This window comes from Kaistia nematophila, from assembly GCF_026343855.1.
GTDB lineage: Bacteria > Pseudomonadota > Alphaproteobacteria > Rhizobiales > Kaistiaceae > Kaistia > Kaistia nematophila.
This window is the reverse complement of record NZ_JAPKNK010000012.1, coordinates 54,032-108,392: the sequence shown is the minus strand read 5'-3', so window position 1 is coordinate 108,392 and position 54,361 is coordinate 54,032. Positions and strand designations below refer to the sequence as shown.

Here is a 54,361-nt window from a genome sequence, read left to right as displayed (position 1 = left end):
CAGGGCAGCTCCGGCATCTCCTCGTCCCAGTAGAGCGCCTGCTGGACGATCAGCGGCGCACGGCGATGCAGCGTGCGAAGCACCGTCCGGTGCGGACCCGGTTCGAAACCGAGCCGCAGGAAGGCGTTCTTGCCGAAGGAGCCGCTTGGCAGCTGAGGGGGCTCGTCCTGGTAAGCCCCCAGTTCCCGGGCGCCGCTGAACATTACGCGCCTGCTTTTTCGGTGGTTTCGAACAGCAGGTTCTGGCGGATCAGGTCGGTCAGTTCCTCGATGCCTTCGTTCGTCTTGCAGTTGGTGAACACGAAGGGCTTCTTGCCGCGCATCATACGGGAATCATCGTCCATGACCTTGAGGCTCGCGCCGACATAGGGGGCAAGATCGGTCTTGTTGATGACGAGGATGTCGGAATGGCTGACGCCGGGGCCGTTCTTGCGCGGGATCTTGTCGCCGGCGGCGACGTCGATCACGTAGATGAAGAAGTCGACCAGCGCCGGGCTGAAGGTCAGCGTCAGGTTGTCGCCGCCGCTCTCGATCAGCACGAGGTCGGAATCCGGGAACTTCGCTTCCATCTCCTCGACGGCGGCGAGGTTCATGCTGGGGTCTTCACGCACGGCCGTGTGCGGGCAGCCGCCCGTCTCGACGCCGATGATGCGCTCCTCGAGCAGGATGCCGCGCAGCGTGCGCTGCACATGCTTGGCGTCTTCGGTGGTGACGACATCGTTGGTGATGACGAGGATGCGATAGCCGAGCTTCACCAGCACGGGCGTGATCGCCTCGATGATGGCGGTCTTGCCGGAGCCGACGGGACCGCCAATGCCGATGCGGGGGATCTTTTTCATAGTGCTATCCAGCTACCTTGTTAATTCATGAACATCCGGACATGGCCCTTCACGTGCACCGCCGCGAGGATGTCGATGATCGGCGAGAAGCTCGCCATCTCGTCGACGCTCGCATCGGCAACCCGTTCATAGGCCGGGCCCACCTGGGCCGTGACGTCCAGCAGGATCTTCTGGGTGTCGACGAACGAGATCCGCATCAGGCGGAGCGCGGCGCTCAGCACGCCGTTGCCGACGCCATACTGATGCACGCCGAACGAGTCGCGGCGATTGGCGCCGAGCGTCGCCAGCGTGATCGCGAGGCTGACCGGATGGGTTCCCGGCGTCTCGCCGCGCTTGATCCGCTGGAACCAGTCGCCAGGGAGCGGTGCCTCGATCATTCCCGCCGAGAGTTCGCAGAGCTTCTTGCCCATGCGAACCGTCATCAAGCGCGTTTCCTCGTTCAGCTTGCGCTCATGGACCAGCCGGTCGATGCGCAGCAGTTCGTCGACATCGCCGGCCTCGACCGCCCGATGCGCGCAGAGCACCGCGACGCCGTCGCCGGTCGCGGCCTGCCACATCGACGTCTCGGTATAGGCCCGCAGCGTCGCCGGGCCGTCGACGATGCCCTGCTGAATGGCGGTTTCCAGTCCGTTCGAGAACGAGAAACCGCCGACCGGCAGGGCGGAGTCGGCGAACTGAAGCAGATAGAGCAGCTCCGGCAGGGATCGCTCGGAATCCGCCTCAGTGGTCATGGGCATGGGCGTGGCCATGGGAATGTCCATGGTCGTGTCCGTGGCCGTGCGCATCCTTCGAGGCATGGTGATGCGAATGCGGCGTGTCGCTCGCGCCGCCGAACAGGCGACGCGATTCATGCGGCGCCAGGTAGGGGATCACCTCCGAGCCGGGCATGAACTCGTGACGGACGCCGGGGAGGGCGTGCGTCTTCATGACCGAGTTCATCACCTTCTTGTCGACGGTGAGCGGCACGTAGACCTTGGTGCCCTTGACGACGGCCGGCCAGTGCTGGTTGCCCAGGGCGTGGCCGAGCTCGAACAGCGTCTGCACCATGTTCGGGATGGTCTCGCCAACGACGTCGTCGAGGGTGATGATCATCACCTCGCGCAGCGTGATGCGCGCCACGATGGCGGCGCGCTTCGCCTCGTCCCAGACCAGGATGTCGCCGTCATGCAGGTGCGAGTTGCGGTCGAGCGAAAGGGCGAGCTCGACATCCTGCTGCGTCGCCTTGCGGAGACGGCTCTTCTGCGCTTCCCACTGGTCCAGTTCGAGCCAGTCGACCGCGGCTCCCTCCAGGGTCTTCGCCCATTCCGGATCCTGGATGTTACCGAGCGTGCTTTCGATAAGTATCATGCGTGCCTCTGCTGCGCGGAAACGCAGGTGATCAACTGAAGAAATAGAGCTGGTTGAGCGAAATGCTCGTCGGCGGGTCGACCGTGACGTGCTTGCCGTCGATCGTCACCGCGAAGGTCTCGGGGTTGACGTCGATGTTGGGCAGGTAGTCGTTGCGGACCATGTGCTGCTTGCCGAGGATGCGCGTGCCGGAGACCGGGCTGATGTTGCGCTGCAGGCCGAGCTTCTCGCCGATCTTGTCGTCATAGGCGGCGCGCGAGACGAAGGTGATCGAGCTCTTCTGCATGGCCGAACCGAAGGCGCCGAACATCGGGCGGTAGTACATGGGCTGCGGCGTCGGCAGCGAGGCGTTCGGGTCGCCCATATTGGCCCAGGCGACGAAGCCGCCCTTCAGCACCATCTTCGGCTTGGCGCCGAAGAAGGCCGGCTCCCACAGCACCAGGTCGGCGAACTTGCCGGGCGCGACCGAGCCGATCTCATGGGCGAGGCCGGAGGTCAGGCAGGGGTTGATCGTGACCTTGGCGATGTAGCGCAGCACGCGGAAATTGTCGTTGCCCGGCGCGTCTTCCTCGAGCTGGCCGCGCGCCTTCTTCATCGCGTCCGCCGTCTGCAGGGCGCGCAGGAAGTTCTCGCCGATGCGGCCCATGGCCTGCGAGTCCGAGCCGATCATCGAGATCGCGCCGAGGTCGTGCAGCACGCTTTCGGCGACGATCGTTTCCGAACGCACGCGGCTTTCGGCGAAGGCGACGTCGGAGGGGATCTTCGGGTTCAGGTTGTGGCAGACCATGATCATGTCGAAGAGCTCGGCGACCGAGTTCTTGCCGCATGGCAGGGTCGGGTTAGTCGAGCTTGGCAGGACGTTGCCCTGGCCGACCACCTTCAGAAGGTCCGGCGCGTGACCGCCGCCGGCGCCCTCGCTGTGGAAGGTGTGGATGGTGCGGCCGTCGAAGGCGGCGATCGTGTCCTCGACATAGCCGGATTCGTTCAGCGTGTCGGTATGGACGGCGACCGAGACGTCATAGTCGTCGGCGACGGAAAGGCAGGCGCGGATCGCCGACGGCGTGGCGCCGTAGTCCTCGTGCACCTTGAAGCCGGCGGCGCCGCCATGCAGTTGCTCGATCATCGGGCCCTTGCCCGTCGAGTTGCCCTTGCCGAGCAGGCCGATATTGATCGGCAGCCCCTCGACGGCGCGCAGCATCATCTCGAGGTTCCACGGACCATTGGTGGTCGTGACGCCGTTGCTGCCGTCGACCGGGCCGATGCCGCCGCCCCAGACGGTGGTGATGCCGTTCGAGAGCGCGGCATAGACCTGCTGCGGCGAGATGTAATGGACGTGGGTGTCCATGCCGCCGGCGGTCAGGATCAGGTGCTCGCCGGAGATCGCGTCGGTCGAGGCGCCGGTGACGAGGCCCGGCGTGACGCCGTCCATGGTCGACGGGTTGCCGGCCTTGCCGAGGCCGACGATGCGGCCATTGCGGATGCCGACATCGGCCTTGACGACGCCGAGCGTCGGCTCGAGCACGGTGACGTTGGTGATGACGAGGTCGAGGCAGCCGGCCTCCTGGGTCAGCTGGTTTTCCGAACCCATGCCGTCGCGCAGCGTCTTGCCGCCGCCATATTGCAGTTCGTCGCCATAGACGGCGCGAAGGTCCTTCTCGATCTCGACATAGAGGTCTGTGTTGCCGAGGCGGATCTTGTCGCCGACGGTGGGACCATAGAGATCGGCATATTGCTGGCGGGACATCTGGGTCATGACGCCGTACCTTCAAAAACGGAATGGGAGGGGCGCGGGGTCCGAGGAGCCGGATCCGGGCGGCGCGGGATCACTTCGCGGGCTTGGCCTTCAGGACCTTCGACTTGAAGCCGAGTTCCTCTGCCTTGGCGACCGAGTGGGCCTTGTTGGGGCGGTAGTCGGGCGTCGGGCCGTCGCCGGTCCAGCCATCGACCAGGTTGTTGAAGCCGTAGACGAAGCGCTTGCCGCCATAAGGGACGAGGGTCACTTCCTTCTCGTCGCCGGGCTCGAAGCGCACGGCCGTGTTGGCCGGGATGTCGAGGCGCTGGCCGAAGGCGGCGGCGCGGTCGAATTCGAGGTAGCGGTTCACCTCGAAGAAGTGGAAATGCGAGCCGATCTGCACCGGGCGGTCGCCGGTGTTGCGCACCGTCAGCGTCGTGCGCGGACGGCCCGGGTTGATCTCGATGAAGCCGGGCGCCACCACATAGCCGCCGGGCGGCGTCGGGGCCGGGGTCGACGCCGCTTTGGCGGTGTCGGCGGGCTTCGCAGTCGGGTTCTTGGCCAAGGCAGCCTCCTGGAGTTTCGCGCGCTGGCGGGCTGTTCAGACGATCGGGCTATGCAGGCTGACGAGGCGGCTGCCGTCGGTGAACACGGCTTCGACCTGGATGAGCGGCAGCATGGCCGGCACTTCGTCCATCACGTCCGCCGCGGTCAGGACATGGCGGGCGCCGTCCATGACTTCCTCGACGGATTTGCCTTCGCGCGCGCCTTCGAGCACATAGGCGCAGAGCACGGCGACGGTCTCGGGATGGTTGAGCTTCAGGCCCTTGGCTTTGCGCTTGAGCGCGACGTCCGCCATCATGTGGATGGTAAGCTTATCGAACTCTCGCGGCGTCAGATGCATCGTCGTCTCCGAATGTTTTGTCGCTAATCTTCACTGATCGACATCGGCCCATGCCTAGGCATAGCGGTGCTTCAGCCCATGCCAGTCGAGGGGGACCGAGCGGTTTCGTACAAGACGCGTCACGAAACCGCCGTCCAAGCTGTCAATATCAGTGGCCGCCCTGACGGCTATTGCCCTGCGCTCACAGCCAATACAGCGTATTGTCGAGCACCATCATGCGAAAATACGATGACGGCAAGCAATCCCTAGGCTGAGTTCCCCACAACATTGCCTGGTTCATAACTAACGGAGGGTCCTTGTCTCGACAAGACCCGCCTGTGTTTAAAGCCTAGCGCCCGGCCCGGTCGGGGATCAACCGACCAGTCGATCAGTTGCCAACCGGTAGTTGCCCTGATATATTACTTATTCGTTCGGAATTTGAAATAAATGATCCGGAAGCGCGCGGCCGTCATGTATTTGACTGAGGGAAATTCGTGTATTGCTTCTGCTTGAGCTGACATCGAAGGCTGTCGCCGAGATATGCGAGGCTGGCGACAAGCAAGAGTTGCAAGCCGCCATCTATTCCGCCGTGCGCGCGCTCGGCTTCGACAGCTTCAACCTTGGCTGCGAGAAGACCGCCCAGCGCGATTTCATGACAGATCCGACGCTGACCAACTGGTCCTATGATGATCTCGTCGCCTATGAGCGCGGCGGATGGTCGGACAAGGATCCCCTGCTCGATTATGCGGCGACCGGAACGGGCCCTCTGCTTTGGCAGCGGACCATCTGGGACCATGGTCGTCATCGCGACTATTACGAGTACATTAAATTTGCAGGGATCTACGGCGGCGTAACGATTCCGTTTCGCGGCGCCTCGGAAAAGCTGGGCGCGCTGACGCTGCTGTCCTTTGCCGACCGCGAGCACGACAAGGACGTTCTGCACGCGGCGTCGATCATCGGCATGGTCGGCACGGCGCGCGCCGCCGCGATCGGCCTGCAGACCGGGCAGGCGGGTGGAGGCAGCGCCAAGTTTCGCTCGCTGTCCTCCCTGCAGCGCGAGATCCTGAAATGGGTCGCGAACGGCAAGTCGAACACAGAGATCGCGCTGATCGTCGGCCAGTCCAAGCGCTCGGTCGATTACCACGTGATCGAGATCCTGAAGAAGCTCGAGGTCGGTTCGCGCGCCCAGGCCGCGGCGATCTACGCGGCGCTCTGAGCGCGCCGCCGGAGTCGGATCCCGCATGATCCCGGCAGGGACTGTGGACGGTGATCCACCCTTCATACGCGCGCATCGGTCGTTCGCTATTCGCGTATGGCCGTTGGCCCTCCAACATCGCGCCCGCTGCCGGCGCGCAGCTGTCGAGAATGAATCCCATGTTGCACTGGCTGGTCGATACGCTGCGGTCCCAACCGGCGATCGCGATCTTCGTATGCCTCTCTATCGGCGCCTATGTCGGCCGCCTGTCGATCAAGGGCGTCGGCCTCGGCGCCGTGACGGGGACGCTGCTGACGGCGCTGCTCGTCGGGCAGCTCGACATCAGCGTCTCCAGCGACGTGCGCGCGATCTTTTTCCTGCTCTTCCTGTTCGCCATCGGTTACGGCGTCGGCCCGCAATTCGTGCAGGGCATCGCCAAGAACGGCCTGCCGCAGGCGCTGTTCTCGGTGATCGTCTGCGTGCTGTGCCTCGGCGCCGCGTGGGTGGCCGGGCGGATCGCCGGCTACGACGTCGGTTCGACTGCCGGCCTGTTCGCCGGCGCCGCCACCATCTCGTCGGCACTCGCGCTCTCGGTCGACGCGATCGAGCAGCTAGGGCTTTCCGCCGGTGAGACGAAGCAACTGGTCAATGCCGTGCCGACCGCTTTCGCGATGACCTATATCTTCGGCACCATCGGCGCGACCATGATCGTCTGCGTCGTCGGGCCCAAGCTGCTCGGCATCGACCTGGTGGCAGCCTGCCGCGCCTATGAGCGCAAGATGGGCGGGCATGGCAAGGCAGGCGGCGCCCGGGCCTGGCACCAGCATATCGCGCGCGCCTATCGCGTTGGCGCCGGTTCGGATTGGGTCGGCAAGACCGCCGCGGCGGCCGAATCGGCGAGCGCTCCGGCGCAATTGTTCATCGAGCGCGTCCGTCGCGACGGCCAGATCGTCGACGCCACCGCCGACATGATGCTGCTGGTGGGCGATGTCGTCGCCGTCGCCGGCGACCGCGGCATCATCATGCAGCTCGCCGGACCCGAGCTCATCGAGATCGAGGACGCGGAGCTGCTCAACGTGCCGGTCGAGGGCACGGAAGTCCTGATCACAAACCGCAAGGTCGATGGCAAGACGCTGGCCGAGCTGGCCGGCCTCCCCAGCACGCGCGGCATCTTTCTGCGCCGCATCCGCCGCGGCGCAACTGGCGTGGACATCCCGGTCCTTCCCGCTACCACCATCCATCGCGGCGACGTCCTCACCGTCATCGGCCGGCCGCAGGACATCTCGGCCTCGCTCGCGGCGTTCGGCCGGGCCGACCGCGCAACAGAGGAGACGGACGTTGCGCTCGTCGCGGCGGCGATCGTCGTCGGCGCCCTGATCGGCTCGCTGATCTGGCGGGTCGGCTCGGTGCCGATCACGCTGTCCTCCTCGGGCGGCGTGCTGCTCGCCGGCATCGGACTCGGCTGGCTGCGCTCGGTCCATCCGACCTTCGGCCGTATTCCGCCGGCCGCCAACTGGCTGATGAACACGCTCGGCCTCAACATGTTCATCGCGGTCGTCGGCCTGTCCTCCGGGCCGAGCTTCGTCGCCGGCGTGCAGCAACTCGGCTTCAGCCTGTTCCTGTGGGGCATGGTGGTGACGAGCGTGCCGCTCATCCTGGCGCTCTATATCGGCCGCTACGTCTTCCGCTTCGACGACGCGATCCTGCTCGGCTGCGTCGCAGGCGCGCGCGCCTCGACCGCCTCGCTCGGCATGCTGACCGCCCGGGCGAAGAGCCAGACCCCGGCGCTCGGCTTCACGGTGAGCTGCGCCGTTTCCAACACGCTGCTGACGATCGGTGGCATCCTGATCGTGCTGCTGGCGCGATAGTTTCGAAGACCCTCACCCCAGCCCTCTCCCGCGAGCGGGAGAGGGGGCTCGCCTGCGTCCTTGGCAGATGTTGCGCCCCGTCGATGACGATCGCCGGCCGAAACCCTCGCCCGCTTGCGGGAGAGGGCAGGGTGAGGGGCTTGATTTTCCTCGCTTACCGGTACGACAGCGTCTCGGGCGAGCGGGGCGAGGTCATCGCGCCGAGCACGAAGGCGAGGTTGGCGGCGGCGACGAGCGAGGCGGCATGCGCGTCGGCCTGCGACTGGCGGGCGTCGAGCAGGCCGCTGTCGGCGATCGTCGCGGCGGTGATCGTGCCGAGGCCGTTCTCATAGGCGCCCAGCGCCGCGTCATAGGTGACCGCCGCCGCGTCCGTCAGCTTGCTGGCGGCGCGGTAGGAGGCGAGCGCCGAACGCAGCGTGTTGGCGGCGACCACCATTTCGCGCACGGCTTCCTCCTGCGTCTTGGCGAAGGCTGCGCGGGCGACGGCGGCGCGCGATTCCGCCGCCTTCAGGTTGGCGGCGCGCAGGCCGCCGTCATAGATCGGCATGGTCGCGCCGACGAGCACGCCGGCGCCGGAGGTCTGCTGGCCGATGGTCGGCAGGCCGGCCGCGTCGAACCCGGTGGTTCCCGTGCCGGCGACGCCGGCGAGGTAGACCTTCGGCGCGAAATCGGCGGTGGCGACGCGGATGCCGGCCTCGCTGGCCTTCATGTTGGCGTAGCTCGCCAGCACGTCCGGGCGGCGCGCGAGCGCCTGCTGGATCATCTCCTCGGTCGAGATGTCGGTCGGCGCGGGCAGGCGCCGGCGGCCGGAGCCGGCGACCTTGATGCTGAGGGTCGGCGAAACGCTCATTGCTGAAAGCAGCGCCTGGTAGGCGTCGCGCTCCTGGCCGGTGGCGACGACCTGGCGCAGCTCGGACTGGGCCACCTGCTGGCGCGCCTGCGCCACCTCGACCGAGGTGGCGATGCCCTTCTGCTCGCGCGCGACGGCGGCGTCGAGGATGGCTCGGCTGTTGCGGAGCGACCGGGTCGCGACCTCGGTGCGGGTCTGCGCGGCGCCGTAGCGGTAGAAGCTCTGCGTGACGTTGAAGATCAGCGCCTGGTGCGCGCCGTTGAAGGTGACGTTCGCGGCGGTCAGCACATGCTTGGCGACGTCGGTCGCCGCCTTGCGCTGGCCGAAGTCGAACACCAGCCATTGCAGCGCCACGGTCGACGACACGCCGGTGACGGTCGTCTCGATGTCCTTCTGGACGCCGAGGATGTCGATCGGCGTGGTGTTCTGCTGGGCGCCGCCGATGACATTGGCGGAGATGGTCGGCAGGAAGGTGGATTCGGCGATGCCGACGGCGAGCGCCGCCTGCCGCGCCTGCTCCCAGGCGGTCCGCGTCGTCGGATTGTTGCGCTCGGCGAGGTCGATCAGCTCCGGCAGCTGGTACACCTTGCCGGCGCGCACTTCCGGCGCCGGCGGCATGACGGAGAGCTCGGGATTGCCCTGGACGGCGAAATCGCGCGAGCCGGACGGCGCGGAAGCGGGCTGCGGCAGCAGGCTGACGCCGGTCTTGCGGCCCTGCTGATAGGGTTCGTGCGGCGAGGCGGGCGCCAGCTGCTCGGCATATTGCGCGCAGCCCGCCAGGAGGGCGAGCAAACTGGCCGTGGCGGCGAAGCGGAAGCTCGCTCGGGCGCGTCGACGCGGTCGGGTGGGGCTCGCCATCATGCCTCAGGTTACCAGTGCGTTCTCGATTCGGGCTATGTGTTCCGACGTCGGATCATGCGGCGGGGCCGACGGATCCGGCGTTGGTGTTCCTTCCGCTGCGAGCGGCTTCGCGTCGGCGATCGCCTGTGACAGACGCTTCAGCTGCGCGGCCTGGGCAGGATCGGCGCCATCGGCCAGGAAGAGGCTTGCGGCAAGCGGCTCGGCCTCGGCCAGCACGGCCTCGAAGCGGCGCATCGCCGCCGGCTCCGGACGCAGCGCCGCCGGTTCGTAGCGTGCCCAGGCGAGCTGGTCCGCGGCATGCCGCAGGTCGGCGACCGCCGCAGCCGCCTCGTTGACGCGGGCCCGGTTGTCACCCTGCGGCATGTTCGCGAGCCGCGCCAGCCCCGCCAGCGCGCTCGACAGCCCGGCGCGCACGCCGACGACGACGCCGACGGGCCAGATCCGGGTGAAGATCAGGTAGACGAGCAGGTTGCCGAGCAGGATGCCGACGATGCGGTCGCGGGCGGTGCCCATGTCGAGGCTGGGCTCGAAGCCCTGCAGCACGGTGAGCAGGAAGGCGAGGCCGATCTGAACGCCGCCATAGGAGATCCGCTCGCTGCCGGAGGCGACCCAGGCGGCCGGAAGCAGGCCGACGAACACCAGGATCATCAGTCCGCCGACGCTGGTCAGGTTGGGAATGACGAACAGGATGGCGCCGATGCCGAGGGCGGCGCCGATCAGGCAGCCGATGATGCGCAGCGTCAGCTTGTGCACCGTCTCGCCGGTGGTGCCGAGCGAGGCGACGAAGCAGGTGATCATCGCGGTGTGGATGCCCTGCCAGTCGATGCCGGCATAGACGATATAGGCGATCATCGCCGCGAGCGTCGTCTTCAGCGCGAAGCGCTGGTGGTCCGGATTGCTGAGCGCGTCGGCGGCGAAGAACGGCTCCTGCGGCATGGCCGGCCAGGCCGGATCGGGATCCGCCATCTCGCGCAGCGCTGTCCAGGCGGCGGCGAACGCCGCATCGTCCGTCGCAGTCGGCACGTCGGGCGCCGGGATCACGGCCTTGGCGGCGATCGCTTCGGCGACCTTCCGGCACTGAGCGGCGAGCCTTTCCCGCTCATCGGCGGCGATTGTCGGTGGCAGCGCCGACACGGCGAGCATCAGCGCGTAGCTCTGCTCGATCGCCTGCGCCAGCTGGTTCGTCGTCCGCTTCGGCACGTAGTGCAGGATGCGGGTCAGCAGCGCGCGCTGGTCATGCTCGGCATTGCCCTCGCTCAGGAGTTCCTGCAGCCGGGCGCGGCTCGCCGCGTCGTGCCGGAGCAGGTGCTGCTCGGATGCCTCGACCCGTTCGCGCCACGTCTTGCGCAGCAGGCGCGACGGTTTCCAACCGAGCACCATGTTGAAGCAGAGCATCAGTGCCATCGGCATCGTCACCATCTGCCAGGCGTAGAGCAGGCCGCGCGTCACCACCTCGCCAAGCGGCGCGGCGCTGACGAGGGTGAGCGCGAAGGTGATGACCAGCGCCATGTCGGAGCCGAGGTCGCCGAGCTTGCTGACGGAGCCCAGATAGACGAAGGCGAAAGAGGCGAGCGCCATCACGGCGAGCCTCAGGAACGGCACCTCGATGGTCCATCGCGTCAGCACGAAGACGAGCGCGACGAACACCGTGACCAGGATGGTGGCGCCGATCGCCAGCACGATGTTGGTCGAGGCGTCGGGCTTCATCAGGTAGATGATCAGGTAGCAGCCGATCGCCGGCTCCGGGATCTTGTAGATCATGGCGACGGCGGCCACGAGCGCGCAGAGCAGCGAGATCCGCCAGGTCATGCCGAACCGGCCCTCGAAGGGCTGCACGTCGGCGATGAGCTGGTGGAGCCGCGGCGACATCGGGCTAGCAGCGATCGGCGCTGTGGATGGTGGCGAGCGCCGAGGCGCCGACCCGCATCAGGTCCGCCGGCGGGTTGTCGAGCAGGATGCGGACCGGGAAGCGCTGCGAGATGCGCACCCAGTTCAGCGTCTTCGGCACATAGGGCAGGCTGCGCGGGATCGGCAGGATCTCTTCCGAGCTGACGCCCCAGCCGATGCCGACGACTCGGCCCTTGAGCGGGATCGTGCGGTTGGCCATCACATGGGCAGTGACGCAGGCGCCGACCTCGATCTGGCGCAGTTCGGTCTCGCGGAAGGCGGCGGTGACGAACCACTGCTCGGTATCGATCAGCGTGAACACCGACTGGCCCGTGATGACGAACTGGCCGGTCGAGACGGTGAGGCCGGCGACGAGGCCGTCATGCGGCGAGCGCACCTCGGTGTCGGCGAGATTGCGCTCGGCGAGCGCCAGCGCCGCGCGCCGCGCCGCCACCAGCGCCTCCGCGCCGTCGAGCGTGCTGACCAGCGCGTCGGCTGCCTCGCGCTGCGCTAGCGCCTGGTTCAGGCTGATCGTCGCGTCCCGCTTGGCGGTGGCCGCATCGTCGACCTGCTGCGCGGTGACATAGCCCTTCGGGCGCAGCGCGGTCAGGCGCGCCAGCGTCTGCGTCGCCAGGTCGAGATTGACGCGGGCGCGCGAGATCTGCTCGCTGGCGATCGCGGCGTTGGAGGTCTCGGCGCGGATCGTGCGCTGCTGGGTCGAGAGCGCCGCCTCGGCGATCATCAGGTCGGCCTTGGTCTGCTCGACGGCCAGGCGATAGGGGACCGGGTCGATCGCGAACAGGAGGTCGCCCTTTTTGACGCGGCTGTTGTCCCGGACCGCGATGTTGATGATCCGGCCCGGCACCGTCGAGGCGATGTTGACCAGGTTGGCCTGGATCACCGCGTCCTCGGACATCGGGTTCTGTTCGCTTTCGCGCAGGTATTTCCAGCCCAGCGCGCCGGCGCCGGCGATGATGACGATGGCAACGACGCCGCCAAGCGCCTTGCCGAGAATACCGGGCTTGCTCATCGTCAGCGTCCGAAGAATGCGAGGGAAGTGGCGAACGAGATGCCTGCCGCCAGGCAGACATAGACGAACAGCCGCAGCGGCAGCCGGTCGTCGAGTCCGATCAGGACGAACAGGACCCGGACCACGACGGCGCCAAGAATGCCGATCGTGGCGCAGAGAAGCCAGGCCGGGAAATACGCCCCGAACAGGGGAATGGACGGCGCCTCGCTCGCGACGCAGCCGCTCAGCACGATGGCGGCCAATGGCGCCAGGCGAGCGCGGGACACAAATCTCATGAGACGCCAGCCCCCGATTCCGAGCGCGGCGGCTCGTGACTATTCTATTGGTACGCTTACCGTTCCGGATCGCCCGCTGCAACCTGCGGATGTTCGAATGCGGGCTGCGCCGATACGTTTTTGCCGCGGGTGTTGCTGCGAGAAAACGTCGCGAGCCGGCTCCGCATTCCCGAGGCGGCGGCGGGAAGCGATCCTAGCCGACCGTGCGCTCGCGGATTACTTCGATGCCGGAGCCCGGCGCGCCATAGCCGCGCTCGACCAGCGAGCAGCGCCAGTTGCCGGGCTCGCCCTCAATGCCGAAGAGATTGTAGCGGCCGGCCGGCTTGTGCCCGCCGGGCGCGTTGGCGGCCGAGGGCACGCCGATCACCGGCACCGGTCCGTCCGGTCCCTCGACGCTTTCGAAGCTGTCGATATGAGTGTGTCCGTGCAGGATCAGTTCGGCGCCGACTTCCTTGATGATGGCGCGGATCCGCCCGGCGCCGACCAGCCGCTTGTGCCAGCCGGTGGCCTTCTTGAACGGCGGATGATGGATCAGCACGACGCGGTAGAGGCCTTCGCCCCTGGCGCGGATCAGCATGTCGCGAAGCGCCGGCAGGGCCTGGGCCTCAACATGGCCGGTCGCCATGAAGGGGGCGGAAGCGCGGGCGCTCGAGACGCCGATGATCGCGGCCGGACCGCGCCGGCGCAGGTAAGGGAAGGTGACGCGGCCGAGCGCCAGTCCGTCGTCGCCCGTAACGTAGGGCGCGTAGAGCGCAAGCGCCTTGGCGAGCGCGCCCGGCACATAGGCGTCGTGATTGCCGGGCACGAAGGAAACGTCGTGCGGCGCGCCGACCGCCTTCAGCCATTCGCTGGCTGCGATGATCTCGCCGGGGAGGGCGATGTTGACCAGGTCGCCGGTGACGGCGATGTGGTCCGGGTGTCGCGCCAGCATGTCCTCGATCAGCCCGGCCAGCACTTCGCCACCCAGCGAGCGGACGCGGTTGCGCTTCCAGTTGACGTAGCCGATCACCCGCTTCGAGGCGAGTTCCAGCGTGCGCGGACGCGGCAGGGGGCCGAGATGCGGATCGGAAAGATGGGCAAGCACGAACATGGCATCCGGCTTAGCGAAGCGCGGAGCCAGCGTCCAGCCGCCTGGCTCTACAACCAGAGCGTTTAGAATGCTCCCGAAAAGCAAACGGCGCCAACAAGGGGCGCCGCCGGCGGGGCTATCCGAGCCTCCCGCCTATCTGAAGGATAGATGGTGGCCGGATCGTCCCGTCGTTAGGGGTGTGGACGCGACCCAGCCATGTTTGGCGCGCATGGCGTCTCCCGGCGGCTTGCCGTTCCGCCCGTCCGGCCTATGCTGCCCCGAATCTGGATCGATCCCGCATGTACTCCGTTCTTGCCCGTCTCGGCTCCCTAGTCGCCCCCGTGGTGCGCGGCATGACCCTTGGCGTGCGCGGCGCCTGCTTCGATGCGGACGGGCGCGTCTTCCTCGTCCGCCACAGCTACATGCCTGGCTGGTATTTGCCCGGTGGCGGCGTCGAGCGCGGCGAGACGGTGGAGGAGGCGCTGGTGCGGGAACTGCGCGAGGAGGGCGGCATCGAGCTCGATGCGGCGCCGTCGCTGCACGGCGTCTATCGCAATCCGAAGCGGCCGCGCGACCACGTGCTGGTCTATGTCTCCTACGCCTTCCGGCGGCCGGCTCCGCCGCTCTATCCCAATCGCGAGATCGCCGAGGTGGGCTTCTTCGATCTCGGCGCGCTGCCGGAGGCGGCGACACCTGCGACGCGCCGCCGGCTGGCGGAGATCGCCGAGGGTGCGCCGGTGTCGCCGAATTGGTGATTGCCGAGGTCGGCGACCCATGTTATTGCGCCTTCACCTGCGACTTGGGACCGAGCATGAAGCCGCGCCTTCTCCTGCTGCGACGACGAACCGACGGCCGTGACCTCGTGTCACGCGATGCCGTTCGCTCGCCTGTCCCCGGGATCTGCCGCACCTGACCGCCGGCAGCCTCGGTCGGACGGTGCCATGCCCTTCCGACGAGACGCATTCCATGAAGATCGATTCCTTCACCGTCCTGGCCGAGCAGCCTGCCGACGATCCCGCCATCGAGGCGCTGCACGATATTTCGTTCGGTCCCGGTCGTTTCGTCCGCGCCGCGTCGCTGCTGCGCGAGGGCGTGCCGCATGATCCCGAACTGTCCTTCGTGGCGAAATCCGGCGAGCGGCTGATCGGCTCGGTGCGGCTGACGCCGATCCGGATCGGCGGCCGGCCGGCCATCCTGCTCGGGCCGCTGGCCGTTGTGCCGGAATGGAAGGGCAGGGGCGCGGGCAAGTCGCTGATGCGCACCTCGATCGCCGCGGCACGGGAGGCAGGCCATGAAGTCATCCTGCTCGTCGGCGACGAACCCTATTATGGTCCGTTCGGGTTCCAGCGGCTGCGGCCCTACCAGATCACCCTGCCGGCTCCCGCCGACCCGGCGCGCGTGCTGGTCTGCCCGCTGACCGACGACGCGCTCGAAGGCCTCGGCGGCGCGGCCGAGCGCGCGGCGTAGGGAAGTCCCTCACACCGCCCTTCTCCCGCAAGCGGGCGAAGGGACGAGCGCCTCCGGCTTTGCCTCCGGACTCAGGACTGCGACGGGCCTCGGGCCGAAAAGTCCTCGCCCGCTTGCGGGAGAGGGTTGGGTGAGGGCCTTGCTACGCGAAAAGCCTACCGCCCTTCGCGGTACCAGGTCGCCGCCATGACGCCGAGCAGGGCGGCGAGGCCGAGGAAGCCGGAGAACAGCGGCCAGCGGTCGACACCCCTGAGCACTGACGCGTCCGTCATGCGGATTCCCATCCAGTCGCGGCCGGCCATGGCGCGGCCCGGGCGCACCGGCACGATGCGCGGCGTATCGAGCTTGCCGTCCGCCGTCACCATGCGCGCCATGTGGCCGCCGGTCGCGTCCACCACGGGCTGCAGCTTGTCGAAGCTCGACAGCACGTCGGTGAATTCGCGCGGATTGGCCGGGCCGACATGGGCGAAGGCCCGATGCTCGCCGTCCTCGACCCGCCACAGGCCGATCTCGTCGGCCGGCATCTCGCCGTGGAAGCGGCCGGGCGCGTCGGGGGCGAGCGTCAGCGTCCTGCGCGCGCCGGAGGGGGCGATGACCGTGACCGGGCCGATCTTCTCCTGCATGGTCTGGCGGTCGATGACGAGGGTGGCGCCGCGCGCCGTGGCGCGGAGCGCCTCCTCCTCGAGGTCGGGCTCCTTCATCAGCCAGTGCGCCAGCCGGCGCAGCAGGTCGACATGCGGGCCGCCGCCCTCGTAGCCGCGCGCCCACAGCCAGACCTGGTCGGACAGCATCAGCGCCACCCGGCCCTTGCCCTCGCGGTCGAGCACCAGCAGCGGATCGTCGTCGACGCCCTTCAGGATCGTTTCGCCGCTCGGCTTGTCGACCTCGATCTGGCGGAACCAGCGGCTCCAGCGGGGCGGCTCGGTGTCGGCGCCTTCGAGGCCGCGGGTGACCGGATGGCGGCCGCCGAGATCGGTGACGCGCGGCAGGAAGGGCTTTTCGATGACGCGGCCCGTTGGCGCCGCCGGCAGCACGTCGGCGAGCGGCGTGTTCCAGAGACTGTCGTCCGAGGCATAGTCCGGTCCCGAGGCGACGAGCAGCGCGCCGCCGTCGCGGACATAGCGGGCGATGTTGTCGAAATAGATCGTCGGCAGTACGCCGCGCTGGGCGTAGCGGTCGAAGATGATCAGGTCGAACTGGTCGATCTTGACCGAGAACAGCTCGCGCGTCGGGAAGGCGATCAGCGACAGTTCGTTGATCGGCGTGCCGTCCTGCTTCTCCGGCGGGCGCAGGATGGTGAAGTGGACGAGATCGACCGAGGCGTCCGACTTCAGCAGGTTACGCCAGATCCGCTCGCCGGCATGTGGCTCGCCCGAGACCAGGAGCACGCGCAGGTTTTCGCGGATGCCGTCGATGACGGCGGCGGCGCGGTTGTTGACGGCGGTGAGTTCGCCCTCGAGCGGGGCGGCCTCGAATTCGTAGATGTTCTGTCCCGCGTGACCGATCCGGATCGGGAATCGGTTGATCGCGCCCGGCGTCACCGTCTCGGTGGCGAGCGGCTCGCCGTCGAGGCTGATGGTGACGCGGAGCGGGTCGTTGGAGGGGGCGCCCTGGTCGATGACGCTGTACTCGATCGTCTGATTCTCGTCGACGATGGCGAAGCGCGGCGCCGAGCGGATCACCATCTGGCGGTCGCGCTCGTTGTCGTGACCGGAAATCAGCGCATGCAGCGGCGCGCCGCCGAAGGGGGAGTTCGGCGGCATCGGCACGTCATGCACCTCGCCGTCGGTCAGCATGACGACGGCGCCGAGGCGTTCCGGCGCGACGTCGGCGAGCGCGGCCGAGACGGCCGAGAACAGTTCCGTGCCGTCGACGGGCGCGCCGCCGGTCTTGCCGCCGGCCTCGATGACGCGCAGATCGAGGCTGCGCAGCTCGCCGAAGCGCTTTTCCAGCGCCGCACGCGCTTCCTCGGTCATCCTGGCGCGGCCGTCGAGATCCTGGCTGGCGCTCTTGTCGACGACGAGCGCGACGACGGTGGGGAGCGGCTGCCGATCCTCGGCGAGCAGGACGGGGCCGGAGAGGGCGGCGAGAAGGGCCGCGAGTGCCAGCAGGCGCAGCCAGCCGCCGCGCAGACGCCGCAGCAGCAGCGGCGCCACGGCGAGAAGGCCGAGGACGGCCACTGCGACCAGCCAGGGCAGCGGGATCAGCGGCGCGAAGGTGATCGACCAATTCACTGGCCCAACCTCTCAAGCAGGGCCGGCACATGGACCTGATCGGCCTTGTAGTTGCCGGTCAGGGTGTACATGACGATGTTGATGCCGGTCCGATAGGCCATCTCGCGCTGGCGCGGGTCGGGCGGCACGGTCGGCACCAGATAGCGGCCGTCGGGATCGGTCGCCCAGGCGGCCGCCATGTCATTCTCGGTGATCAGGATCGACGAGACGCCGTCGCCGGGTCGGGCCGGGCGCTGGGCCGCGTTCGCGTCGGTCTCGGGCGGCGAGGCCTCGACCCAGAGCGGGCCGCCGCTGTAGCGGCCGGGAAAGTCCTCGAGCAGGTAGAAGGCCTTGGTCAGGACGTGGTTGCCGGGCACCGGTTCGAGCGGCGGGATGTCTAGGCCGGAAAGCATGGCGCGCAGCCGCTCGGCCGCCGGCGTGCCGCCGAAGCCGGTCGAGCCGGGCGCGCGGTCGAGCTCGTCGCGGGTATCGAACAGGATCGAGCCGCCCTGCTTCATATAGGCGTCGATCTTGGCGAGCGTCGCCGAGGAGGGCATCGGCGAGGCTGGGTCGATCGGCCAGTAGAGCAGCGGGAAGAAGCTCAACTCGTCCTTCTCGACGTCGACGCCGAGCGGATTGTCCGGCTCCATCGCCGTGCGGGCGGAGAGCGCCCGCGACAGGCCGGCGAGGCCGGCCTCGCTCATGTCGTCGATCTCGGCATTGCCGGTGCGGACATAGGCGAGGCGCGACTTGTTCACCGCGTCCATGGCGAACTGGTCGCTCGCCGCATCGGCGCGGGCCGGCGGCGGGGCAAAAGCGTGCGCCAGGGTTAACAGGAGGATAACGGAAGCGGTCGCGTGACGGCGCACCCGCAGGCCGCCGTTCAGCCACAGCACGGCGAGCGCGTCGGCGACCAGGCAGACGAACGCCGCGAGCAGCAGCCAGGGCGACAGGTCGGTCGGCGCCGTGGTCGGATAGGGTCGGAGCTCGGCGCCGGCCATGGCGCCGACGTCGAGCGGCGGCAACGTTGCGTCGGGCGCCAGCACGTTGATGGCGCGGAAGCCGTCCTCGCCGCCATAGAGGCCGGGCGGATGCTCGCGGCTCGGCTCGACCGGGGCGCCGGACGCGGGCAGCGGCCGGGCCATCGGATCGCTTGCGACGAAATGGCCGAAGCCGTCGAGCAGCCGATAGGGCGGCAGCGTCGCGCCCGCCGATCCCTCGACCGTCTTGGCTGCATTGTCCTGCATCAGGGGCACGGAGGCGAAGGCGGAAATCCGGCGCAGCATCTCCACGAAGGTGCCGGAGAGCGGCAGGTTCGACCAGCTGGCGTCGGCGGTGACGTGGAACAGGATCAGCCATCCCTTGCCGAGCGGCGCGGCGGTTACGAGCGGCGTGCCGTCGGCGAGCGCCGCCCAGGTGCGGGTCGGCAGGTTGGCGTCCGGCTCGGCCAGCACCTGGCGGCGCACCTCGATATCCGGCGCGATGGCGAGCCCGGCAAACGGGCTGTTGGCGGAGAAGCTGGCGAGCGGCTGCGGCGTCGACCAGGACAGGCTGCCGCCGAGCACGCGGCCGCCTTCGCGCAGGCGCACCGGGATGAGGTTGTCGGCCTGGGCGCTGGCCGCGGCGAGGCGCGGCCCGGCGAAGCGCAGCAGCGTGCCGCCCGCCTCGACCCAGGTCGCGAGCTTGTCCTCGACATCCGGCGTCAGCGTGCCGATGTCGGCCATGGCGATAACAGCCGAGCCGCCCTCGATCATCTGCGGCACGGCGAGCGCCGCATTGGCGTCGCGCGGCTCGATCACGTCGGCGAAGGGCTGCACGGCGCGGCTGATGTAGTAGAGCGGCGACAGCAGCGGCTGCGCATTGTCGCTCGACGCGCCGGAGATCAGGCCGATCCGCCGGCGCTTGAAGCGATCGTCGAGCAATTGCACGGCGCCGGCCGTCTGCTGGCCGGCGATCTCGACCCGGACGATCTCGTTGCGCAGCTCGGTCGGCAGGGTGAAGACGGCGTCGGTGTGCTTTTCGCCGGTCTTGAACGCGAATGGCGCCTCGCTGACCGACCGCCCCTTCATGTCGCGGGCGACCAGGGTGCCGCTGCCGACGGCTTCGCCGTCGCCGCGCAAAACGCTCAGCGTCAGCGCGTCGGCGGTGGCGACGGGGGCGGCCAGTCCGAGGAGGGACTTGCCGTCGCGGCCATAGATCGTCACCGGCGCCTTGACCGAAGTATCGAGGAAACGGCCGAACGCCTCGGCATCGCTGCCGCCAAGGCCGTTCGAGAGCCAGGCGATGCCGCCGAACGCCGCGGCGGGCGCGGCCGATTGCAGCGCGGCGGCGATGGCGGCGCGGTTGGCCGGATAGGGGCGGGGCACCAGCGCGTCGAGGCGGGCGCGGATGGCGGCGGCGTCGGTCGGCGTGATCTCCTGGTTCGGCGGCTCTGCCGTCGCGATCAGCCCGACCGGCCGGCCGGCGCTCTCGGCCATCGTCACGATGCGGCGGGCCGTGTCGATCCGGGTCGTCCAGTCGCGCGCCGAAGCCCAGTCATTGTCGATGACGACGAGCAGGGGGCCGGAGCCGGGCACGCTTTCGCCGGTCGGGCGCCAGATCGGCGCGGCCAGCGCCAGGATGACGAGCGCGGCGAGCAGCAGCCGCAGGGCCGTCAGCCACCACGGGCTGCGCGAGGGCTGTTCGTCGCGCGGCGCTATCTCGGCGAGGATGCGGGTCGGCGGGAAGCTCTCGAGGCGTGGACGCGGCGGCGTCAGCTTGAGGAGCCACCAGATGGCCGGCAGCAGCACGAGCGCGGCCAGAACCAGGGGCGCACCGAAGGCGAGCGGCAGGCCGGCGATCATGGCCGGTCTCCCTGCGTCGTGCGCGTGGAAAGGCGCGCATGCAGCGCCAGCAGCGGCTCGGTCGCCGGGCGGTCAGTGCGATGGGTCAGGTAGCTCCAGCCGAGCCGGCGGCAGGTCGCGGCCAGCGTCTCGCGGCGGGCCAGAAGGCGGTTGCGGTATTCCTCGCCGATCTGCTCGGCGCGGCCGATCGTGTAGAGCGCGCCGGTCTCCGGATCGCGAAACTCTGTTCGTCCGGCATAGGGGAAGATCTCTTCCACCGGATCGCGGATCTCGACCAGATGCACGGTCGCGCCATGGCGGGCGTAATCGGCGAGTCGGGCCTCGATCTCGTCGATCGGATCGAGGAAATCGCCGATCACGACGAGGTCGGCGAACCGGCCAAGCCGCATGGCGGAGGGAAAGGCCGACTGTTCGGTATCGAAATGCATCAGCGTTTCGGCCAGTCGCTCGGCCGCATTGCGCGCCAGGATCGGATCGCTCAGCCCGAGCAGCCCGATGCGTTCGCCGGCGGCGGCCAGCAGGTCGCCCAGCGCCAGCAGCAGCACGACGGCGCGATCGCGCTTGGAGGCGAGCGCGAGCTTCGAGCGGAAGTCCATCGAGCGCGACAGGTCGGCGGAAAGCCAGACGGTGTGGGCGGCTTCCCACTCGCGTTCGCGGATATAGAAATGATCGTCACGCGCGGAGCGGCGCCAGTCGATGCGGCCGGGCGCTTCGCCCGCCACGAAGGGACGGAACTGCCAGAACGTCTCGCCTGGACCGGCGCGGCGGCGGCCATGCCAGCCGGCCAGAACCGTGGTCGCGACCCGGCGCGCCTCGACGAGCAGATCCGGCAGGCTGGCCGCCAATCCCTTGGCTTCAGCCAGATTCGTTCCGACACGACTGGATGTCTGCACGGAAGCGCGTGCTTCGTTCAAAACGTCACCCGATTCGTGACTTGAGGGTCCCGATGACATCGCGCACTGAGAGGCCATCGGCCCGTGCCGCGAAGCTCAGGCTCATGCGGTGCTGCAGCACCGGTTCGGCCAGCGCGATCACGTCGTCGACGGAAGGCGCGTATCGTCCGTCGATCAGCGCGCGGGCACGGACGGCAAGCATCAGCGCCTGGCTGGCGCGGGGGCCGGGCCCCCAGGCAATAACGCCGGAAAGCTTGTTGTCGGCGATTTCGCCCGGACGTGCCGAGCGAACCAGATTGAGGATGGCCTCTACGACGCTTTCGCCGATCGGCAGGCGGCGGACCAATTGCTGGATCGCCTTCAGCGATTGCGCGTCGGTGATCCGCTCCGCTACCGCGTCGCTGGCGCCGGTCGTCTCGAACAGCATGCGCCGCTCGGCGTCGCGATCGGGATAGAGCACGTCGATCTGCAACAGGAAGCGGTCGAGCTGGGCCTCCGGCAGCGGATAGGTGCCTTCCTGCTCGAGCGGGTTCTGGGTCGCGAGCACATGGAAGGGGCTCGGCAGGTCGTAGCGCTGTCCGGCGACGGTGACGTGATATTCCTGCATGGCCTGCAGCAGCGCGGATTGCGTGCGCGGGCTGGCGCGGTTGATCTCGTCGGCCATCAGGAGCTGGCCGAAGACAGGGCCCTTCAGGAAGCGGAACGAGCGGCGGCCGCTTTCGTCCTGGTCCATCACCTCGGAGCCGAGGATGTCGGACGGCATCAGGTCGGGCGTGAACTGGACGCGGCGCTCCTCAAGGCCGAGCACGATGCCGAGCGTCTCGACCAGCTTGGTCTTGGCGAGGCCGGGCACGCCGACGAGCAGGCCGTGGCCGCCCGAAAGCAGCGTCACCAGCACGCGCTCGACGACGGCTTCCTGGCCGTAGATCACCTTGCCGATCGCCTCGCGGGCCGCCTTGATGGTGGCGACCGCCGCGTCGGCTTCCGCGATCGTGCGTCCCGGATTGATGTCGGCGATGGAGGTCTGATTGAACGCGCTCATATCGGCCCATATAGTTTCGGTTACGGTCGCGACGAGATCGAGTGACTCGATCCGCGTACAATCTTCGCACGACCGGCATGGCGTCGTCAGCCTCTGGCTGCACCGCCCTGCACGGAAGGATGATACTTAGCATGTCAGTGACAAAGCAGGGCGAAACCAAGGCCGAGGACGTTTCGGCGCATGGTTCGGCCCTCGATGGACTGATCGAGCGCGCCGGCGGCTTGCGCGGCCCCGCTCCGGTCCATCTCTGGAATCCGGCCCATTGCGGCGCCAGCGACATTCGCATCGACCATCAGGGCGGCTGGCATCACGAGGGGCGGCCGATCCAGCGCGAGGCGCTGGTCCGGCTGTTCTCCACCGTGCTCCGGCGCGAGCCCGATGGCAGCCATGTTCTCGTCACCCCGGCCGAAAAGCTGACGATCACGGTGGAAGACGTGCCTTTCATCGTCGTGGAGATGGCCATCGACGGGGAAGGGGAGGCGCAAAGGCTGATTCTGCGCACCAATGTCGGCGACGTCGTCACGGTCGATGCCGAACATCCGCTGCGCATCGCCACCGATGCGTCGGACGACGGCCTGGTTCCCTATGTGCTCGTCCGTGGCGGGCTCGAGGCGCGGCTTGCGCGGCCGGTGGTGCATGAACTGGCCCGGCATTTCGAGCAACGGGGCGATGAGATCGGCCTCCTTTCGGCCGGTCACTTCTTCGTTATTGGCCGGGCAGAAGCGGCGGTGACGCCGTGACGCAGCTCGATTCCGACGATCCGTTCCGGCCGGACCATTTCTTCGCCAGGGCGCGCAAGCTGTTGCGGCCACTCGATCATCCGCTCGTCGCCCTTCCGAGGGAGCCGGTGATCAACCCGGAATTCGTGCCTCCCAAGGGCTTCGTCTGGCGCGAGGCGGCGGTGCTCATTCCGGTGGTCGAGCGCAGCGAGGCGACGGTGCTGATGACCCGTCGGACGATGCAACTGCGCAAGCATCCCGGCCAGATCGCCTTTCCCGGCGGCAAGATCGATCCGACCGACGCGGACGCGACGGCGGCCGCGCTGCGCGAGGCGCAGGAGGAGATCGGCCTCGATCCGGGGCTGGTCGATCCGATCGGCGCGCTCGACCCCTATATCGCCGGCACCGGCTATCGCATCACCGCCATCGTGGCGCGCGTGGCGCCCGATCATCACCTGGTGCTGAACCCCGGCGAGGTTGACGCCACCTTCGAAGTACCCCTCTCTTTCCTGATGACGCCGGAAAACCACCAGACGATCAGCCGGGAATTCGATGGAGTTCGCCATTCGCTCTACGAAATGCCATATGACGAGCACCATATCTGGGGCGTGACCGCCGGGATCATCCGCGGTCTCTATGAGAGACTCTTTCGGTAGATGCTGAGATTTCTCGCCATTACGCTTTTGTGCTTCCTGGCGCCGTTTCTGGTCTATGCCGGCTGGCGGCAGCTGGCGCCAGGACAGGTCCTGCGGCGGGACGACTGGTCCTATCCGGTGCTGTCGCGGCTGTCGGCCGCCGGCGTCGTCCTGGTCCTGATCGCGGTGCTCGGGTTGGTGCATTTCTCCGGCGGCAGCGTTGGCACGACCTATCATCCGGCCGAGTTCCGGGATGGCAAGCTCGTCCCAGGCGGCTTCGATTGAGCGCGCCGGATCTACGCGACGCCGGATTCCTTGCGGATCCGCTGGTGAGCCAGGTTCTGGGCCTGCTCTCGTCGGATGGCGAGGAGGCGCGGGTCATCGGTGGGGCCGTGCGCAACACGCTGATGGGTTTGCCGCTCGCCGATGTCGACGTCGCCACGACCGCACCCCCGGAGACGGTGATCGCGCGAGCCGAGGCGGCGGGACTGAAGGTCGCGCCGACCGGCGTCGAGCACGGCACGGTGACGGTCATCGGCCATCGCCACGTCGTCGAGGTGACGACGCTGCGCGAGGATGTCGAGACCGACGGTCGCCGCGCCGTCGTGCGTTTCGGCCGCGACTGGCAGGCCGATGCGGAGCGGCGTGACTTCACCATCAACGCGCTGTCGGTCGATCTCGACGGAAGGCTGCATGATCCGGTCGGCGGGCTCGCCGACATCGCGGCGCGCCGGGTGCGCTTCATCGGTTCCGCCGAGCGCCGGATCGCGGAGGACCGGCTGCGGGCGCTGCGCTTCTTCCGCTTCCATGCCGCCTATGGCGCCGGCGCTCCCGACGCGGAGGGGCTCTCGGCGACGATCCGCGCGCGCCACGACCTGGCCGAACTCTCGGCCGAGCGGGTCGGCCAGGAAATGCGTCGGCTGGTCATCGCCGAAGGCGCGGCCCCGACCGTCGCCGTCATGCAGGAGAGCGGCATCCTGCCTCTGATCGCCGCCGGTGTCGGCGATCTCGTCGCCTTTTCGCGGCTGCCGACGTTCGAGCGCGGCGAGCCGGCATCGGCGCCGCTGCGCCTCGCGGTGCTGTTCGGGCGCGTGCAGGAGGATGTCGATCGCATCGCCCAGCGCTTCCGTCTCTCCAATGCCGAGCGAACCCGCATGCGCGCCGCGCTGGCGGCGGGCCTGGAGGCGGCGTCGATCCCGGCCGAGGGCGATCACGCGGCGCTCTACCGGATCGGAACGGCGGCGTTTCTCGATGGCCTGGCGCTCGCCGGAGCGAAGGGAATGCTCGCCGCGGATGACGTCGCATCGCGCGGGGGTGCCGCCCTGGAATGGGCGATTCCGACCTTTCCTCTGTCCGGCCGCGACGTCGTCGAACTCGGTGTCGATCGCGGTCCCCTGGTCGGGCTGCTGCTGAAGCACATGGAGCGGGGCTGGATCGCCGAGGATTTTCGCGCCGACGCCGGCGAATTGCGGGAACGGCTGCGGGCCTTCCTCGCGAGCTACCAGCCGCAGTCTTGAAACAAAAAAGGGCCCCGTCGGGGGCCCTTTTTCAATTCGAGTCGTCGCGGTGGCGCTTAGTGCGCGACCTTCGACCAGATCTTCTTCTTGGCGAAGTAGAGCAGGCCGGCGAAGACGATCAGGAAGATGATCACCTGGAAGCCGATGCGCTTGCGGGCGTCGAGATGCGGCTCTGCCGTCCACATCAGGAAGGCCGCGACGTCGCGCGAGTACTGGTCGACCGTCTCGGGCGTACCGTCCGAATAGGTCACCTGGCCGTCGGAGAGCGGCGGGGCCATGGCGATCGCCGAGCCGCTGCCGAAGCCGACATTGTAGTGCAGGCCGGGGCCGACTTCCGTACCCGCCGGCGGCTCCTTGTAGCCGGTCAGCAGGCCGTGGATGTAGTCGGGGCCGCCTTCCTGGTACTGGGTGAAGATATCCAGCAGGAACCAGGGGAAACCACGCTCGACGGCGCGCGCCTTGCCCATCAGCGACAGGTCCGGCGGGGCCTTGCCGTTGTTGGCGGCGGCGGCGGCTTCCGGATTGGGGAAGGGCGCCGGGAAGCGGTCGGACGGACGGGCGGCGCGCTCGAACATGTCGCCGGCGTCGTTCGGGCCGTCCTGCACCTGGAAGGTCGCGGCAAGCGCCTTGACCTGTGCCTCGCTGAAGTGCGGTCCGCCGGGCTGACCCAGGTTGCGGAAGCTCATCAGGTTCATCGAGTGACAGGCGGAGCAGACTTCCTTGTAGACCTGGTAGCCGCGCTGCAGCTGGGCCGTGTCGAACTTGCCGAACACGCCGGCGAAGCTCCAGGGCTCCTGCGTCGGATGGACGATCGGGTAGTGCGGCGTCTCGTGCGCCGCTTCCTCGGCGGCGCTGACGGGGCCGGCCACCAGCGTCGCCGAAGCGACGCTGAGGGACAGAGCCAGACCGAACCGCGCGATTTTCTCGGAAAGGGTCTTCATCATGATCGATCCGTGATCCTCTCGCGGCTTACTTGGTCTGCGGCGCGGCAGGCGCACCGGCGGTGACGTTGGCCGCACCCTTGCCGAGAACCGACTCGGTGATCGAGGCGGGCAGAGGCTTCGGCTTCTCGAACAGGCCGAGCAGCGGCAGGATCACCAGGAAGTGGAAGAAGTAGTAGACCGTCAGGATACGCGAAGCGATGACGTATCCGCCTTCCGCCGGACGCGAGCCGAGATAGCCGAGGCCGATCGACACGAGCACCAGGATCCAGAAGAACTGGCGATAGAGCGGGCGGAAATTGGCCGAACGGACCTTCGAGGTGTCGAGCCAGGGAACCACGAACAGCACGGCGATGGCGCCGAACATCGCGATGACGCCGCCCAGCTTGTCCGGGATCGAGCGCAGGATCGCGTAGAACGGCAGGAAGTACCATTCCGGAACGATGTGCGCCGGCGTCACGAGCGGGTTGGCCGCGGTGTAGTTGTCCGGATGGCCCATGTAGTTCGGCAGGTAGAACACGAACCACATGTAGACGATCAGGAACACGACCAGGCCGAGCGCATCCTTGACGGTGAAGTAGGGATGGAAGGGCAGGGTGTCCTGCTTGTCCTTGACGGACACGCCGGTCGGGTTGTTCGAGCCGGGGATGTGCAGCGCCCAGATGTGCAGGACGACGACGCCGGCGATCATGAACGGCAGCAGGTAGTGCAGCGAGAAGAACCGGTTCAGGGTCGGGTTGTCGACCGAGAAGCCGCCCCACAGCCAGGTCACGATGGTCTCGCCGACGATCGGGATCGCCGAGAAGAGGTTCGTGATCACGGTGGCGCCCCAGAAGGACATCTGTCCCCACGGCAGCACGTAGCCCATGAAGCCGGTGGCCATCATCAGCAGGAAGATGATCATGCCGAGGATCCACAGCACCTCGCGCGGCGCCTTGTAGGAGCCGTAGTAGAGGCCGCGGAAGATATGGACGTAGACGGCGATGAAGAACATCGACGCGCCGTTGGCGTGCAGGTAGCGCAGCAGCCAGCCATAGTTCACGTCGCGCATGATGCCTTCAACGGACGAGAAGGCCAGCGTCGTGTGCGGCGTGTAGTGCATCACCAGCACGACGCCGGTGACGATCTGCGCGACCAGCATGAACGCCAGGATGCCGCCGAAGGTCCACCAGTAGTTCAGGTTCCGCGGATTGGGGAACACGATGAACGACGAATGGATGAGCCCGCCGATCGGCAGGCGCGCCTCGAACCACTTCAGGAAAGCGTTCTGCGGCTGATAGGTAGATGGTCCGGACATGATTTCGATTTTCCCCCGGTCAGCCGATCTTGATCTTGGTGTCGCTCAGGAAGGAATAGACCGGAATGGCCATATTCTCCGGGGCCGGGCCGCTGCGGATACGGCCGGCGGTGTCGTAGACTGAACCGTGGCACGGACAGAACCAGCCGTTGAACGAGCCCGACTGGCCGAGCGGAATGCAGCCCAGATGGGTGCAGACATTGACCATGACGAACCAGTTTTCCTTGCCGGCGGCGGCGCGGTTGGCGTCGGTCGCCGGCGCGTCCAGCTGCAGGTTGGCGTTGCGCGCGACCGGATCCTTGAGGTCCGACAGCGAGGCCGCCTTGGCGTCGTCGATTTCCTTCTGCGTGCGGTTACGCACGACCACCGGCTTGCCGCGCCACTTCACGGTCAGCGAGTCGCCGGGTTGCAGGGCGCTGATGTCGACTTCCGTGGAAGCGAGCGCCAATGCCGACGCGTCGGGATTCATCTGATTGATGAAAGGCCAGACGGCGGCCGCGACACCGACAGCGCCTACTGCGCCGGTCGCAATGTAGAGAAAGTCGCGGCGGGTCGGTTCTGCCGTAGCATTTTCAGCCAAGATGATCCCCTCATAGTCTTCGGAAGCGGGCGCTACCGTCGTCACCGTCCGTATGCGACCCACATCAACGCGATGTCCAGAACGCCCGGCCGAAAGTGATGGGAAAACCGGCATGGTCCCCATCGCTCAGATTAGAAGCTGTTTAGCCACCGACCGCGAGGAATGTCCAGAGAGCGCTCACCCGATGCGCACATTGTCGCGGGACGGATCGCCAGATTTAGCCGCTCGGACGGGCGATCGACGAGAAGCTCGCCAATAGGCGGGCAAATTCGGCCAAATCCTGCTCCGACCAGTCGCTGAAGTGTTCGAGAAGCAGCGCGAGCTTGTGATCGCGCGTGCCGGCCATCAGCGCGGCGCCGAATTCCGAGAGGCGGAGCACGCTGCGGCGGGCGTCCTCCGGCGCTGCGACTCGCATGACGAGCCCCGCGGCGACCGCCTCGCGCACCAGCCGGCTCGCCTGCGACGGATCCACGCCCATTGCCTGCGCCACCATGCCGATGGAGGCGGCGCCCGGCTCCTCGGCTTCGGTCGAGGCGATGGCATGCAGGACTTCGACGAGGCCGGGGTCGATATCCGTCACGCCGAGTTCCGAAAGCACGCGCCTGCCCAGCGACTGCCGCGCCATGCTGCGGCGGATGCGGCCGAGCGCGGAATCGATCCGTACGACATCGGCGGCGCGATCCGGCTCCTGTGCCAGGCGCCGCCGCGCTTCGGTGATCAGCCGGTCGAGCCGGCGTCGATTCTCGTCTTCGGGCGTGCTGCTCATGTCGGCAATCTAGTATCGGCGACGGCGCCTTGCGCAAAATGAATTGCGCGGCCCTCCTCATTGCTTGATATATATGTGTGACTCATGCATATAATTGAGTGCCGCCGCAGACCCGCGGTCCGGCAGGAGGGTGCCTCCAGCAAGGAGTGCAAGGAGATCGTCATGAGCCAGTCAGCCATCCGCAGTCCCGTTTCCGAGTCGAGCGCGAATCAGGAAGCTCCGGCGTTAGCGGCCGGACCGCTCTACCGCGTCGACAAGTTCATCGTCCCCGCCGCTGGCCGCGACGAATTCCTGGGGCGCGTCCGCGACACCTATGACGTGCTGCGGCAGCAGGAGGGGTTCCTGCAGGACATGATCCTCGAGCAGAACTCGGGACCGGGCGTCTTCAACATCGTCACCCTGGTCGAGTGGGCGAGCGCCGACGTCGTCGCTCGGGTGAGCGAGGCGGTGGCGCGGCACCATGCCGAGACCGGCTTCGACCGGCAGGCGATGATCGCGCGGCTCGGCATCACCGCCGATATCGCCAGCTATTCCCGTATCCCGGCCTTCTGATGCCGGGCCGGGCATGCAGGGACGGGGCAGGCGATCCCGCCGCCCCGTCCTCGCGACTCAGTTCGCATGCAGGTCGAGGAAGCCGCCCGACTGCCGGTGCCAGAGGCTGGCATAGAGGCCGTTCCGGTGCAGCAGCTCCTCGTGGCTGCCCGTCTCGACGATATGGCCCTGGTCGAGAACGATCAGGCGATCCATCGCCGCGATGGTGGAGAGGCGGTGGGCGATTGCGATCACCGTCTTGTTCTCCATCAGCCGCGCGAAGCTCTCCTGGATCGCGGCCTCGACCTCCGAGTCGAGCGCCGAGGTCGCCTCGTCGAGGATCAGGATCGGGGCATCCTTCAGAAGCACGCGGGCGATGGCGATGCGTTGCCGCTGGCCGCCCGAGAGCTTGACGCCGCGCTCGCCGACATGGGCGTCGAGGCCCCGGCGTCCGCGCGGATCGCTCAGCCCCTCGATGAACCCGTCGGCATGCGCCTGCCGTGCCGCCGCGATCACCTCGGCTTCCGAAGCGTCGGGGCGACCGTAGAGAATGTTGTCGCGCACCGAACGATGCAGAAGCGAAGTGTCCTGCGTGACGAGGCCGATCTGCTGGCGCAGACTGTCCTGGCTCACGTCTGAGACGTTCTGCCCGTCGATCAGCACGCGCCCCGCCTCGACGTCGTAGAAGCGGAGCAGGAGGTTGACGAGCGTCGACTTGCCGGCGCCCGATCGCCCCACCAGCCCGACCTTTTCGCCCGGGTTGATGGTGCAGCTCAGGTCCTCGATGATGCCGCCCGCCTTGCCATAGTGGAAGCGGACATTCTCGAAGCGGATCTCGCCCTCTTTGGCGACGAGCGGCGGCGCGGCGGGCTTGTCGAGCAGGTCATAGGGGCGGGCGATCGTCTCTAGTCCTTCCTGCACGGTGCCCATCTGCTCGAAGATGCCGACCGCCACCCACATGATCCAGCCGGACATGTTGGTGATGCGGATGGCGAGGCCGGCCGCCACCGCGATGGCGCCGAGCGTGATCGCGTCGAACGTCCACAGCCAGACGGCGAGCGTGCCGGTCGCCATCACCAGCAGGCCGTTCAGGCTCGACACGGTGGCATTCATCGCCGTGATCAGCCGCGTCTCGTTCTTGAAGGCTGCAGTATGCTCGACCAGCGCCTCCTTGGCGTAGTCGTCCTCGCGCTCGGGATGGGCGAAGAGCTTGACCGTCTGGACGTTGGTGTAGCTGTCGACGATGCGGCCGGTCAGCTGCGAGCGCATCTCCGACATGATGGTCGAGCGGTCGCGGATGCGCGGCACGAACCAGGCGAGCGTGGCGACATAGGCGATGATCCAGAGGAGCAGCGGCATGGCGAGCCGCCAGTCGGCGCTCCAGAAGATCACCAGCGCCGAGCCGGCGAAGATGGTGACGAACCACAGCGCGTCGATCACCTGCACGACCGATTCGCGGAGCGCCGGGCCGGTCTGCACGATCTTCGAGGCGATGCGGCCGGCGAAGTCATTGGCGAAGAAGGTGATCGACTGGCGCATGACGTAGTGGTGCGTCTGCCAGCGGATCAGGTTGGTGAAGTTCGGCGCGATGGTCTGCTGGTTGACGAGGTCATGCGCCAGCGCCGCCAGCGGCCGCGCGATGACGATGACGAAGCCCATCCAGAGGAAGGTGGGGCCATAGTCGGCGAGGATCTCGCTCGGGCTCGTCGACTTCAGGAGGTCGACGATGGAGCCGATATAGCGAAGCATCGCGATCTCGATCAGCGACACGATCAGGCCGATCGCCATCAGCACGAGGAGATAGGGCCAGATCTGCAGGCAATAGCGCCGGTAGAAGCCGAGCAGCGTCGCCGGCGGCATGCTGTCGTCATGGCTGCGGAACGGATCGATCCGGGATTCGAAGAAGCGGAACATGGAAATGTCCAGAGTTTGGATGCTGGTCCGCGCCTCGGGCGCGCGGCTCGACGTTGGAGGCAGGGCGCGCGTCTCCGGCGGGAGAGGGCGCGTCATCCGGCGGTAGCGAGGTGCCTTGGCGTACCGGGGACCGGACAGGTCGAGAAACGGAAAGTCCGGAAACTGGCCGGTTGGGCCGGGGGAGCGTCAGGAGGTGGCGTTCATCGCCTGACGGGGGCAGATCGCGGGCCGGATGTTCAACAGGATATTTTCCATCCAACCCTCCCGGATCTGCGTTGCGGCGGCGACACACGCGGCGGCAACTGGTGCAATCAGAGGATGCTAGCGCGGATTTCGCTTTGAATCCCGCGTTTTTGTCGCGCCGGCCGGTTTTCGGGCCTCTTGTTGCCGATGGGTGACAGAGCCTGTCCGTCACCCATGGCGTTACTCGGCGGCGATCTCGTGCGGTGCGAGGCCGCCGATGAAGCCGCCCGACTGGCGCGCCCAGAGCGAGGCATAGAGGCCCTGGGCGGCCAGCAGCTCCTGGTGCGTGCCAGTCTCGACGATCCGCCCCTCGTCCATGACGACGAGGCGATCCATGGCGGCGATGGTCGACAGGCGGTGGGCGATCGCGATCACCGTCTTGTCCTCCATCAGCCCCTCGAGCTGCTCCTGGATCACCGCCTCGATCTCCGAATCGAGCGCCGAAGTCGCCTCGTCCAGCACGAGGATCGGCGCATCCTTGAGCAGCACGCGGGCGATGGCGATGCGCTGGCGCTGGCCGCCGGAGAGCTTGACGCCGCGCTCGCCGACATGGGCGTCGTAGCCGGTGCGGCCGCGCGGGTCGGCGAGACCTTCGATGAAGCCGTCGGCGGCGGCCTGGCGGGCGGCGCGGCGCACCGCGGCGTCGTCAGCATCCGGCCGGCCGTAGCGGATATTGTCGCGCACCGAACGGTTCAGCAGCGCCGTATCCTGGGTGACGACGCCGACGGCGGCGCGCAGCGATCCCTGCGTCACGGTCGAGATGTCCTGGCCGTCGATGCGGATCGCGCCGCCTTCGAGGTCGTAGAGGCGCAGCAGCAGACTGACCATGGTGGTCTTGCCGGCGCCGGAGCGGCCGACGAGGCCGATGCGCTCGCCGGGCTTCACCACGAGGCTGACGCCGCGCAGCACCGGCACCTTGCCGCCATAGCCGAAGACGACGTCGTCGAAGGCTATCTCGCCCTTCGAGACGATCAACTGCGGCGCGTCCGGCTGGTCGGTAAGGCCATGTGGACGGGCGATCGTGCGCATGCCGTCCTCGACCGTGCCGACATTGTCGAACAGGCCGGTCAGGGTCATCATCACGCGACCGGACATGACGGTGAGGCGCATGACGAGGCCGAGCGCCACCGCCGTTTCGCCTGCGCTGATCGAACCGCGCATCCAGAGCACCACCGCCGCCGCGCCCGTCGCGCCGATCAGAGCCGCGTTGGTGAACTGCATCAGGATCGACAGCGTCGTCAGCAGCCGGTTCTGGTCGAGCATCCGCCCGGTCTGCTCGGCGATGGCGTTGCGGGCGGTCTCCTCCTCGCGGCCGTCGCGGGCGAACAGCTTCACCGTCTGGATGTTGCCGTAGATGTCGGCGAGCTTGCCGGTCAGGAGCGAGCGCGCCTCGGAGGCGGCGGCGGCGCGCTTGCGCACGCGCGGCACGAAGAAATAGGCGAGCGTCGCCAGCGCCACGACCCAGATCGCCAGCGGCACGGCCATCAGCAGGCTGACATCGGCGAAGATGAACAGGGCCGAGACGACGAAGACCGAGATCACCCAGAGCGCGTCGATCACCTGGGTGATCGACTGAGTCAGCGCCGAGCCGGTCTGCACGATCTTGGTGACGATGCGGCCGGAGAAGTCGTTCTGGAAGAAGGAGTAGGACTGGCCGATCACATGCAGATGGTTGAGCCAGCGCACGCGGGCGGTGAGCGCCGGCGGCAGGGTCTGGTTCGACAGGATGGTCTGGGTGGCGTTGACGAGCGGGCGCAGCACGACGACGACCAGCGCCATGCCGGCGAGCTGCCAGCCGTGATCCGACAGGAAGCTGGCGGTCTGGCCGTGAGCCATCAGGTCGACGAGCCGGCCGACATAGGAGTAGATCGCGACTTCCGCCAGCGAGACGGCAAGCCCCGCCGCCATCAGCGCGACGACATAGGGCCAGACCGGCATCAGGAAATGGCGGTAGAAGGCGATGAGGCCGGTCGGCGGAACGTTTTCTTCCGGGACGAACGGATCGATCAGGTGTTCGAAGTAGCGGAGCATGCCGGATCCTGTATCACCATTGCCGCGAACTTGCCGCGCCAATCCATTCGAATGAAGGCCAGATGCCCCGCATTGCGCTCTACCAGCCCGACATCCCTCATAATACCGGGGCGATCCTCCGCTTCGCCGCCTGTCTGGGCGTGGATGTCGACATCATAGAGCCGGCCGGCTTCGACCTGTCGGATCGCGGATTGAAACGCGCCGGCATGGACTATGTGGAGCGCGCCGCGCTTCGCCGCCACATTTCTTTCGCGGCCTTCGAGGCATTCCGCGCCGAACGGGGGAGCCGGCTCGTCCTGCTGTCGACCAAGGCCGAGACAGTCTATACCGACTTCGCCTTCCGGCCGGACGACGTGCTCCTGTTCGGGCGGGAGAGCGCCGGCGTGCCCGAATCGGTGCACCAGACGGCCGAGGCGCGACTGATCGTCCCGATGCGGCCGGGATTGCGCTCGATCAATCTCGCCATGACGGTCGCCATGGTAACAGGCGAGGCGCTGCGGCAGACCGGCCGTCTGCCGGACGCACACGCTGTTGAGGATGACAAACATGGCATTGCCTGACGCAATCGACGACAAGAAGGCTCGCGCGAGCGCCTGGTTCGCGGAACTGCAGGGCCGCATCATCGCCGGCTTCGAGGCGCTGGAGGACGCGGCATCGCCGGCGCTCTATGGCGACCGGGCCGGACGGTTCGAGCGCAAGCCCTGGAAGCGCACCGACCACACCGGCGTCGATGGCGGCGGCGGCACCATGGCGCTGATGCATGGTCGTCTGTTCGAGAAAGTCGGCGTGCATGTCTCGACCGTCCACGGCACGTTCGCGCCGGAATTCGCCAAGGACATTCCAGGCGCGGCGGAGGATCCCCGCTTCTGGGCGGGCGGCATCTCGCTCATCGCGCACATGAGCAATCCGAACGTCCCGGCCGTGCACATGAATACCCGCATGGTGGTGACAACCCGGCAGTGGTTCGGCGGCGGCGCCGACCTGACGCCGGTGCTCGACCGCCGGCGCACGCAGGAGGATCCCGACAGTATCGCCTTCCATGCCGCCATGCGCGGCGCCTGCGAGCGCCACCCGGTCGCCGACTACGACCGCTACAAGGCGTGGTGCGACGAGTATTTCTTCCTGAAGCACCGCAACGAGCCGCGCGGCATCGGCGGCATCTTCTATGACGGCCACAATTCGGGCGACTGGGACGCCGACTTCGCCTTCACGCAGGATGTTGGCGTCACCTTCCTCGCCGCCTATGACGCGGCGGTGCGCGCCAATTTCGAGCAGCCCTGGACCGAGGCCGACCGCGAGGAGCAGCTGATCCGGCGCGGCCGTTATGTCGAGTTCAACCTGCTCTACGACCGCGGCACGATCTTCGGCCTCAGGACCGGCGGCAATATCGATTCGATCCTGTCGTCGATGCCGCCCGTGGTGAAGTGGCCGTAGGGACGCATTCTCGTCCACACTGTAGCTTGGCGGCGCGCGGTGCCCGGCATGGATCCCGGCCTTCGGGCTGGGATCCATCCGTCCGCAGCGCCGGGCGATCGTCGCCGAAACCCGCTTGAGCTTGCTTGGCCGCTTTGCGATCTTCCTCGCTCCACGGGCAACGCAGGTACAAATCCATGACCAAGGCGGTACTCGGCATTGTCGGCGGGTCGGGCCTCTATGACCTGCCGGGCCTCGAAGGCGCGGAATGGCGGACGGTCGAAAGCCCGTGGGGCCAGCCCTCCGACCAGCTCCGCTTCGGACGGATCGGCGCGACGGAAATCGTCTTCCTGCCGCGCCACGGCCGGGGCCATCGCCTGTCGCCCTCCGGCATCGACTATCGCGCCAATATCGACGCGCTGAAGCGCGCCGGCGTGACCGATCTGGTCTCCGTCTCTGCCGTCGGCTCGTTGAAGCAGGAGCTCTTCCCCGGCGCTTTTGTCGTCGTCGACCAGTTCATCGATCGCACGGTGGCGCGGCCGTCGAGCTTCTTCGGCAATGGCTGCGTCGCGCATGTCTCGATGGCCCATCCGGTGGCGCCAAGGCTGGTCGAGCAGATCCGCAGCGCCGCCGAGGCCGAGGCGATCGACCATCACGTCGGCGGCACCTATGTCTGCATGGAGGGGCCGCAATTCTCGTCCGTCGCCGAGTCGAACCTCTATCGCAGCTGGGATGCCTCGGTGATCGGCATGACCAACATGCCGGAGGCGAAGCTCGCCCGAGAGGCCGAGATCTCCTACGCCACGATCGCCATGGTGACGGACTATGATTGCTGGCATCCGGGTCATGCGGCCGTTTCGGTCGAGGCCGTGATCCAGGTGCTCGGAGAGAACCGCGACAAGGCGCAGCGCTTGGTGGCGCGGCTGGCGCGGGACTTCCCGGCCGAGCACGAGCCATGCCCGATCGGATCCGACCGCGCTCTGGATCACGCCATAATGACGGCGCCGCACGCTCGCGATCCGGCCCTGCTCTCGAAGCTCGACGCCGTCGCCGGCCGGGTGCTGGCGCGCTGATCCCGCCCGGCTGTTGCTGCAACGCCGCAGGCTGTGCTGTCTTGGAACCGGTCGCGGGCTTGGAACTGGACGCGGGCGCAAAGCTGGGGCAAGCCTAGGCAACCGTCCGCAGATATTCGAAAGCCGTCATGACCTCTGCCCTGAACGACATCGCTGCCTCGATCCGCACCATTCCGGACTATCCAAAGCCCGGCGTGCAGTTTCGGGACATCACCACGCTGCTCGGCAATGCGCGCGCCTTCCGCCGCACGATCGATGAACTGGTCCAGCCCTGGGCCGGCGCGAAGATCGACCAGGTCGCCGGCATCGAGGCGCGCGGCTTCATCATCGGCGGCGCCGTGGCGCATCAGCTCTCGGCCGGCTTCGTGCCGATCCGCAAGAAAGGCAAGCTGCCCTACGACACGGTCAGCATGTCCTATGCGCTTGAATACGGCACCGACGAGATGGAGATGCATGTCGACGCCGTGGGCAAGGGCGACCGAGTCATTCTCGTCGACGATCTGATCGCGACCGGCGGCACGGCGGAGGGAGCGGTCAAGCTGCTGCGCCAGCGCGGCGCCATCGTCGAGGCCGCCTGCTTCATCATCGACCTGCCGGAACTCGGCGGCGCGGCGAAGCTCCGGGCGCTCGATGTTCCCGTTCGCACGCTGGTTACCTTCGAAGGTCACTGACATGCCGGATTTCACGATCGTGATCGGCTCACGCCAATGGTCGAGCTGGTCGATGCGGCCCTGGCTGGCCCTGCGGCAGACAGGCGCGGCCTTCGATGAGATCGTGCTGCAGCACCGCACGCCGGCCGGCAAGGCCGAGGCCGTGGCGCTCGGCCCGACCGGGCTGGTCCCGCTGCTGATCGACCGCCGCGCGTCCGAGCCGCTGAAGGTCTGGGATTCGCTGGCGATCTGCGAATATCTGGCCGAGAGTTTTCCTGAGGCCGGGCTGTGGCCTGCCGACCGGGCCGCCCGCGCCGTGGCGCGCTCGGTCTCGGCCGAGATGCATTCGGGCTTCCGGCCGCTCCGGATGGCGCTTTCGATGGACCTGTTCGCGCATCTGCCGGGCATCGGCCTGGACGATCCCGGCGTCGCCGCCGATATCGCCCGGATCGACGCCATCTTCCGGGATAGTTGCGCCCAGCACGGCCAGGAGGGTCCGTATCTGTTCGGAAAGCGCACGATCGCCGACGCCATGTTCGCGCCGGTCGTCAGCCGCTTCCGCACCTATGAGCCGAAACTCTCCGGGCCGGCCGCGGAATATGTGGCCACAATGCTGGATGATGACGGCTTCAAGGCATGGGAAGATGCGGCGCGCCGCGAATTGTGAGACTCTGGCGCGACTCGCCGATGCGTGAAGCAGGCGGCGCGCGTGTGGAGTAGTTCTTTGGGATGACGGCATGACCTCCTTTCTCGACCTCTTCAAATGGGATCGGTTCGTTGCGACGTCGGTCATCGAACTGCTGTTCTGGCTGCTTGCGGCCATCGCCGTGCTGTTCGGCGTTTCCGGCCTGCTGAATGGCCTGGCGCTGGTGCAACTGGCGCCGGTCGCCGCCCTGATCACCATCGCCGTCAGCATCATCGGCACGCTCGCCGCCGTCGTGTTGGCGCGGGTAGCCTGCGAGGCGGTGATCATGCTGTTCCGGGTCAATGAGAACCTGATGGACATTCGCGACAGCCTCGCCAATGCGGCGGAGCGTTCGCCTTATGTTGTGGCCGAGGCGCCGGTGATTCTGGATCCGATCGCCGCCGTGGTCGAGGACATGCTGCCCGAGCCGCCACGCCCGGCCGCGCGAGCCGAGAGCCGCTGGGGCGAGACCAAGCCCCCGGAACCGCGCCATCATGAGCCGCGGGCGCACGAGGCGCGCGCGCATGAGACCAGGGCCCATGAGACCAGGGCCCATGAGACCAGGGCCCATGAGGCCAAGGCGCAAGAACCTCGCGCCGTGGAGAAATCGAGCGAGACAAGCTCGCTGGAGGCCCGGCTCGCCGAAATCCGCGCCCGCCGCGAGGCGACGGCGGCCCGCATCGCCGCTACCACTGCGCCGTCGGATTCGGCCGATGCCGGCCTGGTCAGCGCACGCATGCATCTGGAGGAGGCCGCGGCTCCGAAATGGGTGGCGCCGCCGGTGACAGCGCCCGCAGCACGGGCAGAAGCCGTGAAGCCCGAGGCGAAGGCGCCGACTGTCGAGGTCAAGCCCGCCGTCGCGGCTGCCGAGCCGGTCCCCGAGGTGAACGCGCCGGAAGTGAAGGCGCCTGAGGTGAAGGCCGCCGAGGCCGAGGTGGCTCCGCCCAAGCTGCCCGACGCCGTTGCCGAGGCCAATGCCAATGCGCCCGATTCCAAGACTTCTGATGCCAAGGTTGTGGAGGCCAAGGCTGCTGACGCCAAGCGCGGCGATGGCAAGAAGTCCGAGTCCAGAAAGGCGCCGAAGTCGGCAGGGCCGGCCATGGTGAAGGCGATCGAGGACGCGTTGGTCGATCTCAAGGAAGCGGTCTCGGAGCCTGACGCGTCAACCGCCGAGGCGGCTGCCGCCAAGCCGGCGGAAGCAAGCGGGGCCGGGGAGACCGAGGCCGTCGAGAAGCGGAAGGCCGACGACGCCGCGTAACGCGCGGTCGCCGCAATGAGCATCCAGACAAAGAAAAAGCCCCGGCGAACTGCTTCACCGGGGCTTTTGTTTAGACGTCCGCCTCAGGTGTTGAAGCGGAACAGCAGCACGTCGCCATCGGCGACGACATATTCCTTGCCTTCGTCGCGGGCGCGACCGGCTTCCTTGGCGGCGGCTTCGCCGCCGAGGCGGGTGTAGTCGTCAAAAGCGATCGTCTGGGCGCGGATGAAGCCGCGCTCGAAATCCGAGTGGATGACGCCGGCGGCCTGCGGTGCCTTGGTGCCCTTGGTGATCGTCCAGGCGCGGGCTTCCTTCGGACCGACCGTGAAATAGGTGATCAGGCCGAGAAGGTCGTAGCCGGCGCGGATGAGGCGGTCTAGGCCGGGCTCCTCGAGGCCGAGCGTCTCCAGGAATTCCGCCTGCTCGGTCGAGTCGAGCTGGGCGATCTCCGCTTCGATGGCGGCCGAGATCGTCACACAGCCGGCGCCCTGCGCCTTGGCCATCTCGAAGACGCGGTCGGAGAAGGCATTGCCAGTGGCGGATGCCGATTCCTCGACGTTGCAGACATAGAGGACCGGCTTCGACGTCAGCAGGTTCAGCCCGTCAAAGAGGGGGCGATCCTCGGCCGAGACGTCGAGCAGGCGTGCGGGCTTGCCTTCGCGCAGCAGTTCCAGCACGGCGTCCATCATGACGACCTGGGCCTTGGCTTCCTTGTCGGTCGCCGCGCGCTTGCGCAGCGGCGCGACGCGGCGCTCCAGGCTGTCGAGATCGGCGAGCATCAGCTCGGTCTCGACCGTCTCGGCATCGGAGACCGGGTCGATGCGGCCTTCGACATGGGTGATGTCGCCATCCTCGAAGCAGCGCAGCACATGGGCGATGGCGTCGACTTCGCGGATGTTGGCGAGGAACTGGTTGCCGAGTCCTTCGCCCTTCGACGCGCCGCGCACGAGGCCGGCGATGTCGACGAAGGTGAGGCGCGTCGGCACGATCTGCTGCGACTTGCCGACTTCGGCGAGCTTGTAGAGGCGCGGATCCGGAACGGCGACCTCGCCGGTGTTCGGCTCGATCGTGCAGAACGGATAGTTCGCCGCCTGCGCCGCCGCCGTCTTGGTCAGCGCGTTGAAAAGGGTCGACTTGCCGACATTCGGCAGGCCGACGATCCCGCATTTGAAGCCCATGGTGTTCCTTACTCGTCCTTGGCGCCGAAGAGGCGCTTCAGCCCCGCCGCGAACGGCCCGCCGGCCGGCTGCGAAGCTGGTGAAGATGGGGATGCCGGCGCCGGCTTGCCAGCCGCCTGCGCCGCGGCCTCGGACTGCCTTTCGGCAGCGCCGGCCTTCGGCGGCTTGGCCGCCTTCGGCTCCTTCGGCGCCTTCTCGGGCTCGAGGCTGCGATGCAGCCGATTGCCGAAGGTGCTGTCCTTGCCGTCGGCGAGCAGCGCCGCGTTGTCGGCGACGGCGTCGAGCAGCGGATTGATCCACTCGCCATCGACGCGCGCGAAATCATGCAGGACATAGCCGTGCACGAGTTCCTTGGAACCCGGATGGCCGATGCCGAGGCGCAGTCGCCGGTAATCCTCGCCGACATGGGCGGAGATCGAGCGCAGCCCGTTGTGGCCGCCGTGACCGCCGCCGGTCTTCATGCGGATCTTCGCGGCGGGCAGGTCGAGCTCGTCATGCATGACGACGATGTCGGCGTTGGGAATCTTGTGAAACCGGGCGGCTTCGCCGACGGCTCGGCCGCTCTCGTTCATGTAGGTCTGGGGCTTCATCAGGAGCGTCTTGCGCCCCGCGAGCGTGCCCTCGGAGACCAGTGCCTGGAAGCGCGAGCGCCAGGGACTAAAGCCATGGCGGCGGTGGATCGCATCCGCCGCCATGAAGCCGATATTGTGCCGGTTGAGCGCGTACTGGCTTCCCGGGTTACCGAGGCCGACAATGAGGAGCATCGTGCTTCCCCCACGCAAAACCGGATGCAGGACCGAAGCTTACGCCTTGGCGGCGGGAGCAGCCTCAGCGGCCGCGGCTTCGCCTTCTTCGCTCTTCAGGCCGGCCGGAGCCGCGATCGTGGCGACCGTGAAGTCACGCTCGGTGATGACCGGGGTGACGCCAGCCGGGAGCTTGACGGCCGAGATGTGGATCGAGTCGTTGATGTCGAGGCCCGTCAGGTCGACGACGATGTGATCCGGGATCGCATCGGCGGGGACGGTGGCGTCGATTTCGTGACGAACGATGTTGAGAACGCCGCCGCGCTTCAGGCCCGGGGACTTCTCCTCGTTGATGAACTGCACGGGGATCTGGACGTGCAGGGTCGAGCCAGCGGAGACGCGCAGGAAGTCAACGTGCATCGGCTGATCGGTGACCGGGTGCAGCGCGTAGTCGCGCGGGATCACGCGGATCTTCTCGCCGTTGACGTCGATCGTGGCAACGGTCGTCAGGAAGCCACCGGCGTGGAGCTTCATGAAGACATCTTTGTGGTTCAGTTCGATCGACAGGGGTGCCTGCTTGTTGCCGTAGATGACGGCCGGAATCTTGCCTTCGCGACGCGACGCCCGGGCGGCCCCCTTGCCCACGCGGTTGCGGACAGATGCCGTGAGCTCGTAAGTATTGCTCATCGGTATTCTCCTTGTGTGAAACAGAAAAAGGCCGCGGTGCCTCCAGGGGTGTCGGCGCGGCCGGCGTCCTTATAGACGAGCGAGCCGGAAGGAACAAGCACGCTGCGGCAAGAATGGCGGAAACGCTGGACTCGTCCGAATGCCGCTGGAACGCAGCGCCTCAGGGGATCCGCGAGCGGATGGTTGCGTCGGCTGGGACGGTGCGTTATTCGGAGTATCAAACTCATCTTTATGACGGTACGTGTCACCATGCTTGCTAATCTCTGTCGGGGGGCAGCCCTCGCGGTCGCCATTGTCGGCCTGTCGATCCCCGTCGGCAGCACCATGGCGTTCGGCCAGGCGGCCGAGGCACCCGCCGTCACGGCACCCGCCGCCGAGCCGGCTCCTGCCCCCGCGCCGACGGCCGCTCCCGAACCCGTCCTGCAGGATCCGGTCGAACTGCCGGCTGGCGAGCACGGCGTCGATCGCTCGACGCTGCCGCATGACCTCTCGCCGATCGGCATGTTCACCAATGCCGACATGGTCGTGAAGGGCGTCATCGGCATCCTGGCCGTCGCGTCGATCATCACCTGGGCGATCTTCCTGTCGAAGACGCTGGAACTGGCGGCGCTGCGACACCGGACGCGCGCCCGCGGCGAGCGGGTGGCGCGGTCGCGCACGCTGGCCGAAGCGGAAGCGCAGGTTGGCCGCCGCAACGATCCGGCCTCGCGGCTGGTGCAGGCCGCCGTCGAGGAAGTGTCGCTGTCGTCCGGCCTCTCGGCCGAAGGCATCAAGGAACGCGTCGCCTCGCGCTTCGAGCGGATCGAATCCCGCGCCGGGCGCGAGATGATCCGCGGCACCGCCGTGCTGGCGACGGTCGGCTCGCTCTCGCCCTTCATCGGCCTGTTCGGCACCGTCTGGGGCATCATGAATTCGTTCATCGGCATCAGCCAGGCGAATACGACCAATCTCGCCGTCGTCGCGCCCGGCATCGCCGAGGCGCTGTTCGCGACCGCGATCGGCCTCGTCGCCGCCATCCCGGCCGTGCTGTTCTACAACGTGTTCGCCCGCACCATCGCCGGCAACAAGGCCGTCATCGCCGACGTCGCGGCCGAGACGATGCGCCTCGTCTCGCGCGATCTCGATCGCGCCGACGCGCGCGGCCCCTCGCGTCTCGCCGCAGCGGAGTAGGGGGAGACATGGCCGCCAAGCTCAGCCATCACGACGATGAACTCGTCGAGAACAGCGAGATCAACGTCACGCCGTTCATCGACGTGATGCTCGTGCTGCTGATCGTGTTCATGGTCGCGGCGCCGCTCGCCACCGTCGATGCGCCGGTCGACCTGCCGCGGTCGAACGCCAAGGCGGCGCCCCGCGCCGACAAGCCGATCTTCCTGTCGCTGAAGCCCGACCTCTCGCTCGTGCTCGGCAATGATCCGGTGTCGCCCGAGGCGCTCGGGTCCGCGCTCGACGCGTTGACGAAGGGCAATCGCGAGGAGCGCCTCTATCTGCGCGCCGACCGCAAGGTCGCCTATGGCGACGTCATGGAGCTCATGAACAAGCTGCGCGACTCCGGCTACGGCAAGGTCGCGCTGGTCGGCATGGAAGGCGCGCGCTAGATCATCCCATCGATTCACGGAAACGCCGAAGCGATCTAGCTTATTGTTTTGGAACGCTTTCTTTATGCGAGCCGGTATCCACCTGGCACGAAAGCGCTCTAGCGGAGCGGCCGGCGGACCGGCAGGATAAAACGAAAGCCCGGCGCTGCGATGCAGGCCGGGCTTTTTTCGTTCAGCCGTCGCGGCGGGGCCGCGTCCGATCGATCCTAGATGAACAGGCTCGAGACCGACTTTTCGCTGGCGGTGCGGTTGATCGCCTCGCCAAGCAGGGTCGAGATCGACGTGACGCGGATGTTCGGCGCCTGGCGGACGGCCTCGGTCGGCTGGATCGAGTCGGTGATCACCAGTTCCTTGAGGACGGAATTGGTGATGCGGGCCACCGCGCCGCCCGACAGCACGCCATGGGTGATGTAGGCGACGACGGACTTGGCGCCCTGGGCCAGCAGCGCCTCGGCGGCGTTGCAGAGCGTACCGCCGGAGTCGACGATATCGTCGAACAGGATGCAGTCGCGGCCGGCGACATTGCCGATGATGTTCATGACTTCCGACTCGCCCGGCCGCTCGCGGCGCTTGTCGACGATGGCAAGCGGCGCGTCGATGCGCTTCGCCAGCGCACGGGCGCGCACCACGCCGCCGACGTCGGGCGACACGACCATGACATTCGAGAGCTCGTAATGCTCCTTGATGTCGCGCGTGATGACGGGAACCGCGAAGAGATTGTCGGTCGGGATGTCGAAGAAACCCTGGATCTGCCCGGCGTGCAGGTCGAGGGTCAGGACGCGATCGGCGCCTGCGTGGGTGATCAGGTTGGCGACCAGCTTGGCCGAGATCGGGGTGCGCGGGCCGGCCTTTCGGTCCTGGCGGGCGTAGCCGAAATAGGGGAGGACCGCCGTGATGCGGCGCGCCGAGGAGCGGCGCAGCGCATCGATGATGATCAGCAGTTCCATCAAATGGTCATTGGCCGGAAAACTGGTCGACTGGACGACGAAGACGTCCTCGCCGCGTACGTTTTCCTGGATCTCGACGAAGATTTCCTCGTCCGCGAACCGACGGACCGAGCACTTCGCCAGCGGGATTTCGAGATAGGTGGCAATCGCCTCGGCGAGCACCCGGTTGGAGTTTCCGGCAACCAGCTTCAAGGTCTCGTGTCCCGACGTGATGAGGTATAGGGGATCGACCCCGCGAGGAGGTCATTCGTTCAGGCGGCGGCGTTGTACCAACTGCGCCGCCGCACTGCAAACGCGATTCGCGTGCGGACGGCAAGCAACGAGTCAAAACCGGGATCCGCTCAGGCGCCCGATCCCCAGGCGACGATCGCGGCGACCGTACGGCGCGCGACGTTGGAAACGGTGGCGTCGTCGATGCCGAGCCAGGGATCCTGCGATCCGTTCGCGGAGGTTTCCTGGCCGGAAATGCGGTGAACGCGACGTCCACTGGCGTCGAACACGTCCCAGACATAGACGAGGATCGTTCCCGAGGAATCGCCGACGGCGGAAAGATAGCCCTTGACGACGTAGGTGGCCTGCGGGTCGCCGGACGGGACGAGCGCGACGTTTTGCGCCACGGCTTCCTGGCCGAGTTGCGACGAGAGCTTGTTCAGGATGTTGCTGGGCGCGCCGGTCACCGGCGCGAAGGAGAACTTGGCGTTGGCGAGTGGCACAGCCGGCAGGGCAGGCTGCGTCGGCGCTCCGGCGGAGGCCGAAGCGGTCGACGGCTGACCGGTGCCGAGCGTGTTGTTGCAGGCTGCCAGTGCAAACGTCGCCAACAGGATGGCGGCGCATGCAGGCAGCCGATTTGCCTTCACCATCATGGCGATCGTCCTTCCGGCCCGGTCGTCAGGACCCCCCTCGAATCTGTCTATCTGCAATTCACGGCGCGGTCCAGAAGCGCCTTTCCGATCGTCTCGAAGTTGTACGCTTTGTGCCGGTCATGCGGCGATTGTGATCGCGTGCAGCAGCCGTCCATAGTCGGGTTCGCCGGCATGGGTGGCGCGGCGATAGGAAAAGAAGCGCTTCGGATCGGCATAGGTGCAGAGGGCGAGGTCGCCGACCGTGCCGAGGCCGGCGGCGCGCAGCCGCGTGCCGATATAGGCCGGCAGGTCGAACTGGTGATGGTCGGCGCGATCAGACGGCGCGAAGAAGGCGGCATTGGCGGCATCGGCGTCGATGAAGCGGGCGCGGAATTCCGGCCCGACTTCATAGGCGGCCTTCGAGATCGTCGGACCGAGCACGGCGACAATGCGTTCGCGGCGGGCGCCGAGTTTCTCCATCTCGGCGACGGTCGCCTCCAGAACGCCGGTGAAGGCGCCCTTCCAGCCGGCATGCGCCGCACCGACGACGCGCGCGTCGCCATCCGCGAACAGCACCGGGCCGCAATCGGCCGTGCCGACGCCGATGGCGATGCCGGGGCGGCTGGTGACGACGGCGTCCGCCTTCGGGCCGTCGCCGACCGGCCAGACCTCGTCGACAACAACGACGTCGGGGCTGTGAACCTGATAGGGCGTCGCGAGGCGGTCCGCCGCGACGCGGAGATCGGCGGTGATGCGGGCGCGGTTTTCGAGCACATGGGCGCGTTCGTCAGCGGAGCCTACGCCGCAGTTCAGGCTCGCATAGATGCCGTCCGAGACGCCGCCCTGGCGGGTGAAGAAGCCGTGCCGGATGCCGGGGAGGGCGGAAAGTGCGTCGGCGGTGATTTTCATGGCGGTCATCCTCAGTTCATCCGAAGGGCGGGGCGAGCAGGTCGCCGCCGGTAACGCATAGCACCTTGAACAGTGTGCCCATCGCTGCCGGCCCGGCCAGTCGCTCGACGGCGGCGCGGATGGCGTCCTGCGCGGCGGCATCCTTGCCGGCGCCGAGGCGGCCGGCGCGTTCGACGAGGCCGAGTGCCAGCAGGAAATCACCCTGCGTCCAGACCGCCGAGGCGGTTGCGCCATTCGCCCTTGCCGCGCGGGCGAGGGCGGCGAAGTCGACATGCACGGTCAGGTCCGCTTCGCCGGGATGGGCCAGCGGGTCGTCGAACCGATGCTGCCGGAGCGCCTGCAGCGTGTCGCCATAGCCGCTTTCCGCGTGGCCGTAGTCGATGGCGAGGAAGGCACCACCCGACCGGTGCAGGCGGGCGGCGAGCGTTGCCATGATCGCGGCCGAAATCGAGGCGGTCTCGACCAGCGAGCCCTCCGGCGCTCGGTCGTCGGCGCCGTCGACATGGGCGTCGGGGCGGAGGCCGAAGACGAGCTTGCCGTCGCTGACGCCGACCATCCGCTCGGCCCAGCCGGCGCCGGTACGCAGGAACTGCCGCACCGGCAGCGCATCGAAGAATTCGTTGGCGATCAGGATCGCCGGCCCGTCCGGCAGGCCGTCGACCTGTTCGGCCCAGTCGATTGCGTGGCCCGTGAGCGTGCGGGCCTGGATTTCGCGCAGTCGAGGGCTGGTCTCGACCAGGACGATCCTCGCCGCCGGCTCGAAGTTGGGCGCGATCCGGGCGGCGCGCAGCGCATCGGCCATCAGCGTACCCCGGCCCGGGCCGATCTCGGCCAGCACGAAGGCGGCGGGGCTTCCCATTCTCTGCCAGGTGGCGACGGCCCAGAGGCCGATCAGCTCGCCGAACATCTGGCTCACCTCCGGCGCCGTGACGAAATCGCCGGCCGTGCCGAAGGGCTCGCGGGTCATGTAGTAGCCGAACTCGGGATCGCCGAGGCAGGCGGCCATGTAGTCGGCGACGGTGATCGGGCCGAAATTCTCGATGCGGCGGACCAGCTTTTCGCCAAGCGGCGTCCTGTTTTCGCCGGAAGGCGTCATGCGGCGGCGACCGGCCGGCGCGAGGCGACGACGAGCAGGATGATGCCGGCGATCACAAGCGGCAGCGACAGCAGCATGCCCATGGTCAGCCCGCCCGACAGGTAGCCGATCTGGATATCCGGCTCGCGGAAGAACTCCGAGAAGATGCGGGCGAGGCCATAGCCGATGGCGAAGACGGCGGAGATGAAGCCGGGCTGGCGCAGGCGAAGCTGCTTGTGGGTGAAGAAGCGCAGCACGAGGAACAGCACGAGGCCTTCGAGCAGGGCCTCGTAAAGCTGGCTCGGGTGGCGCGGCTGGCCGTCGGCGTTCGGGAAGATGATCGCCCAGGCGACGTCGGTCGGCCGACCCCAGAGCTCGCCATTGATGAAATTGGCGATGCGGCCGAACAGCAGTCCGAAGGTCACCGACGGCGCGACGACGTCGATCAGCGACCAGGTCGGGATCTTGCGCGAGCGCGCGAACAGGATCATCGCGACAACGGTGCCGAGGAAGCCGCCATGGAAGGACATGCCGCCGTTCCAGACCTGGAGGATCTGCCAGGGCGCGGCCAGGAACATCGGCAGATCGTAGAACAGCACATAGCCGAGCCGCCCGCCGAGGATGATGCCGAGCGTCGCCCAGACGACGAAATCGTCGATGTCGATCGGCTTCATCGGGGCGCCGGCCGGGCCCCAGAGGGCGGTGTTGCTGACCAGGCGCTTCGCGTACCACCAGCCGATCAGGATGCCGACGATATAGGCGAGCGCGTACCAACGGATCGCGAAAGGCCCGATCTGGATCAGCGTCGGGTCGATGGCCGGGAAGGGCAGGACGAACAGCATGGCAGGCTCCGGCAGGCGGTCGGGCGGCATTGGTGCGCTGATCCGGGGGGAAGGGTCAAGTGCGGGCGTGCGCGACCCCTCGACACCTTGTTCGCGCCGACGCCCGCAACCATACTAGAAGCAAGGTGTTTTTCCCCGGAGGCTGCCCATGAATACGACCCCGAACCGGCTGTTCGACGAATTCGCCAAGCTGATGACCGATGCGGCCGGCATGGCGCAGGGCGTCAAGCGCGAGGCTGAAACCGTGATGAAGCATCAGGCCGAGCGCCTCTTCGCCGACATGGACTTCGTCAAGCGCGACGAGTTCGATGTCGTGCGGGAGATGGCGCAGAAGGCACGCGCCGAGAACGAGGCGCTGACGGCGCGCGTCGCCGAGCTGGAGGCGAAGCTCGCCGTGCTCACCCAGGGCCACGTCGTCGCCGCGCCGGCCCCGGAAGAGCGCTGACGGCGAACGGCATCGCGATATCGGATAATATACCCGGGTAATATTGACGTCTCAATATCGCCCGGGTAAAAGGTCGGTCCAACGCGGCCGCTCGAAGACGGCCGGCCCTTTCCGGGACGATCGAGGAGCGGAGACATGCAGCGCGAGGATCGAAAGGCGGCGATCTCGGCCTACAAGAAGCGGGAAGCCGCGGCAGGCATCTATGCCGTCCGCTGCAAGGTCAGCGGCGAAGTCTGGGTCGGCAAGACCCCAAATCTTGATACCATCCGGAACCGGATCTGGTTCACGCTCGACCAGGGTAGTTGCAGCGCGCGCGGCCTGCAGGCGGCCTGGCGACAGCAAGGCGCCGACGCCTTTTCCTTCGAGGTCCTCGAGCAACTGGAGCCGGAAGAATCCGACTATATCCGCAATGCGCTTCTCAAGGAACGCTTCGGACATTGGCGTGGCGCGCTCGGCGCCGAGATCGTTTGACGCGGACAAAGAAAAACGGCCGGAGAAATCTCCGGCCGCTTTTTTGTTTGGATGTTCTGGTCCAGCCGATCGATCAGGCCGAGACCTTGGCGCCCTGGACGAGGTCCGTATAGGCGTGCATCAGGCTCTCGGTGATCTTGCCCGGCGTAAACTTGTATTCGCCGATCTCGGACACCGGGGTGACTTCGGCGGCGGTCCCGCAGAGCCAGCATTCGGTGAAGGTCGACAGTTCCTCCGGGGCGATGCGGCGCTCGATGACCTCGATGCCCTTCGCCTTGGCGAGGCCGATCACGGTCTGGCGGGTGATGCCGTTCAGGAAGCGGTCGGCGAGCGGCGTGTGGATTGCGCCGTCCTTGACGAAGAAGACGTTGGCGCCGGTCGATTCCGCGACATTGCCTTCCCAGTCCAGCATCAGCGCGTCGGCATAGCCGCGATCCTCCGCGGCATGCTTGGAGATCGTGCAGATCATGTAGAGGCCCGACGCCTTGGCGAGCGACGGCGCCGTCTTCGGATCGGGACGGCGGAACTTCGCCCAGTCGAGACGGATGCCCTTCAGGCGCTCGGCCGGCGTGAAGTAGGACGGCCATTCCCACGCGGCGATCGCCACGTTGATGCGGTTGTTGTGGGCCGAGACGCCGAGCGCCTCGCTGCCGCGCCAGGCGATCGGGCGCAGATAGCCGTCGACCAGACCGTTCTTGGCGAGCGTCGCCTTCGAGGCCTCGTCGATCTCCTCGACCGTGTAGGGGATCTTGAAGTCAAGGATTTCGGCCGAATGGAACAGGCGCTCGGTGTGCTCGCGCAGCTTGAAGATGGTGCCGTTATAGGCGCGTTCGCCTTCGAACACCGCGCTCGCATAGTGAAGGCCATGGGTGAGTACGTGAATCTTCGCGTCCTTCCACGGAACGAAGGATCCGTTCATCCAGATCCAACCATCTTTCTGGTCGAAGGGGACCGCGCTCATTTTCCTCACTCCATATCGGCCGCCGGTTGCGGCCGCGCCCTTTGGCGTTGATTGTCGTGCCTATTTCTCGCGCCGGCCAGGCAAAGTAAAGCCAGATCCGGCAACGACTTTTGCGCCACTTTGAAACTGTCGGTAAAGTGCCGGTCGAAACGCGATCGCGCGAGGGGATATCGCGGGACGGTAAACGGCGGGCGTGTTCGATCATTTCGTCGAGGCCACCCATCAAGTAACAATCGAACCTAAATATGTCAACATGGCTGACATAAATTTCGCGACCGATTCGAAGGGACCGGCATCCGTGCAACGCGACGAGACCGTCAAGACGCCCATTTCTATCCAGGAACAGCCCGAACTGGTCCTGATCGAGCTGCTTTTTTATGCCTATCGCGATTTCGTTTCGGATCCGGACGTGGTGCTGGCGAAGTTCCAGTTCGGCCGCGCCCACCATCGCGTCGTCCACTTCGTCAACCGCCATCCCGGCATGCGGGTCGCCGATCTCCTCGACATTCTGAAGATCACCAAGCAGAGCCTCGGGCGCGTGCTGAAGCAGTTGATCGATACCGGCTATATCGAGCAGGTGCCGGGTCCGGTCGATCGCCGTCAGCGGCTTCTCTATCCGACGGCGAAGGGGCGGGCGCTCGACCAGCGGCTGACCGAGCCGCAGGCGCAGCGCATCCGCGCCGCCCTGGCCCCGCTCGGTCCCGAAGGGCGCGTCGCGGCCGAGCGCTTCCTTCGCCTGATGATCGATCCGGCCGAACGCGATAAGGTCGCGCAGTTGATCGAGCATTGATGCGCGTGGAGTTGCAGGATGAATGATCTGGCGGATACCGCCCCCCTGGCCGATGATGCGCCGCATCTGCTCGTCATTGACGACGATGCCCGCATTCGCACGCTGCTGTCGCGCTACCTGAACGACAACGGCTTCCGTGTCGATGTCGCCGCCAATGCGGCCGAGGCGCGCGGCCGGCTCGGCGGCCTCGCCTTCGACCTCCTGGTCGTCGACGTGATGATGCCGGGCGAGAGCGGGCTCGACCTGCTGAAGAGCCTGCGCGAGACGATGGACGTGCCGATCCTGATGCTGACGGCGCGGACGGAGATCGAGAGCCGGATCAAGGGTCTGGAGCTGGGCGCCGACGATTATCTCGGCAAGCCGTTCGAGCCGCGCGAACTGCTGCTGCGCATCAACGCCATCCTGAAGCGCGGCACCCCGCCGGCGGCGCCGCTGATCGAGCAGGTGCGTTTCGGGCCGTTCACCTTCCATATCGCCCGGCGCGAACTGCGTCGCGGGCAGGAGACGATCCGCCTGACCGATCGCGAGCGCCAGATCATGGCGGTTTTCGCCGAGACGCCGAACGAGACCGTGCCGCGCCTTTCGCTGCTGGCCGAGGACGAGCCAGCCGGCGAACGCACCATCGACGTGCAGATCAACCGGCTGCGCCGCAAGATCGAGGTCGATCCGGCCAATCCGCTGTTCCTGCAGACGGTGCGTGGCATCGGCTACCGGCTGGTGACGGAAGCGTGACGCAGATCGGCGACCGGGGACGGGCCGGACGGGGCCAGGGCTGATGGACAAACGCCCGCATTCGTTTCAGCGCAGTCGTGTTTCCGGCGGCTGGGCGGAATGGCCTGCCGTGGCCGGGCTGCGCCGTCTCTGGCGGTCTCCGGCGGTCAACGCCATGCGCCGCATGGCGCGCCGCTCCGAGCCCTTCTTCGACGCGCTGCTGGTGCCCTATCGCTTTCTCGGCAAGCGCATGGCCGCCGCGATGCCGAAGGGCCTCTATGCGCGCGCGCTGATCATCATCATCACGCCGATCGTCATCCTGCAGTCGGTCGTCGCCTTCGTCTTCATGGAGCGCCACTGGCAGACGGTGACGCAGCGCCTGTCGGCTGCGACCGTCCGCGACATCGCCGCGATCGTCGACCTGATCGACACCTACCCGGAAGATCCGAACTACGCGCAGATCGTCCGCATCGCGCAGGACAGGCTCGGCCTGACCATTTCCGTGATCCCGAACGAGCCTTTGCCGCCGGCGGCGCCAAAGCCCTTCTTCTCGCTGCTCGACAGCGCGCTGTCGCGCGAGATCGGCCGTCAGATCAACAAGCCCTACTGGATCGACACGGTCGGCCGCTCCAACCTGGTCGAGATCCGCATCCAGCTCGGCGACAAGGTGCTGCGCGTGCTGGCGCGGCGCAGCCAGACCTATGCCTCCAATTCGGAGATCTTCATCTTCTGGATGGTCGGCACCAGCCTGGTGCTGCTGACGATCGCCATCGCCTTCCTGCGCAACCAGATCCGTCCGATCCAGCAGCTCGCCGATGCGGCCGAGGATTTCGGCATGGGGCGCGAGACGACGGATTTCAGCCCGCGCGGCGCGCGCGAGGTTCGCCGCGCCAGCGCCGCCTTCATGGAGATGCGCAACCGCATCGAGCGGCAGATGGAGCAGCGCACCACCATGCTGGCGGGCGTCAGCCACGACCTGCGCACGGTGCTGACGCGCTTCCGCCTGCAGCTGGCGCTCTTGCGCGAAACGCCGGATGTGCGCGCCATGCGCCGCGACGTCGACGACATGCAGCGTATGCTCGAGGGCTATCTGGCCTTTGCCCGTGACGATGCCGACGAACCGACGGCGGCGACCAATATCGGCACGCTGCTGGCCGAGGTCGCCGAGAACGCCCGCCGCGTCGGCCACGACGTCTCGCAGGATTTCCGCGGCGATCCGATCGTCAGCATCCGCCCGAACGATTTCAAGCGCTGCCTGTCCAACCTGGTGATGAACGCCTGCCGGCACGGCGACCATATCGAGCTGCACGGCGTGCATACCGAAGGTTGGCTCGTCATCCATGTCGACGATGATGGGCCCGGTATCGACGAGACCGAGCGCGAGGCGGTGTTCAGGCCGTTCTACCGTCTCGACGAGGCGCGCAATCTCGACGAGAGCGGCACGGGCCTCGGCCTGCCGATCGCCCGCGACATCGCCCGTTTCCATGGCGGCGACGTCACGCTTTCGGAGGCGCCGGACGGCGGCCTGCGCGCCACCGTCCGCATTCCGGCCTGATCGAACTCAGGCGCCGGGCTGAAGGCGGATACGCGTGCCCCAGGGATCCAGCAATTCGCGTTCGGCCGAAACGCCGGAGCCGGCCAGGGTCACATAGGCGAGGCCGTTGCGTTCGGGATCGCGCGGGCCGGCGCCGCGACTCTGCCAGCTATTGGCGCCGATATGGTGGTGATAGCGGCCGGACGACAGGAACGAGGCGCTCGGCATGGTGGTCACTTCGTCGAGCCCGACCTCCGACTTCCACCAGCTCGCCGCCACAGGCGCGTCACCCACGCGCAGATGCACATGGCCGATGCGGAGGAATTCCGGTGCACCCTTCCAGCCGCCCGGATGGTCGCCGAGCGAGGCGACGATCGCGTTGACGTCGAGCGGGTCGGTCGCCATCCGCACATGCGGGCCTTCCCAGACCCATTCCCCGGTCGGGCGGTCGGAATAGATCTCGACGCCGTTGCCTTCCGGATCGGTCAGGTAGAAGGCCTCGCTGACGAGATGATCGGCCATGCCGTCGACGGGAAAGCGGTTTTCGCTCGCATGCAGGATCCAGCGGCCGAGATCGGCGCGGCTCGGCATCAGGAAGGCGGTGTGGAACAGGCCGGCCTGGCGGGTGTCGTCGCGCGAGCCGCGCGGGCTCGGCTCGATCACAAGGAACGGCACGCCGCCGGCGCCGAGCGTCACCATCCCGCCGGCGCTGGAGATCGTCTCCAGGCCGAGGATGGCGCGGTAGTAGTCGGCGACCTTGTCGACGTCATGCGCCTTGAGGCCGACTTCCGCGATGTGGATCGGGCGGGTCAGCGAAAAGGGGAGACCGGCTTCGGTTTCGGTTTGGCTCATGGCTGGGTGACCTCTGGTTGAAGCATCTACCTAGTCACTCGGGGCTGCGATCGACAGCCGCGCCGGAGTGAACACACCGTCCAGCCAGCGGCGCCGCCTAGAACAGGCGTCCGCCGTTCGGCACGCTGCGCTCGACGGCGGTCAGCACCACGTCGCCCTCGGCGTCCGGCATGCCAAGGGTGAGGACTTCCGACATGAAGGGACCGATCTGGCGCGGCGGGAAATTGACCACGGCCATCACCTGGCGGCCGATCAGCTCTGCCGGCTGGTAGTATTTGGTGATCTGGGCCGAGGACTTCTTGCGGCCGATCTCCGGGCCGAAATCGATCACCAGCTTGATGGCCGGCTTGCGCGCTTCCGGAAACGGGTTCGCCTCGACGATCGTCCCCACGCGGATGTCGATCTTGAGGAAATCGTCGAAGCTGATCGTCTTCGGTGCCTGGGCGTCCATGTCGTGTCTCCGTTCAATCCGAGACCGGTAACACGACGGCCGGCTCGGTCAAGCCGCCGGCGCTTCCGTCTCCGGCTTGGCGGCCCGCTTCGGGCGATGCCGGTCGAGCTTGCGGCCGACGCGGCAGAGGATGCCGGCGGCGCGATCGGTCCGGTGCGACCAGGTCTCGGCATGCTCGAGCGCGCGATCGACTGCCGCCATTGTCTTCGACAGATCCGGATCCTCGTCCTGGAGCCAGACCGGGACGATCCGTGCCGCCATCAGCACGAAACCCTGCGTGCGCGCGGCGCCGCGCAGACCGTCGGTCGAGATCCCGGCGCCGGCCAGCATGAAGCGGGCGCTGTCGAGCGCGATGCGGTTGAGGCAGAGCGCCATTCCCGGATCGCGGCGGGCGGATTCGGCCAGATGCCGCACGGCGGCGCGATGCGGCGCCATGTGGTCGAGCCGCTTCATAATCAGGTCGAACAATCGATCGCGTCGCGATTCCTCGGCCGAAGGCGCCTCGGTCGAATCGAGCACGGCGCTGTCGACCTGGCGGATGAAGTCGGCAAGGATGGCAAGCTTGCCGTCATAGGCGCTCCGCAGCTCGCCGAGCGTGAGCCCGGCGCGCGCCGCGATGTCGCCGAGGCCGATTCCGGCATAGGGCTTTTCGGAAAGAAGTCCGAGAAACGCGTCGACGATTTTGGCCTTGCTCTTCTCTGTCGCCATGATCGGATCTCCTCTTTACCTGTATCTAGGGACGCGATGTGGCGACGGCGAGGCCGATCAGCCTGCCAGTT

General features: G+C 67.4%; 57 protein-coding genes (2 of these 57 cut by a window edge). 22 read left to right on the top strand and 35 right to left on the bottom strand.

Going from position 1 to position 54,361, the window contains the following annotated elements; genetic code table 11:
* The 7 genes from OSH07_RS21805 to OSH07_RS21775 all read right to left on the bottom strand — a co-directional run.
* Positions 1-203 carry the 5' end (the start) of an urease accessory protein UreD gene (locus tag OSH07_RS21805; RefSeq protein ID WP_266340808.1) on the bottom strand. Its footprint begins 706 nt before the window's first position, so the window shows 203 of its 909 coding nt (coding positions 1-203); the start codon lies at positions 201-203; the stop codon falls past the left edge of the window.
* Complete coding sequence (gene ureG, locus OSH07_RS21800; RefSeq protein WP_266329807.1) at positions 203-838, bottom strand: urease accessory protein UreG; 636 nt, start codon at positions 836-838, stop codon at positions 203-205. The genes OSH07_RS21805 and ureG overlap by 1 nt, the downstream gene beginning before the upstream one ends.
* Positions 839-858: 20 nt before the next feature.
* Positions 859-1,575, bottom strand: a complete 717-nt coding sequence (locus OSH07_RS21795; protein WP_266340807.1) for an urease accessory protein UreF — start codon at positions 1,573-1,575, stop codon at positions 859-861.
* Positions 1,559-2,185 (bottom strand): urease accessory protein UreE, encoded by a 627-nt coding sequence (locus OSH07_RS21790; protein ID WP_266340806.1) that lies wholly within the window; start codon positions 2,183-2,185, stop codon positions 1,559-1,561. The genes OSH07_RS21795 and OSH07_RS21790 overlap by 17 nt, the downstream gene beginning before the upstream one ends.
* A 31-nt stretch (positions 2,186-2,216) precedes the next feature.
* Positions 2,217-3,938, bottom strand: a complete 1,722-nt coding sequence (locus tag OSH07_RS21785) for an urease subunit alpha (protein ID WP_266340805.1) — start codon at positions 3,936-3,938, stop codon at positions 2,217-2,219.
* 70 nt (positions 3,939-4,008) lie between these two features.
* The gene (locus OSH07_RS21780; protein WP_277614364.1) at positions 4,009-4,482 is read right to left on the bottom strand and encodes an urease subunit beta; all 474 of its coding nucleotides are present in this window, start codon (positions 4,480-4,482) and stop codon (positions 4,009-4,011) included.
* Between the two features lie 36 nt (positions 4,483-4,518).
* The gene (locus tag OSH07_RS21775) at positions 4,519-4,821 is read right to left on the bottom strand and encodes an urease subunit gamma (RefSeq protein WP_266340804.1); all 303 of its coding nucleotides are present in this window, start codon (positions 4,819-4,821) and stop codon (positions 4,519-4,521) included.
* A 544-nt stretch (positions 4,822-5,365) separates the two neighbouring features.
* On the opposite strand from OSH07_RS21775, the gene OSH07_RS21770 reads away from it, so the two are divergent.
* The gene (locus OSH07_RS21770; RefSeq protein WP_266340803.1) at positions 5,366-6,016 is read left to right on the top strand and encodes a helix-turn-helix transcriptional regulator; all 651 of its coding nucleotides are present in this window, start codon (positions 5,366-5,368) and stop codon (positions 6,014-6,016) included.
* Positions 6,017-6,174: 158 nt separating this feature from the next.
* The gene (gene aspT, locus OSH07_RS21765) at positions 6,175-7,863 is read left to right on the top strand and encodes an aspartate-alanine antiporter (RefSeq protein WP_266340802.1); all 1,689 of its coding nucleotides are present in this window, start codon (positions 6,175-6,177) and stop codon (positions 7,861-7,863) included.
* Between the two features lie 154 nt (positions 7,864-8,017).
* Here the strand turns inward: aspT and OSH07_RS21760 are convergent, their stop codons facing one another.
* From OSH07_RS21760 to OSH07_RS21740, 5 genes are all read right to left on the bottom strand, one after another.
* A complete protein-coding gene (locus OSH07_RS21760; RefSeq protein ID WP_266340801.1) occupies positions 8,018-9,574 on the bottom strand; it encodes a TolC family protein in 1,557 nt (518 codons plus the stop codon).
* Positions 9,575-9,577: 3 nt separating this feature from the next.
* Entirely contained in the window at positions 9,578-11,443 is a 1,866-nt protein-coding gene (locus OSH07_RS21755) for an FUSC family protein (RefSeq protein ID WP_266340800.1), read from the bottom strand.
* Between the two features lie 4 nt (positions 11,444-11,447).
* A complete protein-coding gene (gene mdtN, locus OSH07_RS21750; protein WP_266340799.1) occupies positions 11,448-12,491 on the bottom strand; it encodes a multidrug transporter subunit MdtN in 1,044 nt (347 codons plus the stop codon).
* 2 nt (positions 12,492-12,493) lie between these two features.
* Positions 12,494-12,766, bottom strand: coding sequence for a YtcA family lipoprotein (locus tag OSH07_RS21745; RefSeq protein WP_266340798.1), 273 nt, complete (start codon positions 12,764-12,766; stop codon positions 12,494-12,496).
* A gap of 193 nt (positions 12,767-12,959) precedes the next feature.
* A complete protein-coding gene (locus OSH07_RS21740) occupies positions 12,960-13,856 on the bottom strand; it encodes a metallophosphoesterase family protein (protein WP_266340797.1) in 897 nt (298 codons plus the stop codon).
* 278 nt (positions 13,857-14,134) lie between these two features.
* On the opposite strand from OSH07_RS21740, the gene OSH07_RS21735 reads away from it, so the two are divergent.
* Positions 14,135-14,590, top strand: coding sequence for an NUDIX domain-containing protein (locus tag OSH07_RS21735; RefSeq protein WP_266340796.1), 456 nt, complete (start codon positions 14,135-14,137; stop codon positions 14,588-14,590).
* 211 nt (positions 14,591-14,801) lie between these two features.
* Complete coding sequence (locus OSH07_RS21730; protein WP_266340795.1) at positions 14,802-15,302, top strand: GNAT family N-acetyltransferase; 501 nt, start codon at positions 14,802-14,804, stop codon at positions 15,300-15,302.
* Between the two features lie 155 nt (positions 15,303-15,457).
* On the opposite strand, the gene OSH07_RS21725 is transcribed toward OSH07_RS21730, so the two are convergent.
* Genes OSH07_RS21725 through OSH07_RS21710 form a run of 4 tightly spaced genes read right to left on the bottom strand, consistent with a single transcriptional unit; the run spans position 15,458 to position 22,293 of the window.
* Complete coding sequence (locus OSH07_RS21725; protein ID WP_266340794.1) at positions 15,458-17,536, bottom strand: hypothetical protein; 2,079 nt, start codon at positions 17,534-17,536, stop codon at positions 15,458-15,460.
* Entirely contained in the window at positions 17,533-20,358 is a 2,826-nt protein-coding gene (locus tag OSH07_RS21720) for a DUF4159 domain-containing protein (protein WP_266340793.1), read from the bottom strand. The genes OSH07_RS21725 and OSH07_RS21720 overlap by 4 nt, the downstream gene beginning before the upstream one ends.
* Complete coding sequence (locus OSH07_RS21715; protein ID WP_266340792.1) at positions 20,355-21,311, bottom strand: DUF58 domain-containing protein; 957 nt, start codon at positions 21,309-21,311, stop codon at positions 20,355-20,357. Before OSH07_RS21715 ends, OSH07_RS21720 begins: the two co-directional genes overlap by 4 nt.
* Positions 21,277-22,293, bottom strand: a complete 1,017-nt coding sequence (locus tag OSH07_RS21710) for an AAA family ATPase (RefSeq protein ID WP_266340791.1) — start codon at positions 22,291-22,293, stop codon at positions 21,277-21,279. Before OSH07_RS21710 ends, OSH07_RS21715 begins: the two co-directional genes overlap by 35 nt.
* 131 nt (positions 22,294-22,424) lie before the next feature.
* Here OSH07_RS21710 and OSH07_RS21705 point away from each other — a divergent pair, with 131 nt between their 5' ends.
* Genes OSH07_RS21705 through OSH07_RS21690 form a run of 4 tightly spaced genes read left to right on the top strand, consistent with a single transcriptional unit; the run spans position 22,425 to position 25,164 of the window.
* On the top strand, positions 22,425-23,033 hold the full coding sequence (locus tag OSH07_RS21705) for a DUF1285 domain-containing protein (RefSeq protein WP_266340790.1): 609 nt from the start codon (positions 22,425-22,427) through the stop codon (positions 23,031-23,033).
* Positions 23,030-23,668 carry a CoA pyrophosphatase gene (locus tag OSH07_RS21700; protein WP_266340789.1) on the top strand — a complete coding sequence of 213 codons (639 nt, stop codon included), beginning with the start codon at positions 23,030-23,032 and terminating at the stop codon, positions 23,666-23,668. The genes OSH07_RS21705 and OSH07_RS21700 overlap by 4 nt, the downstream gene beginning before the upstream one ends.
* On the top strand, positions 23,669-23,932 hold the full coding sequence (locus OSH07_RS21695; RefSeq protein WP_266340788.1) for a DUF6111 family protein: 264 nt from the start codon (positions 23,669-23,671) through the stop codon (positions 23,930-23,932).
* A gap of 44 nt (positions 23,933-23,976) precedes the next feature.
* Positions 23,977-25,164, top strand: a complete 1,188-nt coding sequence (locus OSH07_RS21690; RefSeq protein ID WP_266340787.1) for a CCA tRNA nucleotidyltransferase — start codon at positions 23,977-23,979, stop codon at positions 25,162-25,164.
* 56 nt (positions 25,165-25,220) lie between these two features.
* Here the strand turns inward: OSH07_RS21690 and OSH07_RS21685 are convergent, their stop codons facing one another.
* From OSH07_RS21685 to OSH07_RS21670, 4 genes are all read right to left on the bottom strand, one after another.
* Entirely contained in the window at positions 25,221-26,108 is an 888-nt protein-coding gene (locus OSH07_RS21685) for a cytochrome c1 (RefSeq protein WP_266340786.1), read from the bottom strand.
* 25 nt (positions 26,109-26,133) lie between these two features.
* Positions 26,134-27,402: a cytochrome b gene (locus tag OSH07_RS21680; RefSeq protein WP_266340785.1), complete on the bottom strand. Its 1,269-nt coding sequence runs from the start codon at positions 27,400-27,402 to the stop codon at positions 26,134-26,136.
* Between the two features lie 19 nt (positions 27,403-27,421).
* The gene (gene petA, locus OSH07_RS21675) at positions 27,422-28,096 is read right to left on the bottom strand and encodes a ubiquinol-cytochrome c reductase iron-sulfur subunit (protein ID WP_420909667.1); all 675 of its coding nucleotides are present in this window, start codon (positions 28,094-28,096) and stop codon (positions 27,422-27,424) included.
* Positions 28,097-28,199: 103 nt separating this feature from the next.
* Positions 28,200-28,748: a MarR family winged helix-turn-helix transcriptional regulator gene (locus OSH07_RS21670; RefSeq protein WP_266340784.1), complete on the bottom strand. Its 549-nt coding sequence runs from the start codon at positions 28,746-28,748 to the stop codon at positions 28,200-28,202.
* A gap of 162 nt (positions 28,749-28,910) precedes the next feature.
* Here OSH07_RS21670 and OSH07_RS21665 point away from each other — a divergent pair, with 162 nt between their 5' ends.
* The gene (locus OSH07_RS21665) at positions 28,911-29,300 is read left to right on the top strand and encodes an antibiotic biosynthesis monooxygenase (RefSeq protein WP_266340783.1); all 390 of its coding nucleotides are present in this window, start codon (positions 28,911-28,913) and stop codon (positions 29,298-29,300) included.
* 57 nt (positions 29,301-29,357) lie between these two features.
* Here OSH07_RS21665 and OSH07_RS21660 read toward each other — a convergent pair whose 3' ends face one another.
* Complete coding sequence (locus OSH07_RS21660) at positions 29,358-31,193, bottom strand: ABC transporter ATP-binding protein (protein WP_266340782.1); 1,836 nt, start codon at positions 31,191-31,193, stop codon at positions 29,358-29,360.
* 423 nt (positions 31,194-31,616) lie between these two features.
* Positions 31,617-33,467, bottom strand: coding sequence for an ABC transporter ATP-binding protein (locus OSH07_RS21655; protein WP_266340781.1), 1,851 nt, complete (start codon positions 33,465-33,467; stop codon positions 31,617-31,619).
* A gap of 62 nt (positions 33,468-33,529) precedes the next feature.
* On the opposite strand from OSH07_RS21655, the gene OSH07_RS21650 reads away from it, so the two are divergent.
* From OSH07_RS21650 to OSH07_RS21625, 6 genes are all read left to right on the top strand, one after another.
* Positions 33,530-34,027 carry a tRNA (cytidine(34)-2'-O)-methyltransferase gene (locus OSH07_RS21650; protein WP_266340780.1) on the top strand — a complete coding sequence of 166 codons (498 nt, stop codon included), beginning with the start codon at positions 33,530-33,532 and terminating at the stop codon, positions 34,025-34,027.
* Positions 34,005-34,901 (top strand): oxygen-dependent coproporphyrinogen oxidase, encoded by an 897-nt coding sequence (gene hemF / locus OSH07_RS21645; RefSeq protein ID WP_420909669.1) that lies wholly within the window; start codon positions 34,005-34,007, stop codon positions 34,899-34,901. The genes OSH07_RS21650 and hemF overlap by 23 nt, the downstream gene beginning before the upstream one ends.
* A 176-nt stretch (positions 34,902-35,077) precedes the next feature.
* Positions 35,078-35,953 (top strand): S-methyl-5'-thioadenosine phosphorylase, encoded by an 876-nt coding sequence (locus OSH07_RS21640; RefSeq protein ID WP_266340778.1) that lies wholly within the window; start codon positions 35,078-35,080, stop codon positions 35,951-35,953.
* Positions 35,954-36,081: 128 nt separating this feature from the next.
* Positions 36,082-36,624, top strand: coding sequence for an adenine phosphoribosyltransferase (locus OSH07_RS21635; protein WP_266340777.1), 543 nt, complete (start codon positions 36,082-36,084; stop codon positions 36,622-36,624).
* A gap of 1 nt (position 36,625) precedes the next feature.
* The gene (locus tag OSH07_RS21630) at positions 36,626-37,270 is read left to right on the top strand and encodes a glutathione S-transferase family protein (RefSeq protein ID WP_266340776.1); all 645 of its coding nucleotides are present in this window, start codon (positions 36,626-36,628) and stop codon (positions 37,268-37,270) included.
* A gap of 70 nt (positions 37,271-37,340) precedes the next feature.
* Positions 37,341-38,546, top strand: a complete 1,206-nt coding sequence (locus OSH07_RS21625) for a DUF4282 domain-containing protein (RefSeq protein WP_266340775.1) — start codon at positions 37,341-37,343, stop codon at positions 38,544-38,546.
* Positions 38,547-38,629: 83 nt separating this feature from the next.
* Here the strand turns inward: OSH07_RS21625 and ychF are convergent, their stop codons facing one another.
* Genes ychF through OSH07_RS21610 form a run of 3 tightly spaced genes read right to left on the bottom strand, consistent with a single transcriptional unit; the run spans position 38,630 to position 41,154 of the window.
* On the bottom strand, positions 38,630-39,724 hold the full coding sequence (gene ychF / locus OSH07_RS21620) for a redox-regulated ATPase YchF (RefSeq protein WP_266340774.1): 1,095 nt from the start codon (positions 39,722-39,724) through the stop codon (positions 38,630-38,632).
* 8 nt (positions 39,725-39,732) lie between these two features.
* On the bottom strand, positions 39,733-40,488 hold the full coding sequence (pth, locus tag OSH07_RS21615) for an aminoacyl-tRNA hydrolase (protein WP_266340773.1): 756 nt from the start codon (positions 40,486-40,488) through the stop codon (positions 39,733-39,735).
* A 39-nt stretch (positions 40,489-40,527) separates the two neighbouring features.
* On the bottom strand, positions 40,528-41,154 hold the full coding sequence (locus OSH07_RS21610) for a 50S ribosomal protein L25/general stress protein Ctc (protein ID WP_266340772.1): 627 nt from the start codon (positions 41,152-41,154) through the stop codon (positions 40,528-40,530).
* Between the two features lie 249 nt (positions 41,155-41,403).
* Here OSH07_RS21610 and exbB point away from each other — a divergent pair, with 249 nt between their 5' ends.
* Both exbB and exbD read left to right on the top strand, forming a co-directional pair.
* Positions 41,404-42,324, top strand: a complete 921-nt coding sequence (gene exbB, locus OSH07_RS21605; protein WP_266340771.1) for a tonB-system energizer ExbB — start codon at positions 41,404-41,406, stop codon at positions 42,322-42,324.
* A gap of 8 nt (positions 42,325-42,332) precedes the next feature.
* Positions 42,333-42,752: a TonB system transport protein ExbD gene (exbD, locus tag OSH07_RS21600; protein WP_266340770.1), complete on the top strand. Its 420-nt coding sequence runs from the start codon at positions 42,333-42,335 to the stop codon at positions 42,750-42,752.
* Between the two features lie 206 nt (positions 42,753-42,958).
* Here the strand turns inward: exbD and OSH07_RS21595 are convergent, their stop codons facing one another.
* From OSH07_RS21595 to lgt, 5 genes are all read right to left on the bottom strand, one after another.
* On the bottom strand, positions 42,959-43,891 hold the full coding sequence (locus tag OSH07_RS21595; RefSeq protein ID WP_266340769.1) for a ribose-phosphate pyrophosphokinase: 933 nt from the start codon (positions 43,889-43,891) through the stop codon (positions 42,959-42,961).
* Between the two features lie 149 nt (positions 43,892-44,040).
* The gene (locus tag OSH07_RS21590; RefSeq protein WP_266340768.1) at positions 44,041-44,562 is read right to left on the bottom strand and encodes a hypothetical protein; all 522 of its coding nucleotides are present in this window, start codon (positions 44,560-44,562) and stop codon (positions 44,041-44,043) included.
* Positions 44,563-44,679: 117 nt separating this feature from the next.
* Entirely contained in the window at positions 44,680-45,450 is a 771-nt protein-coding gene (pgeF, locus tag OSH07_RS21585; protein WP_266340767.1) for a peptidoglycan editing factor PgeF, read from the bottom strand.
* 16 nt (positions 45,451-45,466) lie between these two features.
* On the bottom strand, positions 45,467-46,546 hold the full coding sequence (locus OSH07_RS21580) for a class I SAM-dependent methyltransferase (RefSeq protein ID WP_266340766.1): 1,080 nt from the start codon (positions 46,544-46,546) through the stop codon (positions 45,467-45,469).
* A complete protein-coding gene (lgt, locus tag OSH07_RS21575; RefSeq protein WP_420909666.1) occupies positions 46,543-47,367 on the bottom strand; it encodes a prolipoprotein diacylglyceryl transferase in 825 nt (274 codons plus the stop codon). Before lgt ends, OSH07_RS21580 begins: the two co-directional genes overlap by 4 nt.
* Positions 47,368-47,515: 148 nt before the next feature.
* On the opposite strand from lgt, the gene OSH07_RS21570 reads away from it, so the two are divergent.
* Together OSH07_RS21570 and OSH07_RS21565 are read left to right on the top strand one after the other, a co-directional pair.
* Complete coding sequence (locus OSH07_RS21570; RefSeq protein WP_266340765.1) at positions 47,516-47,812, top strand: accessory factor UbiK family protein; 297 nt, start codon at positions 47,516-47,518, stop codon at positions 47,810-47,812.
* A gap of 135 nt (positions 47,813-47,947) precedes the next feature.
* Positions 47,948-48,283, top strand: coding sequence for a GIY-YIG nuclease family protein (locus tag OSH07_RS21565; RefSeq protein WP_266340764.1), 336 nt, complete (start codon positions 47,948-47,950; stop codon positions 48,281-48,283).
* A gap of 73 nt (positions 48,284-48,356) precedes the next feature.
* Here OSH07_RS21565 and OSH07_RS21560 read toward each other — a convergent pair whose 3' ends face one another.
* Positions 48,357-49,244: a branched-chain amino acid aminotransferase gene (locus tag OSH07_RS21560; RefSeq protein ID WP_266340763.1), complete on the bottom strand. Its 888-nt coding sequence runs from the start codon at positions 49,242-49,244 to the stop codon at positions 48,357-48,359.
* 253 nt (positions 49,245-49,497) lie between these two features.
* Between OSH07_RS21560 and OSH07_RS21555 the strand changes: the two genes are divergently transcribed.
* From OSH07_RS21555 to OSH07_RS21545, 3 genes are all read left to right on the top strand, one after another.
* Complete coding sequence (locus OSH07_RS21555; protein ID WP_266340762.1) at positions 49,498-50,034, top strand: MarR family winged helix-turn-helix transcriptional regulator; 537 nt, start codon at positions 49,498-49,500, stop codon at positions 50,032-50,034.
* Positions 50,035-50,052: 18 nt separating this feature from the next.
* The gene (locus OSH07_RS21550; protein ID WP_266340761.1) at positions 50,053-50,766 is read left to right on the top strand and encodes a response regulator; all 714 of its coding nucleotides are present in this window, start codon (positions 50,053-50,055) and stop codon (positions 50,764-50,766) included.
* Between the two features lie 163 nt (positions 50,767-50,929).
* Positions 50,930-52,300, top strand: a complete 1,371-nt coding sequence (locus OSH07_RS21545; RefSeq protein ID WP_266340842.1) for an ATP-binding protein — start codon at positions 50,930-50,932, stop codon at positions 52,298-52,300.
* 6 nt (positions 52,301-52,306) lie between these two features.
* On the opposite strand, the gene OSH07_RS21540 is transcribed toward OSH07_RS21545, so the two are convergent.
* The 4 genes from OSH07_RS21540 to proC form a co-directional block, all read right to left on the bottom strand.
* Positions 52,307-53,131: a VOC family protein gene (locus tag OSH07_RS21540; protein WP_266340760.1), complete on the bottom strand. Its 825-nt coding sequence runs from the start codon at positions 53,129-53,131 to the stop codon at positions 52,307-52,309.
* Between the two features lie 97 nt (positions 53,132-53,228).
* Positions 53,229-53,582 (bottom strand): tRNA-binding protein, encoded by a 354-nt coding sequence (locus OSH07_RS21535; RefSeq protein WP_266340759.1) that lies wholly within the window; start codon positions 53,580-53,582, stop codon positions 53,229-53,231.
* A gap of 48 nt (positions 53,583-53,630) precedes the next feature.
* Positions 53,631-54,290: a TetR/AcrR family transcriptional regulator gene (locus OSH07_RS21530; RefSeq protein WP_266340758.1), complete on the bottom strand. Its 660-nt coding sequence runs from the start codon at positions 54,288-54,290 to the stop codon at positions 53,631-53,633.
* Between the two features lie 57 nt (positions 54,291-54,347).
* On the bottom strand, positions 54,348-54,361 hold the end of the coding sequence (proC, locus tag OSH07_RS21525; RefSeq protein ID WP_266340757.1) for a pyrroline-5-carboxylate reductase. It continues 811 nt past the right edge of the window; only the last 14 of its 825 coding nucleotides appear in the window; its start codon lies beyond the right edge, outside the window; the stop codon is at positions 54,348-54,350.

What these genes read in the sequence shown, in the direction of transcription:
- ureG (WP_266329807.1), bottom strand. Translation starts at nt 838, where the DNA reads ATGAAAAAGATCCCCCGCATCGGCATTGGCGGTCCCGTCGGCTCCGGC.
- OSH07_RS21795 (WP_266340807.1), bottom strand. Translation starts at nt 1,575, where the DNA reads ATGCCCATGACCACTGAGGCGGATTCCGAGCGATCCCTGCCGGAGCTG.
- OSH07_RS21790 (WP_266340806.1), bottom strand. Translation starts at nt 2,185, where the DNA reads ATGATACTTATCGAAAGCACGCTCGGTAACATCCAGGATCCGGAATGG.
- OSH07_RS21785 (WP_266340805.1), bottom strand. Translation starts at nt 3,938, where the DNA reads ATGACCCAGATGTCCCGCCAGCAATATGCCGATCTCTATGGTCCCACC.
- OSH07_RS21775 (WP_266340804.1), bottom strand. Translation starts at nt 4,821, where the DNA reads ATGCATCTGACGCCGCGAGAGTTCGATAAGCTTACCATCCACATGATG.
- aspT (WP_266340802.1), top strand. Translation starts at nt 6,175, where the DNA reads ATGTTGCACTGGCTGGTCGATACGCTGCGGTCCCAACCGGCGATCGCG.
- OSH07_RS21760 (WP_266340801.1), bottom strand. Translation starts at nt 9,574, where the DNA reads ATGATGGCGAGCCCCACCCGACCGCGTCGACGCGCCCGAGCGAGCTTC.
- OSH07_RS21755 (WP_266340800.1), bottom strand. Translation starts at nt 11,443, where the DNA reads ATGTCGCCGCGGCTCCACCAGCTCATCGCCGACGTGCAGCCCTTCGAG.
- mdtN (WP_266340799.1), bottom strand. Translation starts at nt 12,491, where the DNA reads ATGAGCAAGCCCGGTATTCTCGGCAAGGCGCTTGGCGGCGTCGTTGCC.
- OSH07_RS21745 (WP_266340798.1), bottom strand. Translation starts at nt 12,766, where the DNA reads ATGAGATTTGTGTCCCGCGCTCGCCTGGCGCCATTGGCCGCCATCGTG.
- OSH07_RS21740 (WP_266340797.1), bottom strand. Translation starts at nt 13,856, where the DNA reads ATGTTCGTGCTTGCCCATCTTTCCGATCCGCATCTCGGCCCCCTGCCG.
- OSH07_RS21735 (WP_266340796.1), top strand. Translation starts at nt 14,135, where the DNA reads ATGTACTCCGTTCTTGCCCGTCTCGGCTCCCTAGTCGCCCCCGTGGTG.
- OSH07_RS21730 (WP_266340795.1), top strand. Translation starts at nt 14,802, where the DNA reads ATGAAGATCGATTCCTTCACCGTCCTGGCCGAGCAGCCTGCCGACGAT.
- OSH07_RS21720 (WP_266340793.1), bottom strand. Translation starts at nt 20,358, where the DNA reads ATGATCGCCGGCCTGCCGCTCGCCTTCGGTGCGCCCCTGGTTCTGGCC.
- OSH07_RS21715 (WP_266340792.1), bottom strand. Translation starts at nt 21,311, where the DNA reads ATGTCATCGGGACCCTCAAGTCACGAATCGGGTGACGTTTTGAACGAA.
- OSH07_RS21710 (WP_266340791.1), bottom strand. Translation starts at nt 22,293, where the DNA reads ATGAGCGCGTTCAATCAGACCTCCATCGCCGACATCAATCCGGGACGC.
- OSH07_RS21705 (WP_266340790.1), top strand. Translation starts at nt 22,425, where the DNA reads ATGTCAGTGACAAAGCAGGGCGAAACCAAGGCCGAGGACGTTTCGGCG.
- OSH07_RS21695 (WP_266340788.1), top strand. Translation starts at nt 23,669, where the DNA reads ATGCTGAGATTTCTCGCCATTACGCTTTTGTGCTTCCTGGCGCCGTTT.
- OSH07_RS21685 (WP_266340786.1), bottom strand. Translation starts at nt 26,108, where the DNA reads ATGATGAAGACCCTTTCCGAGAAAATCGCGCGGTTCGGTCTGGCTCTG.
- OSH07_RS21680 (WP_266340785.1), bottom strand. Translation starts at nt 27,402, where the DNA reads ATGTCCGGACCATCTACCTATCAGCCGCAGAACGCTTTCCTGAAGTGG.
- petA (WP_420909667.1), bottom strand. Translation starts at nt 28,096, where the DNA reads ATGCCGGTTTTCCCATCACTTTCGGCCGGGCGTTCTGGACATCGCGTT.
- OSH07_RS21670 (WP_266340784.1), bottom strand. Translation starts at nt 28,748, where the DNA reads ATGAGCAGCACGCCCGAAGACGAGAATCGACGCCGGCTCGACCGGCTG.
- OSH07_RS21665 (WP_266340783.1), top strand. Translation starts at nt 28,911, where the DNA reads ATGAGCCAGTCAGCCATCCGCAGTCCCGTTTCCGAGTCGAGCGCGAAT.
- OSH07_RS21660 (WP_266340782.1), bottom strand. Translation starts at nt 31,193, where the DNA reads ATGTTCCGCTTCTTCGAATCCCGGATCGATCCGTTCCGCAGCCATGAC.
- OSH07_RS21655 (WP_266340781.1), bottom strand. Translation starts at nt 33,467, where the DNA reads ATGCTCCGCTACTTCGAACACCTGATCGATCCGTTCGTCCCGGAAGAA.
- OSH07_RS21650 (WP_266340780.1), top strand. Translation starts at nt 33,530, where the DNA reads ATGCCCCGCATTGCGCTCTACCAGCCCGACATCCCTCATAATACCGGG.
- hemF (WP_420909669.1), top strand. Translation starts at nt 34,005, where the DNA reads ATGACAAACATGGCATTGCCTGACGCAATCGACGACAAGAAGGCTCGC.
- OSH07_RS21640 (WP_266340778.1), top strand. Translation starts at nt 35,078, where the DNA reads ATGACCAAGGCGGTACTCGGCATTGTCGGCGGGTCGGGCCTCTATGAC.
- OSH07_RS21635 (WP_266340777.1), top strand. Translation starts at nt 36,082, where the DNA reads ATGACCTCTGCCCTGAACGACATCGCTGCCTCGATCCGCACCATTCCG.
- OSH07_RS21630 (WP_266340776.1), top strand. Translation starts at nt 36,626, where the DNA reads ATGCCGGATTTCACGATCGTGATCGGCTCACGCCAATGGTCGAGCTGG.
- OSH07_RS21625 (WP_266340775.1), top strand. Translation starts at nt 37,341, where the DNA reads ATGACCTCCTTTCTCGACCTCTTCAAATGGGATCGGTTCGTTGCGACG.
- ychF (WP_266340774.1), bottom strand. Translation starts at nt 39,724, where the DNA reads ATGGGCTTCAAATGCGGGATCGTCGGCCTGCCGAATGTCGGCAAGTCG.
- pth (WP_266340773.1), bottom strand. Translation starts at nt 40,488, where the DNA reads ATGCTCCTCATTGTCGGCCTCGGTAACCCGGGAAGCCAGTACGCGCTC.
- OSH07_RS21610 (WP_266340772.1), bottom strand. Translation starts at nt 41,154, where the DNA reads ATGAGCAATACTTACGAGCTCACGGCATCTGTCCGCAACCGCGTGGGC.
- exbB (WP_266340771.1), top strand. Translation starts at nt 41,404, where the DNA reads ATGCTTGCTAATCTCTGTCGGGGGGCAGCCCTCGCGGTCGCCATTGTC.
- exbD (WP_266340770.1), top strand. Translation starts at nt 42,333, where the DNA reads ATGGCCGCCAAGCTCAGCCATCACGACGATGAACTCGTCGAGAACAGC.
- OSH07_RS21590 (WP_266340768.1), bottom strand. Translation starts at nt 44,562, where the DNA reads ATGATGGTGAAGGCAAATCGGCTGCCTGCATGCGCCGCCATCCTGTTG.
- pgeF (WP_266340767.1), bottom strand. Translation starts at nt 45,450, where the DNA reads ATGAAAATCACCGCCGACGCACTTTCCGCCCTCCCCGGCATCCGGCAC.
- OSH07_RS21580 (WP_266340766.1), bottom strand. Translation starts at nt 46,546, where the DNA reads ATGACGCCTTCCGGCGAAAACAGGACGCCGCTTGGCGAAAAGCTGGTC.
- lgt (WP_420909666.1), bottom strand. Translation starts at nt 47,367, where the DNA reads ATGCTGTTCGTCCTGCCCTTCCCGGCCATCGACCCGACGCTGATCCAG.
- OSH07_RS21570 (WP_266340765.1), top strand. Translation starts at nt 47,516, where the DNA reads ATGAATACGACCCCGAACCGGCTGTTCGACGAATTCGCCAAGCTGATG.
- OSH07_RS21565 (WP_266340764.1), top strand. Translation starts at nt 47,948, where the DNA reads ATGCAGCGCGAGGATCGAAAGGCGGCGATCTCGGCCTACAAGAAGCGG.
- OSH07_RS21560 (WP_266340763.1), bottom strand. Translation starts at nt 49,244, where the DNA reads ATGAGCGCGGTCCCCTTCGACCAGAAAGATGGTTGGATCTGGATGAAC.
- OSH07_RS21555 (WP_266340762.1), top strand. Translation starts at nt 49,498, where the DNA reads ATGGCTGACATAAATTTCGCGACCGATTCGAAGGGACCGGCATCCGTG.
- OSH07_RS21550 (WP_266340761.1), top strand. Translation starts at nt 50,053, where the DNA reads ATGAATGATCTGGCGGATACCGCCCCCCTGGCCGATGATGCGCCGCAT.
- OSH07_RS21545 (WP_266340842.1), top strand. Translation starts at nt 50,930, where the DNA reads ATGGCGCGCCGCTCCGAGCCCTTCTTCGACGCGCTGCTGGTGCCCTAT.
- OSH07_RS21540 (WP_266340760.1), bottom strand. Translation starts at nt 53,131, where the DNA reads ATGAGCCAAACCGAAACCGAAGCCGGTCTCCCCTTTTCGCTGACCCGC.
- OSH07_RS21535 (WP_266340759.1), bottom strand. Translation starts at nt 53,582, where the DNA reads ATGGACGCCCAGGCACCGAAGACGATCAGCTTCGACGATTTCCTCAAG.
- OSH07_RS21530 (WP_266340758.1), bottom strand. Translation starts at nt 54,290, where the DNA reads ATGGCGACAGAGAAGAGCAAGGCCAAAATCGTCGACGCGTTTCTCGGA.